General features: G+C 64.8%; 53 protein-coding genes (2 of these 53 cut by a window edge). 16 read left to right on the top strand and 37 right to left on the bottom strand.

Going from position 1 to position 57,351, the window contains the following annotated elements; all coding sequences use genetic code 11:
* Both mdcA and CVM73_RS05430 read right to left on the bottom strand, forming a co-directional pair.
* Positions 1-1,005 carry the 5' portion of a malonate decarboxylase subunit alpha gene (gene mdcA / locus CVM73_RS05435; RefSeq protein WP_100231133.1) on the bottom strand. The gene continues 642 nt to the left of window position 1, outside the view, so only the first 1,005 of its 1,647 coding nucleotides appear in the window; it begins with the start codon at positions 1,003-1,005; its stop codon lies beyond the left edge, outside the window.
* Positions 1,006-1,178: 173 nt separating this feature from the next.
* Complete coding sequence (locus tag CVM73_RS05430; RefSeq protein WP_100230974.1) at positions 1,179-1,964, bottom strand: alpha/beta hydrolase; 786 nt, start codon at positions 1,962-1,964, stop codon at positions 1,179-1,181.
* Positions 1,965-2,217: 253 nt separating this feature from the next.
* Between CVM73_RS05430 and CVM73_RS05425 the strand changes: the two genes are divergently transcribed.
* The 5 genes from CVM73_RS05425 to CVM73_RS05405 all read left to right on the top strand — a co-directional run bounded on the left by CVM73_RS05425 (position 2,218) and on the right by CVM73_RS05405 (position 9,128).
* Positions 2,218-2,577: a hypothetical protein gene (locus CVM73_RS05425; RefSeq protein WP_100230973.1), complete on the top strand. Its 360-nt coding sequence runs from the start codon at positions 2,218-2,220 to the stop codon at positions 2,575-2,577.
* Between the two features lie 118 nt (positions 2,578-2,695).
* Entirely contained in the window at positions 2,696-3,223 is a 528-nt protein-coding gene (locus CVM73_RS39650; protein WP_158237541.1) for a hypothetical protein, read from the top strand.
* Between the two features lie 20 nt (positions 3,224-3,243).
* A complete protein-coding gene (locus tag CVM73_RS05415) occupies positions 3,244-4,416 on the top strand; it encodes an efflux RND transporter periplasmic adaptor subunit (protein ID WP_100230972.1) in 1,173 nt (390 codons plus the stop codon).
* Positions 4,413-7,556 (top strand): efflux RND transporter permease subunit, encoded by a 3,144-nt coding sequence (locus tag CVM73_RS05410; protein ID WP_100230971.1) that lies wholly within the window; start codon positions 4,413-4,415, stop codon positions 7,554-7,556. Before CVM73_RS05415 ends, CVM73_RS05410 begins: the two co-directional genes overlap by 4 nt.
* Positions 7,557-7,706: 150 nt before the next feature.
* Complete coding sequence (locus CVM73_RS05405) at positions 7,707-9,128, top strand: sensor histidine kinase (protein ID WP_245452218.1); 1,422 nt, start codon at positions 7,707-7,709, stop codon at positions 9,126-9,128.
* A 24-nt stretch (positions 9,129-9,152) separates the two neighbouring features.
* Here CVM73_RS05405 and CVM73_RS05400 read toward each other — a convergent pair whose 3' ends face one another.
* Positions 9,153-11,444: an FdhF/YdeP family oxidoreductase gene (locus CVM73_RS05400; RefSeq protein ID WP_100230969.1), complete on the bottom strand. Its 2,292-nt coding sequence runs from the start codon at positions 11,442-11,444 to the stop codon at positions 9,153-9,155.
* Positions 11,445-11,692: 248 nt separating this feature from the next.
* On the opposite strand from CVM73_RS05400, the gene CVM73_RS05395 reads away from it, so the two are divergent.
* On the top strand, positions 11,693-12,940 hold the full coding sequence (locus CVM73_RS05395; protein WP_100230968.1) for an oxalate decarboxylase family bicupin: 1,248 nt from the start codon (positions 11,693-11,695) through the stop codon (positions 12,938-12,940).
* Positions 12,941-13,022: 82 nt separating this feature from the next.
* Here CVM73_RS05395 and cydB read toward each other — a convergent pair whose 3' ends face one another.
* The 10 genes from cydB to CVM73_RS05345 all read right to left on the bottom strand — a co-directional run bounded on the left by cydB (position 13,023) and on the right by CVM73_RS05345 (position 22,813).
* A complete protein-coding gene (gene cydB / locus CVM73_RS05390; RefSeq protein WP_100230967.1) occupies positions 13,023-14,009 on the bottom strand; it encodes a cytochrome d ubiquinol oxidase subunit II in 987 nt (328 codons plus the stop codon).
* A gap of 2 nt (positions 14,010-14,011) precedes the next feature.
* Positions 14,012-15,421: a cytochrome ubiquinol oxidase subunit I gene (locus CVM73_RS05385; RefSeq protein ID WP_100230966.1), complete on the bottom strand. Its 1,410-nt coding sequence runs from the start codon at positions 15,419-15,421 to the stop codon at positions 14,012-14,014.
* Between the two features lie 18 nt (positions 15,422-15,439).
* On the bottom strand, positions 15,440-17,017 hold the full coding sequence (mqo, locus tag CVM73_RS05380) for a malate dehydrogenase (quinone) (RefSeq protein WP_283809890.1): 1,578 nt from the start codon (positions 17,015-17,017) through the stop codon (positions 15,440-15,442).
* A gap of 8 nt (positions 17,018-17,025) precedes the next feature.
* Complete coding sequence (locus CVM73_RS05375) at positions 17,026-17,430, bottom strand: cupin domain-containing protein (RefSeq protein ID WP_100230964.1); 405 nt, start codon at positions 17,428-17,430, stop codon at positions 17,026-17,028.
* Between the two features lie 26 nt (positions 17,431-17,456).
* The gene (gene fumC, locus CVM73_RS05370) at positions 17,457-18,893 is read right to left on the bottom strand and encodes a class II fumarate hydratase (RefSeq protein WP_100230963.1); all 1,437 of its coding nucleotides are present in this window, start codon (positions 18,891-18,893) and stop codon (positions 17,457-17,459) included.
* 144 nt (positions 18,894-19,037) lie between these two features.
* Entirely contained in the window at positions 19,038-19,718 is a 681-nt protein-coding gene (locus CVM73_RS05365; RefSeq protein WP_100230962.1) for a YoaK family protein, read from the bottom strand.
* Positions 19,719-19,734: 16 nt separating this feature from the next.
* On the bottom strand, positions 19,735-20,571 hold the full coding sequence (gene fdhD / locus CVM73_RS05360) for a formate dehydrogenase accessory sulfurtransferase FdhD (protein ID WP_100231132.1): 837 nt from the start codon (positions 20,569-20,571) through the stop codon (positions 19,735-19,737).
* 20 nt (positions 20,572-20,591) lie between these two features.
* Positions 20,592-21,092: a Dps family protein gene (locus tag CVM73_RS05355; RefSeq protein ID WP_167406663.1), complete on the bottom strand. Its 501-nt coding sequence runs from the start codon at positions 21,090-21,092 to the stop codon at positions 20,592-20,594.
* Positions 21,093-21,200: 108 nt separating this feature from the next.
* The gene (locus CVM73_RS05350) at positions 21,201-21,764 is read right to left on the bottom strand and encodes a cytochrome b (protein WP_100230960.1); all 564 of its coding nucleotides are present in this window, start codon (positions 21,762-21,764) and stop codon (positions 21,201-21,203) included.
* Positions 21,761-22,813, bottom strand: coding sequence for a catalase family peroxidase (locus CVM73_RS05345; RefSeq protein WP_100230959.1), 1,053 nt, complete (start codon positions 22,811-22,813; stop codon positions 21,761-21,763). The genes CVM73_RS05350 and CVM73_RS05345 overlap by 4 nt, the downstream gene beginning before the upstream one ends.
* A 384-nt stretch (positions 22,814-23,197) precedes the next feature.
* Between CVM73_RS05345 and CVM73_RS05340 the strand changes: the two genes are divergently transcribed.
* Positions 23,198-24,058, top strand: coding sequence for an alpha/beta hydrolase (locus CVM73_RS05340; protein ID WP_100231131.1), 861 nt, complete (start codon positions 23,198-23,200; stop codon positions 24,056-24,058).
* A 119-nt stretch (positions 24,059-24,177) separates the two neighbouring features.
* Here the strand turns inward: CVM73_RS05340 and CVM73_RS05335 are convergent, their stop codons facing one another.
* The 10 genes from CVM73_RS05335 to CVM73_RS05290 all read right to left on the bottom strand — a co-directional run bounded on the left by CVM73_RS05335 (position 24,178) and on the right by CVM73_RS05290 (position 35,112).
* Positions 24,178-24,510 carry a Rieske (2Fe-2S) protein gene (locus CVM73_RS05335; protein ID WP_430641286.1) on the bottom strand — a complete coding sequence of 111 codons (333 nt, stop codon included), beginning with the start codon at positions 24,508-24,510 and terminating at the stop codon, positions 24,178-24,180.
* Positions 24,503-25,207: an ABC transporter ATP-binding protein gene (locus CVM73_RS05330; protein ID WP_167406645.1), complete on the bottom strand. Its 705-nt coding sequence runs from the start codon at positions 25,205-25,207 to the stop codon at positions 24,503-24,505. Before CVM73_RS05330 ends, CVM73_RS05335 begins: the two co-directional genes overlap by 8 nt.
* Entirely contained in the window at positions 25,200-25,982 is a 783-nt protein-coding gene (locus CVM73_RS05325; RefSeq protein WP_167406644.1) for an ABC transporter ATP-binding protein, read from the bottom strand. Before CVM73_RS05325 ends, CVM73_RS05330 begins: the two co-directional genes overlap by 8 nt.
* Complete coding sequence (locus CVM73_RS05320) at positions 25,982-27,028, bottom strand: branched-chain amino acid ABC transporter permease (RefSeq protein WP_100230955.1); 1,047 nt, start codon at positions 27,026-27,028, stop codon at positions 25,982-25,984. The genes CVM73_RS05325 and CVM73_RS05320 overlap by 1 nt, the downstream gene beginning before the upstream one ends.
* Entirely contained in the window at positions 27,025-27,897 is an 873-nt protein-coding gene (locus tag CVM73_RS05315; RefSeq protein WP_167406643.1) for a branched-chain amino acid ABC transporter permease, read from the bottom strand. Before CVM73_RS05315 ends, CVM73_RS05320 begins: the two co-directional genes overlap by 4 nt.
* Positions 27,898-28,183: 286 nt before the next feature.
* Positions 28,184-29,338, bottom strand: a complete 1,155-nt coding sequence (locus CVM73_RS05310) for an ABC transporter substrate-binding protein (RefSeq protein WP_208639168.1) — start codon at positions 29,336-29,338, stop codon at positions 28,184-28,186.
* A gap of 76 nt (positions 29,339-29,414) precedes the next feature.
* A complete protein-coding gene (locus tag CVM73_RS05305; protein WP_100230954.1) occupies positions 29,415-30,602 on the bottom strand; it encodes a xanthine dehydrogenase family Fe-S subunit in 1,188 nt (395 codons plus the stop codon).
* The gene (locus tag CVM73_RS05300) at positions 30,599-31,435 is read right to left on the bottom strand and encodes an FAD binding domain-containing protein (RefSeq protein ID WP_100230953.1); all 837 of its coding nucleotides are present in this window, start codon (positions 31,433-31,435) and stop codon (positions 30,599-30,601) included. The genes CVM73_RS05305 and CVM73_RS05300 overlap by 4 nt, the downstream gene beginning before the upstream one ends.
* Entirely contained in the window at positions 31,432-33,825 is a 2,394-nt protein-coding gene (locus CVM73_RS05295; protein WP_100230952.1) for a xanthine dehydrogenase family protein molybdopterin-binding subunit, read from the bottom strand. The genes CVM73_RS05300 and CVM73_RS05295 overlap by 4 nt, the downstream gene beginning before the upstream one ends.
* A 9-nt stretch (positions 33,826-33,834) precedes the next feature.
* Positions 33,835-35,112 carry an amidohydrolase/deacetylase family metallohydrolase gene (locus CVM73_RS05290; RefSeq protein WP_100230951.1) on the bottom strand — a complete coding sequence of 426 codons (1,278 nt, stop codon included), beginning with the start codon at positions 35,110-35,112 and terminating at the stop codon, positions 33,835-33,837.
* Between the two features lie 236 nt (positions 35,113-35,348).
* Here CVM73_RS05290 and CVM73_RS05285 point away from each other — a divergent pair, with 236 nt between their 5' ends.
* The 4 genes from CVM73_RS05285 (at position 35,349) to CVM73_RS05270 (ending at position 38,995) form a co-directional block, all read left to right on the top strand.
* Complete coding sequence (locus tag CVM73_RS05285) at positions 35,349-35,792, top strand: MarR family winged helix-turn-helix transcriptional regulator (RefSeq protein WP_167406642.1); 444 nt, start codon at positions 35,349-35,351, stop codon at positions 35,790-35,792.
* Positions 35,793-36,057: 265 nt separating this feature from the next.
* Complete coding sequence (locus tag CVM73_RS05280; protein ID WP_167406641.1) at positions 36,058-37,476, top strand: cytosine permease; 1,419 nt, start codon at positions 36,058-36,060, stop codon at positions 37,474-37,476.
* Between the two features lie 234 nt (positions 37,477-37,710).
* On the top strand, positions 37,711-37,947 hold the full coding sequence (locus tag CVM73_RS05275; RefSeq protein WP_100230949.1) for a DUF3551 domain-containing protein: 237 nt from the start codon (positions 37,711-37,713) through the stop codon (positions 37,945-37,947).
* A 37-nt stretch (positions 37,948-37,984) separates the two neighbouring features.
* Positions 37,985-38,995 (top strand): patatin-like phospholipase family protein, encoded by a 1,011-nt coding sequence (locus tag CVM73_RS05270; protein WP_245452217.1) that lies wholly within the window; start codon positions 37,985-37,987, stop codon positions 38,993-38,995.
* 446 nt (positions 38,996-39,441) lie between these two features.
* Here the strand turns inward: CVM73_RS05270 and CVM73_RS05265 are convergent, their stop codons facing one another.
* Positions 39,442-41,751 (bottom strand): TonB-dependent receptor, encoded by a 2,310-nt coding sequence (locus CVM73_RS05265; RefSeq protein ID WP_100230947.1) that lies wholly within the window; start codon positions 41,749-41,751, stop codon positions 39,442-39,444.
* Positions 41,752-41,928: 177 nt separating this feature from the next.
* Here CVM73_RS05265 and CVM73_RS39645 point away from each other — a divergent pair, with 177 nt between their 5' ends.
* Positions 41,929-42,075, top strand: coding sequence for a hypothetical protein (locus CVM73_RS39645; protein WP_158237540.1), 147 nt, complete (start codon positions 41,929-41,931; stop codon positions 42,073-42,075).
* A 150-nt stretch (positions 42,076-42,225) separates the two neighbouring features.
* Positions 42,226-42,429, top strand: a complete 204-nt coding sequence (locus tag CVM73_RS05260; protein ID WP_245452216.1) for a hypothetical protein — start codon at positions 42,226-42,228, stop codon at positions 42,427-42,429.
* Between the two features lie 28 nt (positions 42,430-42,457).
* Here CVM73_RS05260 and CVM73_RS05255 read toward each other — a convergent pair whose 3' ends face one another.
* The 10 genes from CVM73_RS05255 to CVM73_RS05205 form a co-directional block, all read right to left on the bottom strand.
* A complete protein-coding gene (locus CVM73_RS05255) occupies positions 42,458-43,459 on the bottom strand; it encodes a formate dehydrogenase subunit gamma (RefSeq protein ID WP_100231127.1) in 1,002 nt (333 codons plus the stop codon).
* 40 nt (positions 43,460-43,499) lie between these two features.
* On the bottom strand, positions 43,500-44,096 hold the full coding sequence (gene fdh3B, locus CVM73_RS05250; RefSeq protein ID WP_100230945.1) for a formate dehydrogenase FDH3 subunit beta: 597 nt from the start codon (positions 44,094-44,096) through the stop codon (positions 43,500-43,502).
* Between the two features lie 11 nt (positions 44,097-44,107).
* Positions 44,108-47,050 carry a formate dehydrogenase subunit alpha gene (locus CVM73_RS39640; RefSeq protein ID WP_158237539.1) on the bottom strand — a complete coding sequence of 981 codons (2,943 nt, stop codon included), beginning with the start codon at positions 47,048-47,050 and terminating at the stop codon, positions 44,108-44,110.
* A gap of 2 nt (positions 47,051-47,052) precedes the next feature.
* Positions 47,053-47,271: a twin-arginine translocation signal domain-containing protein gene (locus CVM73_RS05235; RefSeq protein WP_027571964.1), complete on the bottom strand. Its 219-nt coding sequence runs from the start codon at positions 47,269-47,271 to the stop codon at positions 47,053-47,055.
* 29 nt (positions 47,272-47,300) lie between these two features.
* Positions 47,301-48,080 (bottom strand): molecular chaperone TorD family protein, encoded by a 780-nt coding sequence (locus tag CVM73_RS05230; RefSeq protein WP_100230943.1) that lies wholly within the window; start codon positions 48,078-48,080, stop codon positions 47,301-47,303.
* 131 nt (positions 48,081-48,211) lie between these two features.
* Positions 48,212-48,835 carry a DUF3306 domain-containing protein gene (locus tag CVM73_RS05225; protein ID WP_100230942.1) on the bottom strand — a complete coding sequence of 208 codons (624 nt, stop codon included), beginning with the start codon at positions 48,833-48,835 and terminating at the stop codon, positions 48,212-48,214.
* The gene (locus CVM73_RS05220; protein ID WP_100230941.1) at positions 48,832-49,347 is read right to left on the bottom strand and encodes a DUF3305 domain-containing protein; all 516 of its coding nucleotides are present in this window, start codon (positions 49,345-49,347) and stop codon (positions 48,832-48,834) included. The genes CVM73_RS05225 and CVM73_RS05220 overlap by 4 nt, the downstream gene beginning before the upstream one ends.
* Positions 49,344-50,351, bottom strand: coding sequence for a DUF6352 family protein (locus CVM73_RS05215; RefSeq protein ID WP_100230940.1), 1,008 nt, complete (start codon positions 50,349-50,351; stop codon positions 49,344-49,346). Before CVM73_RS05215 ends, CVM73_RS05220 begins: the two co-directional genes overlap by 4 nt.
* Positions 50,348-50,887: a DUF6505 family protein gene (locus CVM73_RS05210; protein ID WP_100230939.1), complete on the bottom strand. Its 540-nt coding sequence runs from the start codon at positions 50,885-50,887 to the stop codon at positions 50,348-50,350. The genes CVM73_RS05215 and CVM73_RS05210 overlap by 4 nt, the downstream gene beginning before the upstream one ends.
* Complete coding sequence (locus CVM73_RS05205) at positions 50,884-51,651, bottom strand: biotin/lipoate--protein ligase family protein (protein ID WP_100230938.1); 768 nt, start codon at positions 51,649-51,651, stop codon at positions 50,884-50,886. The genes CVM73_RS05210 and CVM73_RS05205 overlap by 4 nt, the downstream gene beginning before the upstream one ends.
* A gap of 137 nt (positions 51,652-51,788) precedes the next feature.
* Here CVM73_RS05205 and CVM73_RS05200 point away from each other — a divergent pair, with 137 nt between their 5' ends.
* Positions 51,789-53,759 carry a 4Fe-4S binding protein gene (locus CVM73_RS05200; protein ID WP_100230937.1) on the top strand — a complete coding sequence of 657 codons (1,971 nt, stop codon included), beginning with the start codon at positions 51,789-51,791 and terminating at the stop codon, positions 53,757-53,759.
* A 36-nt stretch (positions 53,760-53,795) separates the two neighbouring features.
* Here CVM73_RS05200 and CVM73_RS05195 read toward each other — a convergent pair whose 3' ends face one another.
* Positions 53,796-55,085 carry a c-type cytochrome gene (locus CVM73_RS05195; RefSeq protein WP_167406640.1) on the bottom strand — a complete coding sequence of 430 codons (1,290 nt, stop codon included), beginning with the start codon at positions 55,083-55,085 and terminating at the stop codon, positions 53,796-53,798.
* A gap of 288 nt (positions 55,086-55,373) precedes the next feature.
* On the opposite strand from CVM73_RS05195, the gene CVM73_RS05190 reads away from it, so the two are divergent.
* Positions 55,374-55,610: a hypothetical protein gene (locus tag CVM73_RS05190; protein WP_245452215.1), complete on the top strand. Its 237-nt coding sequence runs from the start codon at positions 55,374-55,376 to the stop codon at positions 55,608-55,610.
* Positions 55,611-55,701: 91 nt separating this feature from the next.
* Positions 55,702-55,824 (top strand): hypothetical protein, encoded by a 123-nt coding sequence (locus CVM73_RS41460; protein ID WP_283809889.1) that lies wholly within the window; start codon positions 55,702-55,704, stop codon positions 55,822-55,824.
* Positions 55,825-55,831: 7 nt separating this feature from the next.
* Here CVM73_RS41460 and CVM73_RS05185 read toward each other — a convergent pair whose 3' ends face one another.
* Together CVM73_RS05185 and CVM73_RS05180 are read right to left on the bottom strand one after the other, a co-directional pair.
* Positions 55,832-56,824, bottom strand: a complete 993-nt coding sequence (locus CVM73_RS05185; protein ID WP_100230936.1) for a Bug family tripartite tricarboxylate transporter substrate binding protein — start codon at positions 56,822-56,824, stop codon at positions 55,832-55,834.
* Positions 56,825-56,997: 173 nt separating this feature from the next.
* Positions 56,998-57,351, bottom strand: partial view of an SDR family NAD(P)-dependent oxidoreductase gene (locus CVM73_RS05180; protein ID WP_100230935.1) — the 3' portion only. Its footprint extends 408 nt past the window's final position; the window shows 354 of its 762 coding nt (coding positions 409-762); its start codon lies beyond the right edge, outside the window; the stop codon is at positions 56,998-57,000.

Here is a 57,351-nt window from a genome sequence, read left to right as displayed (position 1 = left end):
CTGGCAGAAGGCGCGATTGGAGCGCAGCGAGCCATCGGGGCCGGTGAAGTAGACGTCGGATCTGGCTCGGATGTAGTCATCCATGCCGACCTCCGACCCGAACGAGTGGATCTGCCGCACCCAGCCGGTTTCGATCGCGGGAATCAGCGCGGGATGCGGATTCAGGGCGAAATGGGTTGCGATCCTGCCTTTCAGCCCCAGCCTTTCGCCGAAGGTCGGCAGCAGGAGCTCGATGGCGGCCGTGCTGAAGCCGATGCCGTGATTGAGCCGCTGCACGCCATAGGGCGCATAGATGCCCTTGATCGCGAGCATTGCGGTCAGGATCTGTCCCTCGGTGATCGCGGCCGGATCGCGCGTAAACAGCGGCTCGACGAAGAACGGCTTGCCGGACTTGACGATGAAGTGGACTCGGTCCGCCGGTATGTCGACACGCGGTACCGTCTCAACGATGTCGTTGACCTGGGCGATCACGATGCCGTCCTTGAAGGCGGTCGCCTCCACCACGGTCGGCGTGTCCTCGGTGTTGGGGCCGGTGTAGAGATTGCCGTCGCGGTCGGCGCTGACGGCGGCAATCAACGCGACCTGCGGAGTCAGATCGATGAAATAGCGGGCGAACAATTCGAGATAGGTGTGGACCGCGCCCAGCTCGATCTTGCCGCCGAACAGCATGCGGGCGATGCGCGCCGATTGCGGCCCGGAATAGGCATAGTCGAGGCGCTTGGCAACGCCGCGGTCGAACAGGTCCAGATGCTCGGGCAGAACGACGCCCGACTGCACCATATGCAGATCGTTGATCCTGGAGAGATCGGCGGCCAGCAGGGCGCGGCTGAGCAGATCCGCCTGCTTCTGGTTATCGCCCTCCAGGCAGACCCGATCGCCGGGCCTTATCACGGCCTCCAGCAAACGCGTAGCGTCTCGGGCTTCCACGATCTTGCCGCGGGCAAGCACGGCGCCTGCGGAGATACGGCCATCACGCGTCGCGCGGTTGGTCTGCCAGCTCGTCATGGCCTTTGCTCCTCGGCGCGCCTCACCGCCACAGTCCAGTCCGGGACTGGCGCCGGTCGTCTCGATCACGGTCATGGAATTCTCCGGGGTTGGCGGTCAGGCCGGCGGGAGTGCTGCCGCTCCCGCCGTCCTTCCTTCCGCCGGCCGTGCGTCAGGACCGGCAAAACACGTCGTCAGCGGGTAGCCGGTTGATCGGTGCTGCGTGCGGCGCGAGTGATGACGGCCGCCACTTCCTTCGGATGCGACTCGTAGACAGAGTGGCTGGCGCCCGGGATCACGGTGGTGTGGCTCTTGGCACGCTCGTAGTACCAGCGCTCCAGATCGGGATTGATGATCTGGTCGCCGCCGGCGACGATGCCCCAGCTCGGCTTGGTCTTCCATGCAGCCGCCGTCAGCGGCGTGCTGAACACCTGCGCCGCGGCCGGGACCTGGGAGCGCGCCACGAACTCGGCGCGCTCGCGCGGCAGATCGGGTGCAAACAGCTTCGGGAATTGCACGGGATCGAGATAGGTGAACTTGTCGGGCGTGACCTTGATGACGCCTTCGGTCTTGCCGAGCACGCTCGGCGTCTTCTTGCCGAGCGCCGATTCGTCCTCGCCGACGTCAGGGGCGTGTGCGGCGACGTAGACGAGGCCGACGACGTTGGGATGGACGCCGGCCTCGGTGATGATCGAGCCGCCATAGCTATGGCCGACGAGAAGTGTCGGACCATTCTGGAGATCGAGAATCCGCTTTGCTGCGGTGACATCGTCGGCGAACGACGTTTCGGGCTCCTGGACCATGGTGACATGGAAACCTTCCTTGGTCAGGATCTCGTAGACCGGCTTCCAGCCGGACGCGTCCACCCAGGCGCCGTGGACCAGGACGATGTTCTTCAAGGGTTCTGCACGCGCCGGGGCGACGCTCGCGAACACGGAAAGGGCGGCAGCAAAGGCGAGACCTGCATTGAGGTGTTTCATGTCGGGATCACTCCGGGTTGGAATGATGCGACACTAGGTTGGCCGCTCGCTCACGTATTTCGGCAAACAACGGCCCTTGCCACTTCGCACGCCCGGGCAGTGTCCGCCGCAGTTCTGATCCAGCCCTCGTCCGATTTCTCTGATGGCACGACCTCGTGCGCATGCGAAACGGCCAGCGTTCGCAAGCGAAAGACGGCGCGTATCGGTTGTGTCATTCGAGACAAACGTTCATTACCGCCACGAAGGATCGAGAATGACATCGAATTCACTCATCCAGATTGCGGCTGTCACTATAATCCTCCTGGAGGCGGCATCCCCGGCTCGTGCTGCGTCTTGCGAGAGGTCGATCGGGCATGTTCAGGCACAGCTGGACGCAGCCATTGAGAAGATTGCCGGCGTACATGGCTGGGGCCCGGAGAGCCTCGATGCACTGCGCGGTCATCAGCCCACGCCGCGGTCGCTGGCGCAGGCGGAAGGTCAAAGCGGAGTGCACCTACAGCTCGCGCTCGATGCACTCGACCGCGCGCGCGCCGCCGACCGTTCCCACGACATCGCCACATGCCGCCGGGAGCTGTCCGAGGCAACGCTGCTGCTTCAGAAGCGGCCCCATTGATCCTGGAGGGACCGCCCTTTCGATCGTGCAGCCAGACAGCGGGACGTGCGTTCAGGGAATACCGGCACGCCGGCCGCTCCCTATCGTCCCGCGCAAATGAAAGGATCCGGAGCAGCCCATGCGAGAACAGCTCTCATCGAATAGGTTCGGATGCCGCCGATTTGCATCGATGCATCTGGGCGTGGCGCTCGCAACTGGCCTGATCTGGCTGATCCCGGTCGCAGCAAATGCGCAAATGACGCTTCCGATGACGCAGCCCTCCGTCGGCATGTCCGCAACCTCGCCGCTCAACCTGGGCTCGACGCGGCCTGCAGGCATTCCGCTGGGCGCGACCGAAATCGCAACGCCCGGAATATCGCCAATCAATCCTTCGCAAGGGATGACGAACTGCGCCGTATCCGACAATGCCGGATCGTCTGGAGCCCTGTTCGACGGCGGCGGGCTTTCCGGAAGCTCGTCACTCGGCTGCCCCAGCGGCACGACGACTCAGTCGCCGTTGCCTCCTTCGACATCGACGGTCGGACGCGTCGGGATTCCGCTCGGATCTACCGAGCTCGGCGGCGGCGGAATCAGCCCCTCCGTACCGGTGCCCGGCCCTACGTCCATGGGCAGCACGAGCTCAATCAGCGGTTCCGGCAATCCCTGAGATCAGGAAGGACCATTACCGTGAAACGGAACCTCACCATTGCACTGGTTGCGCTCGCCGCGATCCTGATCGGCGCAGCTCTCTGGTTCTTCGGCACCGACCGCAGGCCGGCCGTGGCCGCCGCGCCGGTGCCGGTCGTCGTGCCGATCGTCGCTGCCACCGTCACCGGCAAGGACGTTCCGATCTACCTGCGCGGCATCGGCACCGTGATCGCCTACAACACCGACGTCGTGCGTAGCCAGATTCAGGGGCAGATCGTCAAGATCGCCTTCACCGAGGGACAGACCGTCAAGGCCGGCGACCTGCTCGCCCAGATCGACCCGCGCCCTTACCAGGCACAGATCGAGCAGCTGACGGCCAACCGCGACAGGGACCAGGCGCAGCTTGCGAATGCCGAGGCCAATCTCTCACGCTACAATCAGCTCGGCGACAAGGGCTATGCGACCCCGCAACTGATCGAAACGCAGACGGCGCAGGTGGCGCAGCTCAAGGCTGCCGTGACGGCCGACCAGGCGCAGATCGATCAGGCCAACGTCCAGCTGAGCTACACGCGCCTGACGTCGGCCATCCCCGGCATCACCGGCGTGCGCCAGATCGACATCGGCAACGTGATCCATCCGACCGATCCCAACGGTCTGGTCGTCGTCACGCAGATCGAGCCTATCTCGCTGCTGTTCACCCTGCCGCAGACCGACCTGCCGGTGATCCAGGAGCACGCCGCAAAGGGATCACTGAAGGTCATCGCCTACAGCCAGGACAACAAGATGAAGCTCGACGAAGGCACGCTGCTGCTGGTCAACAATGAGATCGCGGGGACGACCGGCACCGTCCAGCTCAAGGCGGTGTTTCCGAATCGTGAGCACCGGCTGTGGCCGGGCCAGCTGGTGAACGCGCGCCTGCTGCTCGAGATTCAGAAGGACGCGCTCACTGTCGCGGGCTCGGCCGTGCAGCAGGGACCGAACGGCAGCTATGTCTACGTCGTGTCCGCAGATCAGACGGCCGCCTTGCGCCCCGTTCACGTCGCACAGATCAGCGATGGCCAGGCACTGATCGACCAGGGGCTGAAGTCAGGTGACGTCGTCGTGGTCGACGGTCAGTACCGGTTGACGGAAGGCAGCCGCGTCCGCCAGCTGCATGGCAAGGCCGCGCAGGAAGCCGACCTGCAGAGCGCCGTGCAAGACGCGATCCCATGAACCTCTCCGCGCCCTTCATCCTGCGGCCGATTGCAACCGCGCTGCTGATGGCCGGCCTGCTGCTGTGCGGCCTTGCGGCCTATCCACTGTTGCCGGTCGGTGCGCTGCCGAACGTCAATTACCCGACGATCCAGATCTCGGCGCAGCTGCCCGGCGCCGATCCAGGCACCATCGCCTCGTCCCTCGCCACACCGCTCGAGCAGCAGCTCAGCCAGATTCCCGGCGTGACGCAGCTCACCTCGTCCAGTGCGCTCGGCGTCGCCCAGCTCACGGTGCAGTTCGAGCTGTCGCGGACGGTGGACAGCGCGGCGGTGGACGTGCTTGCCGCGATCAATGCCGCGAGCCCCTTCCTGCCGCCGAACATCCCCTACCCGCCGACGATCCGGAAGGTGAATCCCGCGGAGACGCCGATCATGCTGATCGCGCTGACGTCGGACTCGCTGCCGCTGACGACGGTGGACGCCTATGCCGAAAACATCCTGCTGCCGAAGATTTCGCAAGTGCCTGGTGTCGGCCTCGTCGGCATCGGCGGCCAGCAGAAACCCGCGATCCGTGTTCGCGTCAATCCGCAGGCACTCGCCGCCCGCGGCATCGGCCTCGAGGACGTCCGCAACGTCATCGCCGGCGCCAATGTCGATCTGCCGAAGGGCACGCTCAACAGCCCGCGCGTCACCTACACGCTGAACACCAACGACCAGCTGCTGAAGCCTTCCGCCTACGAAGACCTCATCATCGCCTATCGCAACGGCTCGCCGGTGCGGATCCGCGACGTCGGCACCGCGATCGAGGCGCCCGAAAACGATCTCCTGGCGGGCTGGTACGGCAAGGATCGCGCCATCATTCTGGCCGTCCAGCGCGTCCCCGGCGCCAACGTCATCGAGACGGTCGACCGCATCAAGAAGCTGCTGCCGCAACTGCAAGCCTCCGTTCCGCCCGCGATCAAGGTGACCATCGCAGCCGATCGCACCGCCACCATCCGCGCTGCCGTTTCCGACGTGCAATTCACGCTGCTCTTGACGGTCGCCTTGGTGGTGATGGTCATATTTCTTTTCTTGCGGAATTTCTGGGCCACAATCATCCCGGCGATCACGGTTCCCCTGGCGCTGATCGGAACGTTCGCGGTCCTCTACGTGCTCGGCTACAGCCTCGACAACCTCTCGCTGATGGCCTTGTCGATCGCGGTCGGCTTCGTAGTGGACGATGCCGTCGTCGTCATCGAGAACATCGTGCGCCATCTCGAGCAGGGCATGACGCCGATGGAGGCGGCGCTCAAAGGCTCCGCCGAGATCGGCTTCACGATCGTCTCCATCACCCTGTCGCTGATCGCGGTGTTCATCCCGCTGTTCCTGATGGGCGGTTACGTCGGCAAGCTGTTCCAGGAATTCGCCGTAACCATCACCGCCTCACTGCTGCTGTCGCTGGTCATCTCGCTCACCCTGACGCCGATGATGTGTGCCCGCCTGCTGAAGGACGATTCGCGGAAGAAGCACGGCCGGCTCTATCTCTTGTTCGAGCGCGGCTTCGATGCCCTGCTTTCGCTCTATGCGCGGGGCTTGCGCGTCGTGCTGCGCCATCGCTTCGTGACGCTGCTCGTGATGCTCTCGACCGTCGCGTTGACCGGATATCTCTATGTGATCATTCCCAAGGGATTTTTCCCGCAGCAGGACACCGGGCAGATCGTCGGCATCACCGAGGCCGCCCAGGACATCTCCTTCCCCGCCATGTCCGAACGCCAGCAGGCTATCGTCGACATCCTGTCGAAGGATCCGGCGATCCAGTCGGTGGCGAGCTATATCGGTCCGGGTGGCCCGACCGCGACGCTCAACCAGGGGCGCATCTTCATCGTCCTGAAGCCGAAGCCGGAGCGCAAGGCGAGCGCCGACCAAATCATCGATCGGCTGCGCCCGCGGCTCGCCCATATCCAGGGCATCACGCTCTACATGCAGGCGGCGCAGGACATCACCATCGGGGCGCGCCTGTCGAAGACGCAATATCAGTACACACTGACGGATGCGGATTCCAACGAGCTCACCCACTGGTCGGCGATCTTCCTGGAGAAGCTGCGCGCGCTCGACCTCATCACCGACGTCGCCAGCGACCAGGCCAATTCCGGTCCGAGGCTGGAGGTCACCGTCAATCGCGAGGTCGCCTCCAGCTTCGGCATCCTGCCCACGACGATCGACAATGCGCTCGACGACGCCTTCGGCCAGCGCATCGTCTCCACCATGTTCACCTCGCTGAACCAGTACCATGTCGTGATGGAGGTCGATCCGCGCTTCCAGTACGGCCCTGAAGCGCTCAAGGACATCTACCTGAACTCGGCCACCGGCCAGCAGGTCCCGCTCAGCACGCTGGTTCACGCCGTCATCAAGCCCGCGCCGATCCTGATCAATCACCAGAGCCTGTTTCCGTCGGTGACGATCTCGTTCAACCTGCGGCCAGGCGTCGCGCTGGGCGATGCGGTGACGGCAATCCAGAAGATCGAGAAGGACACCGGCAAGCCCGCCTCGCTGTCGACCTCGTTCCAGGGCAATGCCCAGGCCTTCCAGTCCTCGCTATCGGGCACGCCGCTGTTGATCGAGGCGGCGCTGATCGTGATCTACATCATTCTCGGCGTCCTCTATGAGAGCCTGATCCATCCGATCACGATCCTGTCGACCCTGCCTTCGGCCGGCATTGGCGCGCTATTGCTACTGCTAGCCGTCCACATGGATCTCAGCGTCATCGCCATCATCGGCATCATCCTCTTGATCGGCATCGTCAAGAAGAACGGCATCATGCTGGTCGATTTCGCGCTCGAGGTGGAGCGCCAGCATGGGCTCAGCCCAGAAGAAGCGATCTACCAGGCCTGCACGCTGCGCTTCCGCCCGATCCTGATGACGACGATGGCGGCGCTGCTCGGCGGCGTGCCGCTGATGATCGGCTCCGGTACCGGTGCGGAGCTGCGCCAGCCGCTCGGCTACACGATCGTCGGAGGCCTGATGCTGTCGCAGATCCTGACGCTCTACACCACGCCCGTCGTCTATCTCTATCTCGATCGGCTCGGCAACTGGCTGACCGGACGCAAGCCGCACGCGGCCGAGACATCCACACCATCCACGACCGAGGCAGAGACGGGATTGAGCCACGAATCCGTTTGAGAAGCTCCCACACCAGCAGCGTCGTGCGTTTTGACAATGTCTGTGAAAACGCAAAAGACGCGCCGTTCCGCACCGCGGTAAATCTCCGGGATGACGTCTGAGCGCCTGGATGGCTCTAACCCCGTACAGCCCCAGCGATGGTGGCGCCGCGTGCTGCCGATCCAGACAATACAGGATCGCATTCTCCTGTGGGCCTGGGGCAGCCTTGTTTTGACCCTGCTGTCCTTCGCCTGCTCACTGCTCGGAGACAATTTCACGGCGATCGCTTTCGCCGCTTTTCTGGCCGCTTCGCTAACGCTCGTCGGCGCGATCATGGATATCACGGCCCTGAAGAAGGCCCATGTCGAGCTGGAGCGCAGCGAGCAGCGTTACCGCCATTTGTTCACCCGCATGCCGATCGCGCTCCGGCAGCTCGACGCCAGCGGGCTGGTCGTGCTTTTTCGGAAATTGCGCGCCGAGGGCGTCAAGGATCTCGGCGCCTATTTCGACAGCCATCCCGAATTCCTCCGCACCTGCATGGATGCGCTCTCGTTTCAGGAGGCCAACGAACGAGCCATCCAGATGTTCGGGGGAGGCGTCGAAGACTTTGTCGGGCGTTCCATGGCCGACACCTGGAAGGAACGGCCCGATACGTTCCGACGGGCGATGGAGTCCCGCTATCGCGGCGAGACGAACTTCGAGGAAGAGACCAGGATGGTCACGTGGGACGGTCGCATCGTCGACGTTCTCTTCACGACCGCGCGCGTCGGCCCTATCAATGATCTCGACATAAGCCTGGTCGGCACGATCGACATCTCACAGCGTGTTCGCGCCCAGCAGAAGCTGCAGCAGGTGCAGGCCGAGTTCGCGCATACCGCGCGGGTCTCGATGCTCGGCGAGCTCACCGCGTCGATCGCCCATGAAGTCAATCAGCCCCTCGCGGCTATCGCGACCAATGGGGCCGCCGGACTCCGTTGGCTGAATAGGCCATCTCCCGATATCGTCGAGGTCCGCAAGACCATCGAAAACATCGTCGTGGATGCGCAGCGGGCGGCAAACATCGTGGCACGTGTTCGCGGAATGGCTTCCAGAAGGGCCGCCGAGCAGACGTTCCTGTCATTTGACGAAATCATCCGCGAAGCGCTTCTCTTTCTCCGACATGAGCTCGAATCCCACGCGGTGACGATCGTGCACCGGCCCGACCCGAGCGCGCCGCAGGTGCTCGGTGACCGCACCCAGCTCCAGCAAGTGATCGTCAATCTGGCCATCAACGCGGTGCAGGCGATGATGCAGGCTGGATACGACGATCGTCGAATCGTCATCAGTACGGTCATGCCGGACGCGTCGACATTGTGCTGCTCCGTCGAGGACAACGGTCCCGGCATCGTCGCCGAAGATGTCGATCGGCTGTTCGACAGCTTCTTCACGACCAAGGAGAGCGGGATGGGCATGGGACTGTCCATCTGCCGGTCGATCGTCGAAGCGCATGGAGGACGGATCGGCTCGGAAGGCAGCGGCGCGCAGGGCGGAGCCCGCTTCTGGTTCACGCTGCCGGTCTCCATTCCAGTGGATTCGCCGCGCTGCGATACGTAACCGCAACGTCTCCGGCGCTTGGCTCTATTCCCCGGTCGCAGCCGAGCGCACCAGGCGGATCGGAACGCCCTTATATGACGGCGTGAAGCTGAGAGGATCGCGGGCATAGAGCGGGACCAGCGGATTGGTCTCCGGATAGTACGCCGCACAGCAGCCGGTCGGGAACGCATAGGCCACGACGCGGAAGTTGCGCACGATCCGCTCGGCGCCATCGGTCGATGCGGTGATCAGGTCGACGCGATCGCCGTCGGCTAGTCCCCGCTTCTTCAGCTCATACTCGCTAAGGAAGACCACGTCCCGCTGGCCGAACACACCGCGGTAGCGGTCGGACATCGAGTAGAGCGTGGTGTTGTACTGGTCGTGGCTGCGGATGGTGGTGAGCCAGAGGAAATCGGGATCACTCTGCGGCGGATCTTCGCCGCAGCCCGGGAAGACCAGGAAATTCGCCTTGCCCGACGGCGTCGCCCAGATCCGCTCGCGCGCCGTCGAGGTGAGGTGAAAGCCGCCAGGGACACGAATACGGGCATTGTAGCCCTGGAAGATCGGGAACACCGCCTCGATCGCATCGCGGATCCGGTCGTAGTCGGCAACGAAGCCGTCCCAGTCGACCACCGTGCGTTCGCCCAGCGTCGCCTTGGCGACGCCGGCAATGATCGCGACCTCGCTGCGGAGATGCTCCGACGCAGGCTTGTTGCGGCCGCCGGACGCATGCACCATCGACATCGAGTCCTCCACCGTGATCGACTGCGGTCCTGTTTCCTGAATGTCGACCTCGGTGCGTCCGAGGCATGGCAGGATCAGCGCGGCGCGGCCGTGGATCAGGTGGCTGCGGTTGAGCTTGGTCGAGACATGGACGGTCAGATCGAGCTTGCCAAGGGCCGCCTGCGTCGCCTGCCAGTCCGGAATGGCTGCGGCGAAATTGCCGCCCATCGCGAAGAAGGCCTTCACCTCGCCGCGGATCATGGCCTCCAGCGCGGTGACGACGTTGTGTCCCGGCGCGGACGGCGGCTTGAAGCCGAAGCGTTGCTCCAGGCGCTCGAGGAAGTCCGCCGTGGGAACCTCGGTGATCCCCACGGTGCGATCGCCCTGCACGTTGGAATGACCGCGAACCGGGCAGACGCCGGCGCCTTCGCGCCCGACATTGCCGCGCAGCAGCGCGAGATTGGCGATCTGCTGCACGTTGTGCGCGCCGCGCCAGTGCTGGGTGATGCCCATGCCGTAGACGATGATGGCACGCTCTGCCTTCACATAGGCGCCGGCCGCATACTCCATGTCCTCGCGCGTCAGGCCGGACTGACGTTCGATGTCGGGCCATTGCGTGCGCTTGAGGTCGTCGATCAGCGCTTCAACGCCGACGGTGTGACCACGAATGAAGTCCCAGTCCAGGATCTCCGGCTGCTCGGCGGCACGGACGGCCTCGTCCGCTTCGACCAGGATCTTCATGATCCCCTTGAGGACGGCGACATCGCCGCCGACCCGCACCTGGAACAGCTTTGAGCTGATCGCCGTCGACGACAGCGTGATCATCTCGACCGGGCTCTGCGGCGCCTGGAATCGCTCCAGCGCACGCTCGCGAAACGGGTTGAACGAGATGATCGATGCGCCGCGGCGCGCCGCATTGCGCAGGCTGGTCATCATCCGCGGGCTGTTGGTGCCCGGATTCTGGCCGAAGATGAAGATGCAATCGGCCTTGTCGAAATCCTCCAACAGCACGGTGCCCTTGCCGACCCCGAGCGAGTGCGGCAGGCCGACGCTGGTCGCCTCATGGCACATGTTCGAGCAGTCGGGGAAATTGTTGGTGCCGTATTCGCGCACGAACAGCTGATAGAGGAAGGCTGCCTCGTTCGAGGTCCGCCCGGATGTATAGAACTCCGCCATGTTCGGGTCCGGCAACGCCCTGAGCTCCCGTCCGATCATGTCGAACGCATCGCTCCATTCCACCGGAAGATAGCGGTCGGATGCGGCATCATAGGCCATCGGATGCGTGAGCCGCCCGACCATTTCGAGATCATAGTCGCTCCAGCTCGCGAGCTCGGTGACGGTATGCTCGGCGAAGAATTCAGGAGTGCAGCGCTTTGAGGTTGCCTCCCAGGCGATCGCCTTGCCACCGTTCTCGCAGAATTCGAATGACGAGGTGTGCTTCGGATCGGGCCATGCGCAGCCGGGGCAATCAAAGCCTTCCGGCTGGTTCATCCTGCTCAGCGTCGCCGCGCCCTTCAGCGGCACGCGTTGGACCAGAAGCGCCTCGCTGAGGGCCTTGAGCGCGCCCCAGCCGCCGGCTGGTTCACGGTAGGGACGAACCGATTTCGTGGTCATCTCGACATCTCTCGATCTTGCGCTTCTTTCAGGCCAGTTAAGGATCGCGCGGGCAGCGCCGTCTTTTCAAAACGAAGCCGGATTTCTCAATTGCACACGCTCGAACCCGGACGGCTGGCCGCAGCAGCCAGTGCATTCCGGCAAAAAGAGCGCCGTTCCCGGAAGCTGAAACGACAAGCGGAAACTAGGGTCGGCGGTTGGAGCCCCGTCGCGAGAGGGCTTTCGACAATTTTCAGGAGCGACCCAACATGTTTTCACGACGTGACGTGCTGGCCATGTCCGCGGCAGGTGCCGCCATGGTCGGCTCCAGTGCGCAAGCCGCAAGCTTCGGCAATCCGGACGAGCCGCCGCAGGGCGCCGTAAACGCCAGGAGTCCGGGAAGCCTTAGCGATCCCGGTCCGCAGAATCCGGCCCTCGCCAAGCAATTCCCCTCCATGCAAACCCCGCCGGCGACCGACGTCGGCGGGCTGCCGATGGATTGGGCTTCATTCAACAATGCACCGAAGCGCATCCAGAATGGCGGCTGGGCCCGTCAGGTCACCGTCGAGGACTTCGCCATCTCCAAGGAGATCTCCGGCGTCAACATGCGGCTGTCTGCCGGCGGCATCCGCGAGCTGCACTGGCATCAGGCCGCTGAATGGGCGATCATGACCTATGGCACCTGCCGCATCACGGTGCTCGACACCCAGGGACGCCCCTATGTCGCCGACCTCAAAGCCGGCGACCTCTGGTATTTTCCGCCGGGCGCGCCGCATTCGCTGCAGGGACTGGGCCCCGACGGCTGCGAATTCGTGATCTGCTTCGATGACGGCCACGCCAATGAGTTCAACACGCTGCTGGTGACGGATTGGCTGGCCCATACCCCGCCCGAGGTCCTGGCGAAGAATTTCGGCGTCCCGGCCGAGGCCTTCGCGAAGATCCCGCTGCACAATCTCTGGATCTTCCAGGGAACGGTGCCCGGCGATCTCGCCGCAGATCGCGCCGCAGTCGCAAGGCACGCCGAAGCGCCGCCCTACCCGTTCGTCCACTCACTCGGCAGCTCGACCCCGGTCAAGGAGAGCTCCGCCGGAAGCATCCGCGTTGCCGACAGCAGCAACTTCAAGGTGGCCACCACCGTCGCCGCGGCCCTGGTGACGATGCCGCCGGGAGCGGTCCGCGAAATGCACTGGCATCCGAACGCCGACGAGTGGCAGTACTACATCAAGGGCAAGGCGCGGATGACGGTGTTCGACACCGGTCCGAACGCGCTGACGACGGATTTCTCGGCCGGCGACATCGGCTATGTCCGGCGCAATCTCGGCCACTATGTGGAGAATGTCGGCGACACCGAGCTACAGCTCGTCAGCGTCTTCCGTGCGCCGCGCTACGAGGAGGTCTCGCTCTCCAACTGGCTGACGCACACGCCGCCCAAGCTGGTGGCCCAGCATTTCAACATCGACGAGAAGCTGATCGCCCAATGGCCAGACAACAGTCCTGGCGTCATGCCAAAGTCCTGAATGAAGCCCAACGAGAGGCCTCAACGAGAAAGGCGCCGGAAACGGCGCCTTTCGTTTCATTCGAGGTTCGAGCGTGTAGCCGTCAGTAGTGATCCGCCGCCGCAGCCGTCTTGCCGCGGAAGACGCGATAACCCACCGCGACATAGAGCAGCATCAACGGGAACACGAACAGGCCCGCCCCCCAGAACATGAAGGCGAGACTCGCATGAGGCGCGGCCGCCTCCTCGATCGTGACGACGAACGGGATCATGTAGGGCCAGAACGACAAGGCAAGCGTGCCGAAGGCCGACGCAAAGATCAGTGCGACCATGTGGAACGGCCAGTAATCGTCGTGGCGCAGGATACTCGTAGCGAGCATTGCGGCGGCACCGGCGCCGATGAGGGGAAACACGAACAGATAGGGCCGCTCGATCCAGCGGCGCAGGATTGGCAATTGCTCGACAAGCGCATGCGTGAAGACGACCACTAGGAAGGCCAACACTGCGACTGCGAGCAATGGGATCTGCCGCCGCGTGGCGTCGCGGATCGGGCCCTCGCACTTCCTCACCAGCCAGCAGGCTCCGAGCAGCGCGTAGCCGAAGCACAGGCCGATCCCGCACAAGACCGAAAAGCCGGTCAGCCAGCCGAAGGTCCCGCCGACATATTCGCCGTTCGAAAATTGCAGCCCCTCGACCAGCGCCCCGACCATGACGCCCTGCATGAAGCTTGCGGCAAACGATCCCACCGTGAAGCTGACATCCCAGATCCGGCGCGAGCGCGAGGCCTTGCCGCGAAATTCGAACGCGACACCGCGCAGGATCAATCCCAGCAGCATGACCACGACCGGGATGTAGAAGGCGGGCATCAGCATGGCATAGACCACGGGGAACGCACCCCACATGATCACGCCGGCGACGACAAGCCAGGTCTCGTTGCCATCCCAGACCGGCGCGATCGTGCGCAGCATCTCCTCGCGCCTCGCCTCGCCATCGGCGAGGCCGAACAGCATGCCGACGCCGAGGTCGAACCCGTCCAGCAGAAGATAGATCAGAATGCTGATGGCCAGCAGCGCAACCCAGAACATCACCATGTCTATTCTCCCGCTTCGAGATAGCTGTGCGAGGCCGGCACCTGGTCGGCGAGCGACATCGGCCGATTGGGAACGGGAACGTGCAAGGGCTTGCCACCGAGCCCCGCCGGGCCGGCGCGCAGCAGCCGGTAGATGTAGTAAGTCCCGAACGAGAAGATGAAGGCATAGACCGCAACGAACAGGATCAGTGAAGCCGTCGCGGCGGCCGCGGTCAGAGACGGCGTCACGGCATCGGCGGTCCGCAATACGCCGTAGACCGTCCACGGCTGGCGGCCGACCTCCGCGGTGTACCAGCCCGTGAGGATGGCGATCCAGGGCAACGGAAAGCTGAGGAAGATGCCCCACAGCAGCAGTCGGCTGCGCTCGAGCCGATGCTTGAGCCCGAGCCAGGTCCCGAGCCAGGCCAGCCCCAGCATCACGAAGCCGCAGCCGACCATGATGCGGAAGGCGAAGAACGGGATCGCCACCGGCGGCCGGTCCTGCGGCGCGAAGCTGGTCAGGCCGACCTCCTTCGAGGTCAGGCTCATGCTGCCGATGATGCTCCCGAGCACCGGAATCGATAGCGCGTATCTGTTCGATTCGGTGGTCGAATCCGGGATCGCGATCAGCACCTCGGAGGCCGGCTGCTCGTCGTGCCAGCGCGCCTCGATCGCGGCGAACTTGGCCGGCTGATAGTCGTGGACGTAGTCGCCGACGAGATGTCCGATGAAGAGCTGCACCGGAAGCAGCACCGCCGCGAGCGCAAGGCCCATGCGCAGCATCACATGCGCCTCGGCCCGATAGGTCCGCCGCAGCAGATACCACGCGCCGGTCGCCGCCACGCAGAAGGCGCCGGTGAGATAGGACGCGAGCAGCATGTGCGGAAAGCGAACCCAGACCACCCGGTTGAAGATGATCTGCGCCCAATCGTCAGGCACGAACTGGCCGTTTTGCAGGACATAGCCGGTCGGCACCTGCATCCAGCTGTTGTTGACCATGATCCAGAACGCCGACAGCGTGGTTCCGAGCGCGACCATCGCGGTCGAGAACAGGTAGAACCAGGCCGGTACCCGGGGCCGTCCGAAGATGAGGATACCGAAGAAACCCGCCTCCAGCATGAAGGCGGTGAACGTCTCGTAGGACAGCAGCGGCCCCTGGATCGGCCCGGACATCTTCGAGAGCACGCTCCAGTTCGTTCCGAACTGGAACGCCATCACCACGCCCGATACAACGCCCATGCCGAAGGCGACGCCGAAGATCTTGAGCCAGAACTCGAACAGGGTCCGGTAGACGGGCCTGCCACTGTACTGGTGCATCGCTTCGAGCACGGTGAGCCAGGCGGCAAGCCCGATCGTGAACGCCGGGAAAATGATATGGAACGAGATGGTGAAGGCGAACTGCAGCCGCGAGAGGAGAAGCGCCGTCGGATCCATGGCAAGTCCTTTCTCCCTTCATGCCCGAATCGCGGCCGCCGGCGCACGTGCGGCCGGCTGCGGGATGTTGTCGACCTTGAGCACCTCCGCCGTCGCAGCGCGGATCTGGCGGCAGAAATCGGCGTCCTTGATCAGCGACACGCCATAGGACGGGATGATCTGCTTCAGCTTCGGCAGCCAGGAGCTTGCCGTGAGCTCACTGGCGAAGCACTTCTCCAGCACGCTGATGGCGATGAACGCCGCAGTCGAAGCTCCCGGCGAAGCGCCGAGAAGGGCGACCAGCGAATGATCGTCGGCGCCGACGAGCTCGGTGCCGAACTCGAGCAATCCGCCGCGCTTGACGTCGGGCTTGATGATCTGGACGCGCTGGCCCGCCACCTGCAATCTCCAATCCTTCGGATCGGCTTTCGGGAAATATTCGTCGAGTGCCGCCAGACGATGGCTCTCGGACTGCAACACCTGCCCGACCAGATACTCGGTGAGATCGAAATTATCGCGCGCCACCGAAAGCAGCGGCTTGACGTTCGCGGGACGGATCGACTCGAACAGGTCGAGCAGCGAGCCGTGCTTGAGGAACTTGCTCGAGAAGCCGGCATAGGGTCCGAACAGCAGCGAGCGTTCGCCGCCGATCACGCGGGTGTCGAGATGCGGCACCGACATCGGCGGCGAGCCGACCGCGGCCTTGCCGTAGACCTTGGCATGGTGACGCCGGTTGATCTCCGGATCGTCGCAGCGCAGCCAGATTCCGCTGACCGGAAAGCCGCCATAGCCGCGCCCTTCCGGAATCCCGGACTTCTCCAGCAACGGCAGCGCACCGCCGCCGGCACCGATGAAGACGAACTTGGCGCGGACGGACCTCGTCTCGCCGCTGTCGGTGTCGCGCACCTGGACGCGCCAGCGGCCGTCCGGCTCGCGAACGAGATCGGTGGCGCAGCTCTTGTAGTGCGCGGCGCAGCCCGGCTGGTCGACGAGATGATGGACCAGAAGATGGGTCAGTGAACCGTAATCGACATCGGTCCCCGTGATGATGCGCGTCGCCGCCACGGGATCGCCACTGGGCCGGCCCTCCATCACCAGCGGCGCCCATTCGGCGATCTTCGAGGGATCCTCGCTGTATTCCATGCCCTCATAACAATGATGGGCCGCCATCGCCTTGAACCGCTTCCTGAGGAAGGCGACGTTGTCGACACCGTGCACGAAGCTCATGTGCGGCACGGGATGAATGAAGGATCTGGGATCGGCGATCGCGCCGCGCGCGACGAGGTAGGACCAGAACTGCCGCGACAGGTCGAACTCGACATTGACCTCGAGCGCCTTCGAGATATCGACGCTGCCGTCGGGCCGCTGCGGCGTGTAGTTCATCTCGCAATTGGCCGCGTGGCCGGTGCCCGCATTGTTCCAGGCATCCGAGCTTTCGAGCGCGCAATCCTCGAGGGCCTCGAGCATCTGGATCGAGAGGGAGGGCTCCAGCTCCTTGAGAAGAACACCAAGGGTGGCGCTCATGATGCCTGCGCCAATGAGGACGACGTCGGATTCGGAAGTTCCTTGCATGGCAGTTCTCTGCGTTTGGTTGGTGGGCGATGGTTTGCTCTCAATGGGCTCGGTCAGGCCCGCGCCGGCTGCCGCGCCTTGGCGCGGAACGGCACGTCGGCCCCCGGCCGCAACACCACGTAGGCGCGGCACCACGACGAATCGTCCGTCAATTTCCAGCTGTGACCCGAACCTGCGGTATCTTCCGCCAGCAGGACATTGCCGGGGTGAATGAGGAAGTGGTGGCCGTCACGCGTCTGGAAATCGAGCGTGCCGCTGAGCGTGATCACGAGCTGGCGCACCGGCGCGGTGTGCCAGGAGAAGGCGCCGCCCGACTCGGTCTCCTGGAAGGAGACGCTGACGGCATCGATCTTTCCGGTGAGAACGTCGCCGCGCTGGCCGGCCTCCAGCTCTATGCCCCCTTCCTCGAAATACGAGTTGTTGTCCTGTCCGGTCCATAGACGTACGCAACGGATCATCGTTCTCTCCTTTCAGCCGGGCTGTTTCAGACGGCCTTGGCGCCGATTGCGAGTGGCACCTTGATCTCGGCGACATAGGGTCTGACCATCTTGGCGGGATCGACGATCCGGTCGAACTCCGGCTCGGTCACGAAGCCGAGCTTCAACGCCGCAGATCTCAGCGTGAGATCGTTATCCATCGCGTAATGCGCGATCCGCGATGCCTTGTCGTAGCCGATCACCGGCGCCAGCGCAGTCACCAGCATCAGCGACCTCTCCACATATTCCTGGATCTTCTTGTGGTTCGGCTCGGTGCCTTCGATCAGGAAGGTACGGAAGTTCGTGCAACCATCCGCGAGGATCGTGATGGACTGTGCGATGTTGTGAATGATCAGCGGCTTGTAGACGTTCATCTCGAGATAGCCGCCGGCGCCGCCGAAGCCGACGGCGACGTCGTTCGCCATCACCTGCACGGCGATCATCGCCAGCGCCTCCGCCTGCGTCGGGTTGACCTTGCCCGGCATGATCGACGAGCCCGGCTCGTTCTCGGGGATCAGCAATTCGGCAAAGCCCGCGCGCGGGCCGCAAGACATCAGGCGGATGTCGTTAGCGATCTTGTAGAGCGAGCCGGCAAGCGTGCGAAGCGTGCCGGACAGCTGCACCAGCGCATCGTGCGCGCCCTGCACGGCGAACTTGTTGGGGGCACTGACGAACGGCAGGCCGGTCAACCGCGCGATCTCGGCCGCGACGGCCGCCGCGAAGCCCGGCGCCGCATTGATCCCGGTGCCGACGGCCGTGCCGCCGAGCGCGAGCCGAAAGACGCCCTTGAGCGCATCGTCGATGCGCGTCAGATCGTCGGCGAGCATGCCGGCGTAACCCGACCACTCCTGCCCGAGCGTCAGCGGAGTGGCATCCTGCATGTGGGTGCGGCCGATCTTGACGATACCATCCCACTGGCTCGATTTTGCCGCGATCGCGTCATGCAGGGCCTCGACAGCGGGAACGAGGCGCTCCGTCACGTTCAGCGCGGCCGCGATGTACATGGCCGAGGGGAAGCTGTCGTTCGACGATTGCGACATGTTGACGTGATCGTTCGGATGAACCGGCAGCTTGCTGCCGAGCGCGGTGCCTGCAAGCTCGCAGCACCGGTTCGAGATCACCTCGTTCACGTTCATGTTGAACTGCGTTCCGCTACCGGTCATCCAGACGTGAAGCGGGAACATGTCGTGATGCTGGCCCGCGAGAATCTCGTCGCAGACGTGAATGATCAGCTTGTGGATCTTGCCGTCGAGACGACCGCCCGCGTAATTGGCGTTCGCGGCTGCCTTTTTCAGGATCGCATAGGACTGGATCATCTCGCGCGGCATGAGGTCCTTGCCGATGCTGAAATGTTCGAGCGAACGTTGCGTCTGCGCGCCCCAGAGCTTGTCCGCGGGAACGGATACCTCACCCAGGCTGTCTGTCTCTTTGCGAAGGTCGTTCATCCTTGCCTCTTGTGGCGTTGAAGTCGGAAAGCCATGCCGGTACTTGCTGGAGATGATACGTCGCGCACGGCGCGCCCACTTCCACGAACGAACGTCCCTTTGCCGAATGGCATGGTGCGACGGTGCACGGCGTGGGAGAATCACTCAGCGCGACTCTCGGCCGATCCGGTTCCGCCAGCACACCAGGAGCGCCCACGCCGACAAGGCGATCGGCACGGCAAGACTGCCCGCGCCCAGCCGCGTCGTCGCATAGCCGCCGACCGCCGCGCCGAACAGGAACATCAAGCAGAGCACCAGCATCGCTCCGCCCCCGCGCGAAGCGTCGCGATCGGATGTCGACACGAACTCGTCGATGGCGCGCAGCATGTTGCCGGTCACGGTGACGGAGAGATAGCTCCAGCGCTCGACGCGCCTGAAGCTGGCCGATTGCAGTGCGATACCAAAGGAGATTTCGAAGATGGCGATCGGATCAGGGATCCAATGCAGCAACAACATCGCTGCCGCGAGGCAGGCGATATGCGCAATGAGACAACGCAGCGGCGCCTGGATGCGGATCGCTACCCAGGCTCCGAGCAGAAAGCCTGCGATCGGCAGCAGATGGTGCGCCGCTTGCTGCCATCGCCCGGACAGGGCGTCGATGCCAAGGAAGACGACATTGCCGGTCTGCGAGCTCGCGAACACACCACCGAGCGAGAGCCAGGTGAAGGCATCGAGAAAGCCGCCCGAAGCGGTTAGCTGAGCCGCAACGAGGAGCGATCGTTCCGGACCATAAGCGGCGGCGCGCAGCTCCGCCGCTGGCTCCGGAGATGCGGCCTGCATCGCCATGCTGGCCGGCTCAAGGTCAGCTCCACGCGCGCGACGCAGCCTCGTCAGGCAGCAGAACGCGTCGCGGGTGCGTGAATACGCCGTATCCGTCATCGCGGGCAATCGCCACAAGCGTGATGCCGGCTTCCTTTGCGGTCTGGATGGCGAGCGCGGTCGGAGCGGATACGGCCACGACGACCGGCGCGCCCATCATCGCCGCTTTCTGCACCATCTCGACCGAGACGCGGCTCGTCAGGAGCACGGCGCCTTCGCAGGCCGAACCGCCGTCGCGGAGGATCGCACCCGCAAGCTTGTCGAGAGCATTGTGCCGGCCAACGTCCTCCCTGACCGGACCGATGCCGGTGCGAGGCGTCCAGAACGCCGCCGCATGAACAGATCGCGTGTGTTGATTCAATGTCTGAAGCGGAGACAGCGCCTGCATCGCGTTCAGCAGCTCCCTTGCGTGAAAGACGATGCTGCGGTCTTTCACCTGCGAGGGCGTGCGGCGCGCCTGTTCAAGGCTTTCGATGCCGCACAGCCCACACCCAACCGGACCGCTGATGGCGCGACGGCGGGCGGCCAGGGACGCCGCGCGGTCGCCATCGAGCCACATCCGCACCTCGACGCCGAGCTCGTTCGGGATCAGATCGATGCTCCTGATCTCGCTTCTTCGTCCGACAATGGCTTCGGTGAGGCTGAAGCCAATACCGAAATCCTCGAGATCAGCGGGCGTTCCCATCATTACCGCATGGGTCGAGCCGTTATAGGTGAGCGCGATGGCCGTCTCCTCGGCAATCAGCCGCGAGGTCGACCGCGTCTGACCGCCGCGCCAGGCAATCTCGGTGTGCCGCGTGAAAGTCGAAACCGTCATCATCATGGCTCACAGCCCAGCGCTTACGAATTCGGGCCGCTCCGCCCGGTCTCGTACAGGAACCAGATCCGCCGCTCTGTCTCGTCGATCCAGTTCTCCAGCAGGCTTGCGGTGGCGACATCGCCATATTCGTCGCAGAGCTCGTGGACCCGGCGCATTTCGCGTGTCAGCTGCTGATTGTCGCTGCGCAGCTCGGCCAGCATGTCCTGCGGATCGACATAATCCGCGTCGTTGTCGAGAATGCGCTGCTCGCGGGCGATGTGGCCGATCGAGCGCAGCGTGGTGCCGCCGATCTTGCGCGCGCGCTCGGCGATGTCGTCGGTCATGGCGAAGATCTGTTCGGCCTGCTCGTCGAGCAGGAGATGGTAGTCGCGGAAATGACTGCCCGATACGTGCCAATGGAAGTTCTTCGTCTTCAGGTACAGCGCGAAAACGTCGGCCAGCAATGCTCGGAGCGCGACCGGAACGTCGCGGTTCGCATTGGCTCCCAGATCCGTCGGGCTTTGCAGGTCTGCTTTGGTCATGGTCGGCATCCTTGTTGGAGAGTCGGAAATTTGTAGCCAGACGGCGCGCAACCGGTCTTTCCGTCTCGAAGGATCGTTCCCGGATTGCACGCCGACCGGCGCGTTGGCTCATTCGGTGGGCTTCATCCGCTCCCGTTGCGGCAGGGGCGAGATCGTTGCGAACACGCCATCGCGACGGACCAAGGCGTGGAACAGGGCTGCCGCCAGATGCAGCAGCACAAGGGCAAAGAACGCGAGGCCCAGATAGACATGGGTGTTCCAGAGCAGCGTATGCACGCGGTCGCTCTGCGGCAGCAACGCCGGAATTTCAATCCCGCCATACAAGACAACCGGATAGGCTGCGGCCCAAAGCATGCCGAGACCAAGCAACGGCATGACGATCATGAGGCCATAGAGCAGCAGATGCGATAATCGCGCTCCCAGCTTGATCGCCGGCGGAAGATCGGCCGGCAATGGCGGTGCGCCCAAATGAAGCCGCAGTGCCAGCCTGACCAGGACGAGTACGAGGAGCGCAACGCCGAGCGTCTTGTGGATCAGGATGAGCGGCAGGTATTCCGGCGTCACGGTGGACACCATGCCGACACCGATGAAGAGCATGGTGATGATGCAGAGCGCCATCAGCCAGTGCAGCAGCCGCTGGACCGGGGCGAAGCGATGCGGGACACTGCTCATGGCTTGGCAACCTCGCCTCTCGGATAGTCGCTGGCTTCGGCCGCGCGCAGGTCGTAGGATTTGCGGTAGACCGAGGAGCGCGCCGCTGGGAAGGGATCGTCCGACACCCGGATCCCCTGCGGCAACACGGTCGGATCAAAGTTGATGTCGCGGCAGGGCCCATCCCGCTCAGGTTCGATGCGCTGCACGACCAGCGTTCCGACCTGCACCTTGCGCCGGTTCTCCGGCCAGGCTCTGCTGGGATCAGCGGTCGGGTCGCCTGGATCGGCCAGAGTGGTGATCATGGTCCATCGTTGCGGCGCGGACTGCACCCGAGCCGTGATTTCCCGTTCGAGAAAATCCGGGCCGCGCTTTTCCAGCTCCGCCTGCGCGATGGAAGTTGGCTCCGCGGTGGGCACCAGCGACCACCGCACGGCACGCTCATCGCCCTTCGCGTTCGTGAAGACGAAACTGTTGAGACTGTTATACGGCTCTTCCGCGTAGCTCCCGGTCCAGGGCGCGGCCTTGGACCAGGCTGCGAAAGAGGCGAACTCCGGATTTGCGCGGGTGAACGCCTTCATCGCCTCCGGATCCTTCTTGCCGGCCGCAACCAGCAGGTCGTGAAACGCCTCGGGCGTGGACACCGCAAAGACTGGCGGGTTGATCATCGCCATGCGCCATTCCTCTCCGTCCGCCGCCGATATCTGGAGCCCCATGCCGCGCACGCGCACGGTCGCGTCCACCGCGTTGGGATCGGCCGTGCCGAGATTGAAACGACCCAGGACCGGATAGCGGCCCTGCACGAGCACCTTGGCGCGGGACAGCTCGACACCATTTCCGTTCGCTTCGAACATGCCGGTGAAGCAGATTCCCTTGGCATGATTCCGCCGGTGTCCGAGCGGCGGGCCGCTCGGAGGCGTCAACGCTGCAATCATGCGATCCGGCGTGAGACGCCCCGGCGCGAGCCACCCCGCCGTATATGCGAAGGCGGCAGCGCTGCCGCCAAGGACGGCGGCAATCAAAATGAGCCATCCAAGGCTCGAACGCTCTGGTCTACCCGGCTGATTCATCAAGTCCCCTCGCAGCGCGTCGGCCGCTCGGCGCTCGAACGCGCGCAGCCCTCCGCTCAATGACACCAGGCGAATTTAGCGGACCGCCGCTATGCCGATCTTCCCAAACGCACCGTCAATTTCGCGAAGGCACGGCCGATGCTCCGAAGTGAAAGACGCACACCCGTCGCGTACATCACCGACGTCGGGTCGTCATGGCCGGGATCCCATAGAGGTCTTGACGGGTCGCTCCGACACCTGCAGATGACACCTGTGCGTCATCGCTGGAGGATGCTGGCATGCCGGATGCATCGCGTGAGGCAAGCTTGCATCCGTCCCCACGCGCACGGAATAGCCGGACCAGATTGGACTAGCGTGCTATCCAGGGCCGTAATGGAGAGTTTCATGGTTGAAGACGCTCATTCGACAGTTCGGTCGCTCGATCCCCGCGGCAGGTGGTCCGAGCTGACGCAGGCGGAACGCAGCGCCGCCTATGACAACAACGCGGCCGTCAAGAACAGCCCGGCCCTGATCGCCGAGCGCAACGACGCTTCGGGGCGGATGCGGGGCACGCTGAAGTCCCATCTCGACCTGCCCTATGGCGAGCGGGCCAACAACAAGATCGACCTCTACCCGGCCGCGAATCTTGATGCGCCCTGCCTGGTGTTCCTGCACGGCGGCTATTGGCAGCGCAATTCGCGCGAATTGTTTGCCATGCTGGTCGAAGGCGTCGCCGCGCACGGCTGGTCGGTGGCCATCCCCGGCTATTCGCTGGCGCCCGAGGTGTCGCTGACCGATATCGTCGGCGAAATCCCGCACGCGCTCGACTGGCTCGCCGCGCATGGCGCGTCCTACGGCGTCGCCGGGCCGGTCGTGCTGTCGGGCTGGTCCGCCGGTGCCCACCTCGTCGCGATGGCGCTCGATCATCCGCGCGTCCATGCCGGGCTGGCGATATCAGGCGTCTATGATCTCGCGCCGATCCGCGATACCGGGCTCAACAATGCGCTGAAGCTGACGGATGCGGAAATCGCCGCGCTTTCACCGCTCCGCCTGCCCGTGACGCCAAAGCGCCTCGACATCGCCTATGGCAGCAACGAGCTGCCGGCTCTCGTCTGCGATTCAATCGACTTCCATGACAAGCGCGCGGCGGCAGGAGCGCCGGGCAAGCTCATCCCGGTCGAAGGGGCCGACCATTTCACCATTCTCGAGGCGCTGCGCCGGCCGGACGGCATTCTCGTGGACGCGGTTCGGCGGCTGCTGGACTAAAACTGCAAAAACAACCCCATGCACAGTAGAGATGCCGTTGTTTTCAAAGGCAATTTTTTGAAGACCGACCGACGCCGCCATAGCTTTGACTCGTCGGGCAAAACAGGAGCATAGTGCCATCATCGCACCGGCTGCCGCTCCTGCATCTCAATCCAGATTTGCTCGCCCGTGATCCGCACCGGATAAAGCCGTAGCGGCTGGCTCGGCCATCCTGCGGTGATTGCTCCATCGCGCAAATCGAACGATGCCGCATGGCGCGGGCAATGAAGCCGCCCCGCCGTCACCCGCCCCAAGGCCAGATCCGCCTGTTCGTGCGGGCACGCACGTGCGCACGCAACAACATCGCCCTCGTTCCAGATCACGAGCAGGTCGCGCCCGGCGACGCGAACGATCGTCTCCGCCTTCAGCCGGTCGAGATCGCAGACCGGAATCCACCCGGCCTGATCATCCACCGAGATAGGCCTTGCGCACATGCTCGTTCTCGATCAGCTCGGTGCCGGCGCCCGATAGCACGATACGGCCGTTCTCGAGCAGATAGGCGTGGTCGCACATCTCGAGCGCGGCGAAGGCGTTCTGCTCGACCAGCAGCACCGTGGTGCCGGCATCGCGAATGCCGCGGATGATCGCAAAGGTGCGCTCCACGATGTTGGGCGCAAGCCCGAGCGATGGCTCGTCGAACATGACCAGGCGCGGCCGCGACATCAGCGCGCGCCCAATCGCGAGCATCTGCTGCTCGCCGCCGGACAGCGTGCCCGCCGCCTGCCGGCGCCGCTCGGCGAGCCGCGGAAATTCCGCGTAGATGCGGTCGCGATCGGCCGCGATCTCGCCCGAACCACGACGGAGGTAAGCCCCCATGTCGAGATTTTCCTCGACGCTCATGTGCGGAAACACCCGCCGCCCTTCCGGACAATGCGCGATGCCGCTGGCCAGCACGCGCGGGGGCCGCGCGCCAGTGATGTCGATGCCCTCGAACTTCATCTGCCCGGAACGCGGCGGCACCAGGCCGGAGATCGCGCGCAGCGTCGTGCTTTTGCCGGCGCCGTTGGCGCCGATCAGCGCGACCAGCTGCCCGGCCTTCACGTCGAGCGAGATGCCGCGCAGCGCGGTGACGCCGCCATAGCCGCAGACCATGTCGCGGATCTCAAGCACGTCCCGCTCCATGTCCGAGATAGGCTTCGATCACGGCGGGATCGTTGCGGATGACGTCGGGTGTCCCCTCGGCGATGATACGGCCATAGTTGAGCACCACGATGCGGTCCGAGACCGTCATCACCATCGGCATGTCGTGCTCGACCAGCAGGATCGTGATGCCGCGGTCGCGGATGCTGCGGATCAGTTCGACAAACCGGTGCGTTTCCGAGGCGTTCATGCCGGAGACGGGCTCGTCGAGCAGCAGCATCGACGGCTCCGCCGCCAGCGCCAGCGCGACGCCGACAAGGCGCTGCTCGCCATAGGACAGCGAGCCAGCAGCATCGTGCGCGCGCCGTTCGAGACCGACCCATTCGAGCAGCTCGCTCGCGCGCTGTCGCAGCCCGCGCTCCGAGGCGCGCGCACCCGGAAAGCCGAGGATGGCGTCGATCAGCCGCACCCGGCCCTGACGATGCAGGCCGATCAGGAGGTTGTCGTAGACGGTGTCGTTGGGGAATACGCTGGTGCGCTGGAAAGTGCGGATCAGTCCGAGGTCCGCAATCTCGTGCGGCTTCAACCCGGCGAGCGCAGTGTTGCGATAAGTCACGCGGCCCGCGCTCGGCGTCAGGAAGCCGGTCATGACGTTGAAGGCCGTCGTCTTGCCGGCGCCATTCGGCCCGATCAGGCTGACGATCTCACCCTCGCCGACCGTAAAGCTCATGTCGGAGATCGCGACCAGCCCGCCAAAGCGGACCGCGACCTGGTCGATGGTCATGGCGATGCTGCGCGCCGTCATCACGCCGGCTCCTTGGCAGCGGTCTCGGCCAGAGCAACGGGCGCCAGCGCCGTCGCCCCGCTCCGGCGCCGGGTGAACCGCTGCGCCAGCGACGGCACGATGCCACGCGGCAGCACGAACAGGATGGCGATCAGCACGCCGCCGTAGGCGATCCACTGCGCCTCCGGCGCCATCACTGGACGCAACGCCACCGGCAGCAGCCCGAAGATCAGGCCGCCGACGACGGGCCCGGTCAGCGAGCCCTTGCCGCCGCTGATGACCATGATCACCATGGTGACGGTGTTGATGAAGGCGAACACTTCGGGATCGATGATCCGGATGTAGTGCGCATAGAGGCTGCCGGCCGCGCCGGCGATGGCAGCCGAGATCACCGCCGCAATCGTCAGCGTCCTGGTCACGTCGATGCCGACGGAAACGGCGAGCGTCTCATTCTCCATCAACCCGCGCATGGAGCGGCCGAAATGCGAGTGAACCAGGCGCGCGATCAGGAGATAGGCGATGAGCGCGACGACGAGAACGAGGTAGTAGTTCTGCATCTTGGTGCGCAGCGTCAGTTCACCAATACCGGGCAATGGGAGCGCGATGGAGGGAATGTTGGTCAGCGCCAGCGGCCCCTGCGTCAGCTCGACCCAGTTCAGCGCGACCAGCCGGACCACCTCGGCAAAGGAGATCGTCACGATGACGAAATAGGCGCCGCGGACGCGGAACGAGAGAAGGCCGACGAAATAGCCGCACAATCCGGCGATCAGGATCGCGAGCACGAAGCCTGCGATCGGCGGCCAAGGCGCATGGACCAGACGAAAACCTCCGGGCAGGCCGATGTCGAAGCCGAGCGACGTCAGCGCGCTGACATAGGCACCGATGCCGAAGAAGGCGATATGGCCGAGGCTGAGCTGGCCGGTGAAGCCGAGCAGCAGGTTGAGGCTCATGGCACCGATGACGAAGATCCCGGTCGTGATCAGCGCGTTCAGCAGATAGGGATCGCGCAGCCAGAGCGGCACCGAGGCAAGCGCTGCGACAGCGAGGATGGTGATGATCGCCCTCATCCGACGCGCTCCGCGCGTGCGAACAGGCCGGTCGGCCGGAAGATCAGGACCGCGATGATGATGAGGAAGCCCATGGCGTCGCGGTAGCCCGACGAGACGTAGCCGGCGCCGAGCTCCTCGGCCAGCGCCAGGATGAAGCCCCCGATCACCGCGCCGGTGATGTTGCCGAGACCGCCGAGGATGACGATGGCGAAGGCCTTGACGGCGGCCAGATCCCCCATCTGCGGGAAGATCACATAGACCGGCCCGAGCAGCGCGCCGGCGGCGGCGGCCAGGCTGGAGCCGATCGCGAAGGTCGAGGTGTAGATCATGTCGACATTGACGCCCATCAGCGAGGCCGTGTCGTGATCCTGGAACGTCGCCCGCATCGCGCGGCCGAGACTGGTCTTGTTGATCAGCAGATACGTCACCAGGATCAACATTGCGGCCGCCGCGAGCACGAACAGGCGCAACCAGGAGACCGACACCGGCCCGAGCACCAGCGGCGCCTCGGGGAATGGCGTTGCCACCGATTTGGCGACGCCGCCCCAGATCCACAGCGCGCCCGACTGCATCGCGATCCAGGCGCCGATCATGACCAGCATCGTGGTGTCGATGTCGGAGCCGCGCAGCGGCCGCAGCAAGGTCAGCTCGATGGCCGCCCCGAGAAGCCATCCGGCCAGCACGGCCACCGGCAGCGCGAGGAAGAAGTTCAGCCCGAGCTGCTGCACCACGATGAACATGATGTAGGCGCCGAAAGTGTAGAGCACGCCATGCGTGAAGTTCACCACGTTCATGATGCCGAAGATCAAGGTCAGCCCGATGCCCAGCAGCGCATAGGTGCCGCCGAGCACGAGCATGTTGACCAGATGCTGGAGAAATTCGCTCAAGGCTGTTCCCGAATGACTCGTAATAAGTTGCGGCTATCGCATATGACAGTGGAAGACTGCCGGATGAGCTCGGCCTGCATGGTTCGAGACGCCCGCTTTGGCGGGCTCCTCACCATGAGGGTCTAATGTCTCGCCGCAAAACGCGACCTCATCCTGAGGGCCCGCCGCAGGCGGGCGTCTCGAAGGATGCGCCGCAGGCAAGCTGCCGGCCACATTCTTCTTCATATGCGATAGCCCTACATAGTGAGGCGAGGGCCGCGGTGCCCTCGCCTGTGACTGGCCGACACTAGAGCGTCTTCATCCCGACCTTGCCGTCGTTGATCTCGATGAGATAGACGTTCGGCTGGCTCTGCCCGCTCTCCTTGCCCTCGGGGCCGGACTTGCGGAACACGATGTCGCCGTTCAGCCCCTTGATGTTGATGTCCCAGAGCGCCGCCTTGATCGCGGCGGGCTCGGCCTTACCGGCCTTCTCGATCGCGGCCGCCGCGGTGCGGATGCCGTCATAGCCACGAAAACTCTCGGTGCAGCCGGCGAACTCGAAGCCGCGCTTCTTCCATTCCGTGATGAAATAATTGGTCGCTTCCGGGTTCGGCGTCTTGTCCGGGAACCAGGGCAGGAAGGTGGTCAGATGCATAGTGCCGTTGGCGGCGGCGCCCGCCTGGGCGATGATCTGGTCCGGATTCTGCGAGCCGCCGGTGGTGATGATGCGCTTCTTCAGGCCCAGCGCGGCGGCCTGCTTGAAGATCAGGGTGAGCTGATCCACCGCGGTCGTGACGATCACGGTCTCGGAATCCGAGCTCTTGATCTTGGAGAGCTGCGCGCTCATGTCCTGCGCGCCCTGGTCCATGGTCTCGACCAGGCCGATGCTGATGCCCTTGTCCTTCATCATCTTGCTGAAATCCTCGGCGGTGCCGCGGCCCCAGTCGTTGTTGATGACCAGGAAGTCGACCTTCTTCAGCGCGAGCTTGTCGACGATGCCCTTGAACGCCGCAGCCTCGACCGCCGAGGGCGGCGAGATGCGGAAGATGAAGGGATTGCCCGTCGTCGTGATCTTGCCGGAGGACGAGGTCTCCACCACCATCGGCGTCTCATATTCCATCAGCTTCGGCATCACCGCGAGCGTCAGGCTGGAGCCCCAGGCCCCCATCAGCACCGGCACCTTGTCGCTGGTGATGAGCTTTTCGGCGACGGCGGCCGCCTCGGTCGGATTGCTCTTGTTGTCCTCGATCACCAGCTCGATCTTCTTGCCCAGGATGCCGCCCTTGGCATTGATCTCGTCGGCGGCGATCTTGGCGCCGTTGACGACGTAAGTGCCTGACGCCGCGAACGCGCCGGTGAGCGGCTCGTTGACGCCGATCTTGATGGTCTGCGCCCCCGCGGCGCTGCCGAACAAGGCCGTCGCCAGCGCGATTGTCCCAACCAGTCCGAATGCTCGTGTCATGTTGTCTCTCCAAATCCCACGCTGTTGATGTCTAGGCAGTCCAGGCTTCGTCACTTTCCAATGTGCGAGCACACCGTCACCCCGCCCCGCTCCGGCGGCCAAGGATGCGGGCGATCCGTGCGCGCAGGACGTCTGATGCGATCGACCAGAAACTGAGCTCCGCCGGCGTCCCCGGCCCCGGCGGCACTCCGGCCATGTGACGATCGAGATTGGCGGCGAAGTCCGCGACCAGGCGCCGGGCGAGATCGCGCACAAGGCCGGGACGACCGACCTGGGCGAGCATTCCCGTGAGCGTGTAGCCGATCGACAGCTCGACGGCGGTCGCCGCGCCGCCTTCGAGCGGAAGCAGGCGATAACGGATCTCGCCTTGCGTCGCCGAATGGCTGCGCTGGTCGGTGCCGATGCCGACGATGCGCCCCGAGAGCGTCGCAGGATCGCGTTCGACGCGCGCCGCCCCCTCGAACGCCGCGGCGATCGGCCCGAGCCTGACGCGGATCAATCCTTCCACGCGCTCGGGCCTTGGCGGCGCCGTCAGCGAGACACCGGGAAGGCAGGCCGCGATGCCAGCGATATCGCCAAACATCGCGAACACTTTTGCGGGCGGGTGCGGCAGCGTGAAGCGCTGATCGAGCACGGTCGCCGGGGTGAAGTCGGCGATGCTGCCCGGCACGGCACTTTGCGATGCCGGAGCCAACGCCCGCTGCGCAGGCGGCGGCTCGCTGCGGCCGGGTGCAGCGCGACCCGACCCAACCGGGCCGAGGCTGGTCCGGCCGCCACCTGCCTGCGGCGCGACGTTGCGCGCGCGCCTCGCCTCGATCACGGACCGCACCGCGCGCACGATGCCGACATAGCCGGTACAGCGGCAGAGATTGCCGCTGAGGCCAACCCGGATGCGCCGCTCGTCGGCGTCGGGCAGACGCAGCACCAGGTCACGCGCAGAGACCAGCATGCCGGGGGTGCAATAGCCACATTGCAGGGCATGCTCCCGGGTGAAGGCGGCGCGCAGCTCGGTCGTGATCTCGTCCTCGTCGAGTCCCTCGATCGTCGTGACGTCGGCGCCCTCGCAGGCCGCCGCATAGGTGATGCAGGAACGCGCCGGCACGCCGTCGAGCAGCACGGTGCAGGCGCCGCAGACGCCATGCTCGCAGCCGAGATGCGTGCCGGTGAGGTCGAGCTTGTCGCGGACGAAATCGGCAAGGCTGGTGCGCGGCTCGGCCGCCAGCTCCACCGCACGCCGGTTGACGTTGAGGGCGATCGTCGTCATGCGGCGGCCTCCTGCACGGCACGCTTCAACACGCTGACGTGGATATGGCGCTGCGCAGCGTCGTCGATGCCGGCTCTTGCCAGGAGAGCGTCGGCAACGCGGGTATCGAAACGCTGCTTGTAGTCAGCGGCGATGCGCCCGCCGAACAACTCGGCCGCGTTCGTGACGACAATCGGCGCCGTGTCGATCGCACCGATCACGACGCGCGCCGAAGCGGCGGTGGGGTCAATCAGCGCCGCACCGATGGCATGGGCGAACTCGCCGGTCTTGCGGCAGCTCTTGGCGTAGCCCCAATGCGCCGACGCCGCGCGCATCGGCACATGGATCGCTTCGACGATCTCGCCGGCATGCAGCGCGGATTCCAGCGCACCGACGATGAAGGCTTCGATCGCCAGCGTGCGCGCACCGGCAAGGCTGCGCAGCGTCACCCACGCGCCCAGAGCCGCGAGCGCCGAGATCCAGTCCGCCGCGGGATCGGCATGGCTGAGCGAGCCGCCGATCGTGCCGCGGTTGCGCACCGCGCGATAGGCGATATTGGCCGCGACGCCACGCATGGCGCCACGGGTCACGTCAGCCGTGCGACCATCCTCGATATCGGCATGGGTGACCAGGGCGCCGAGCACGAGCTCGCCGCCGGAGACCTCGGCGCGCTTGAGCTCGGCGAGGCCGGCGATATCGACGATCAGTTCCGGCTGCACCAGCCGCAAATTGAGCATCGGCCCGAGCGACTGGCCGCCGGCGATGATCTTTGCCGATCCGCCGCTTGCCGCGAGCATCGACAGTGCTGCGTCGAGATCGCGCGGGCGTTCATATGCGAAGGGCGCCGGTTTCATGCCGCGCTCCTTTGGGCCGCGCGCGCGGCCAGCACGGCTGTGACGATCCGATGCGGCGTGATCGGCGACTGCATCAGCTCGACGCCGAGCGGGCGCAGCGCGTCGTTGACGGCGTTGGCGATTGCGGCCGGGGGCGCGATCGCACCGCCCTCGCCGATGCCCTTCACGCCGAACTGCGTATAGGGCGACGGCGTCTCCATGTGATCGAGACGCGCGGCCGGAACTTCGGTCGGTCCGGGCAGCAGATAGTCGGCGAGCGTCGTCGCCAGCGGCTGGCCGGAGGCGTCGAACGGCATTTCCTCGTAGAGCGCGGTGCCGATGCCCTGCGCGAGGCCGCCATAGATCTGACCGTCGACGACGAGCGGATTGACCAGCACGCCGCCGTCCTCGACGATGACATAGTCGAGGATCTCGACCTCGCCGAGATCAGGATCGACGGCGACCACCGCCGCATGCGCGGCATAGCTGAAGGTTCCGCTGTCGCGCACGGGCTTGTAGCCCTGCGTCACCTCCAGCCCGCCGGGATCGACATCGGCCGGCAGGTCCTGCGGGCGGCGATACCAGGTGTGGGCGATCGCCTTCAGGCTGACGCTGCCGTTGACGCCGCGCACCTCGCCGTTCTGCAACACAACGGAGGCCGGATCATGCTGCAACAGCTTTGCGCCGATGCGCCTTGCGCGCTCACCGAGCTCGCGGCAGGCGGTCGCGACCGCGCCGCCCGCCATCACCATCGAGCGCGAGCCCCAGGTGCCGGTCGAATAGGGCGTCATCGCAGTGTCACCGAGGATGATACGGACCTTGGCAACATCCACGCCGAGGATCTCATGCGCGACCTGGGCGAGCGTCGTCTCCATGCCCTGCCCGTGCGAATGCACGCCGACGCGGAGTTCGAGGCCGCCGTCCGGCGTCAGGCGCGCAGAGGCCTGCTCATGGCCCGGCACCATCGGGATGCCCCAGCCGGAATAGACCGAGGTGCCGTGCGCAGCCTGCTCGCAATAGATGGAGACGCCGACGCCGATGCGGCGGCCATTCGCCTCGCCCTGCTTTTGCCTCGCGCGGATGGCGTCGACGTCGATGGCGGCGAGCGCGCGGCGCATCGCTTCCGGATAATCGCCGCTGTCGAAATGCTTCTTGGTGATATTGTCGAACGGCATCTGGTCGGGGCGCACCAGATTGCGCAGCCGCACCTCGCCGGGCTCGAGCCCGGCCTCGGCCGCCACGAGATCGAGCATCAATTCCAGCGCAAAGCAGACGCCGGTGCGCGCAACGCCGCGATATGGCAAGATCGGGCATTTGTTGGTGGCGACCGAGAAGGTGCGGCAGCGATAGGCCGGCATCTTGTAGGGGCCAGGCAGGATGCTGGCGACCTGCGCGGCCTCTAAGCAGGCCGAGAACGGATAGGACGAATAGGCGCCGGAATCCACCGTCGCTTCGCAGTCGATCCCGCGCAAGCTGCCGTCATGGTCGGCATAGACCGTGATCTTGTAATGGTGCTCGCGACAATTGGAGCTGGCGACGAGATGCTCGCGGCGATCCTCGATCCAGCGCACCGGATGGCCGCAGCGCATGGTCAGCCAGGACAGGCAGACCTCTTCGGGCAGCAGAATGCCCTTGTGGCCAAAACCACCGCCGACATCGGGCGAGATCACGCGGATCTGGCCCTCCTCCATGCCGAGACATTCGGCAAGACCGCTGCGCGTGATGTGCGGCATCTGCGCGGCGGAATGCAGCGTGAGCTGGTCGAGCCTCTTGTCGAAGGTCGCGACCACGCCGCGGCCTTCAAGCGGCGACATGCATTGCCGCGCGGTCGAGATCTCGCGCGTCACCTTGATCGGCGCATCGCGCGCGGTGGAAATGTCGACCTCGTAATTGGTCTCGAGGAAGACGTTGTCGCCCCAATGCTCGTGCACCAGCACTGAACCCGGCTCGCGCGCCTTCAGCATGTCGGTGACCGCGGGCAGCTCCTCCAGATCGAGCGTCACGGACGCCGCGATGTCCTCGGCCTCGGCGCGCGTCGGCGCGAGGCACATCGCGACGAGCTCGCCGACCTGGCGCACCTTGCCGGTCGCCAGCACCGGCTGCTCGGAAATCTTGAAGCCAGGGAGCCCCGAGACCGCGCGGATCGGCTTGATGCCGACGAGATCGGCCGCCGTGAACACACTGCCGCGATAGCGCTCCGGCACGTGGATGCCGCGGATGCGCGCGTGTGCCAGCGGGCTGCGCACGAAGGCAACGTCCTGAAGGCCGGCGAGCCTGACGTCGCCGACATACTGGCCGCGGCCGCGCATCAGCCGGTCGTCCTCCTTCCGCGGCAGCCGCGCGCCCACGCCCTGCCCGCGTCTGCCCGAAGGAAATTCTCGCTCGTTGCGCAACTCCGCGTTCTCCTTCACCGCCCGGCCTTATGCCGCGACGGCTTGCGGCAGGATCGGCGCGACCGCATCGAAGCGCGTGCCGGCGCGCAGGCAGAAGGCCGGCTGCAGCAGGCGCCCGGCGATCACCTCGTTCTTTTCGTTGTCCTTGAGGACGAAGCGGCCGTTCTGCTCCGAGAGCACGGAGACGTCGGCATCCATGCCGACCCTGAGCGCGCCGATCTCGCCGCTGCGGCCGAGCATCTTTGCAGGGTTAGAGGTGACCATCGGCACCACCTGCTCCAGCGACAGCCCGAGCGCCATCATCGAGCTCATCGCCTGCACAAGGCTGAACTTGGCTTGTCCTGCGAACGGATGGTTCTCGTCGTCCTCATGCTGGTCGGGCGTTCCGGCCGGCGCCGGCACATGGGTGTTGTAGCCGTGGATGTCGGCGCCGAGCGTGGTCGGAATGATGCCGGCGGCGATCGCTTTCTTCGCGAGCCGGTAGGAGAAATGGCTGCCGTGACCGACATCGACTTTCAGGCCGCGATCGAGCGCCGCCTGGATCACCGGATGCACCTCGCCCTCGCGATTGACGAAGCCGCCGGGATGGCGCGTGAAGGGATGGGCGAGGATGTCGCCCTCGCGCAGCAGCGGGATCACGCGCGTCAAGATCGTGTCGGCATCTTCGCCGTTGGCGCCGCTCTCGGGCAGGCCCCAGAGCTGGCCGAAATGCACATAGACCGGCAGATCGGCGCGCTTGCCGATCCCCGCCGCCATCTCGATGACGCGAATCCCCCAGCGCGCGAAACCGCCGATCTCGGCATGGGCCTTGATGCCGCGCACGAGATCGAGATTGGCCGTCGCCGCCTTGACGGTCGCATCGATGTCGACGCCATCGGGGCTGTAGAGCTGCGGATAGAAATGTCCCTCGAGCCCGCCGACGAGATAGGCTGATAGGAAGGCATAGACGCGCGAAGCTGAGGCCTCCGCTATGAAATGACGGAAGCCCGGCAGCGTCATGCAGGACGGGCCACCCTGATCGACCAGCGTCGTCACGCCGGACTGCACGCCGACCATGTCGGGGTTCATGCCGAAGCGTCCGGAGACGTATTGATAGACATGCGCGTGGGTGTCGATCAGCCCCGGCAGCACCAGCTTGCCGCTGACGTCGACGACCTCCTTCGCGCTGGTCGGCAGGATGTCCGCTGCGACAGCCGCGATCTTGCCGTTGCGGACAGCGACGTCCTTGAGGCCGTCAACGCCGGAAGCCGGGCAGATCACGCGACCGCCTCGCAGCAGAAGGTCGAAGCTGGCAGTGACGGACATGCGGCTCTCCTCTATTGGGCATGGGCGGTTGCCTCCGCCCTCGAATTACGAAGCATGCTTCGCATTTGGATACGAAGTATGCTTCGTATTTTGACAAAAGCAAGCATCATGCCATGATCTGGACGGTGGCGGGCGCACTCGAATCGAGCTAAGCGCGGCAGGGTTTCGGGTTGGGAGAGCGTGCATTGCGGCAAGCACAGAAGCGACGCGGCGGGGGCAAGCACCGCCCCTGGCCATTGTCGGAACGGCCCGGCTATCTGATCCGCCGGCTACACCAGATTCACGTCGCGCTGTTTCAGGACGCCTGCGGCGCATTCGAGGTCACGCCGCTGCAATACAGCCTGCTCTCGGCGCTGGCGGTGCGCGAAACCGCCGATCAGACCACTTTGGCGGCCGATATCGCGCTGGATCGCACCACGACGACCGGCGCATTGAAGCGGCTCGCCGCACGGAACCTGGTCGAGCGCGCCGTGAACAAGGACGACCGCCGCGCGCGACTGTGCCGCCTGACCCCGGCCGGCGCCGCGCTGCTGGTCAAGATCGAGGGCGCGGCACGGCGGGCGCATCGTGCGACGCTCGGCGATTTGAGCCAGCGGGAACAGGCACTCTTCATCGAGATGATGCAGCGCATCGTGGCCGGCAACCCCAGTCGCGACAGTTCCGCTGCCCTGTTCGACTAGACGCGCCTGCTGCGCTTTTGAGTTGGGCTGCTCAATTTATCATCGTACCGCTGCCCGCGCGTGCAACGTCCACCGCCTCTCGCCGGCACGTCGGACGTGCTGCGGCGAGCCGGGGCGTGAGATCGGTCAGCGCTTGAAAACGCAGTCGCAATCCGGCGCGACGCGCGCGACCGCCGGCTTTGGCCCGCCTGCTCGATTGCTCCGCAATTCAATGGCACGATTTATGCTGCGACGATGCGCAGCGTGCTTCGTATTGGGGGATGTCATGACGGATTCCGAACTTCGCGCTGATATTCACAGCATCGAGCCAATTCCCGACGCTGACCGGGACTCGACCGGGCCGCAGCAGATGTGGATCTGGGCCGGCGCCAACATCGCGCCGGTCAACTGGGCGCTCGGCGCCCTCGGCATCATCCTCAAGCTCGGCCTGATGGAGACGATCGCGGTCATCGTGCTTGGCAACATCGTGGGCTGCGCGATCTTCGCGACCTTCACGGTGATGGGACACAAGACCGGCGTCAACCAGATGGTGCTGAGCCGGTCCGCCTTCGGCGTCCGCGGCGCCTATCTGCCCAGCATCCTGATGTTCCTGATGACGCTGGGCTGGATCGGCGTCAACACCTATTTCCCGGTGAAGGTCTCGATGGGCATCCTCGGCCAGTTCGGCGTGCCCGACACCTGGCTGATCGAGCTCGTCGTCATCACGCTGGTGATGGCAGTGCAAGTGCTGATCGGGATCTACGGCTTCTACGCGATCCGCACCTTCGAGAAATACACGGTGCCGCCGACCATCGCCATCATGGTGCTGATGAGCGTGCTGGCCTGGACGCGCCCCGGCGTCGTTAACTGGAGCCTCACGACCTCGCTGCCATCAGGCGCGCATCTTGCGATGCTAACCTTGCTGATGACCGCGATCGGCGTCGGCTGGGGCATCTCCTGGGTCACCTGGGCCTCCGACTATTCGCGCTTCGTGCCGAAAAGCACGCCGTCGAAATCCGTGTTCTGGTACAGCTATGTCGGCATGTTCGTGCCGACGGTGTGGCTCGGCATCTTAGGTGCGACCATCGCCTCGACGACGCTGGACACCGATCCTGCCAAGATGGTGAGCGCGGTGTTCGGCGGGCCGGTCAGCATCCTCGTGCTGTTGATGGTGCTGCACGGCCCGATCGCCACCAACATCCTCAACGTCTATTCGGCGACGCTGGCGGCGCTGAGCGCGGGGCTGAAGTTCTCGCGCTTCTGGCTCACCGTCATCGTCGGCGTCGCCGGCTATCTGGTCACCCTCTACTTCATCTTCGCGCCGTCCTTTGCCAAGGCGTTCGACAACTGGATGATCAGCCTCCTGCTGTGGATGAGCCCGTGGGCCGGCGTGGTGCTCGCCGACTTCTTCATCAAGCGCAAGGGCAGGATCGACGTCGCCGAGCTCTACCGCTCGCCTGAGACCAGCGCCTATGGCGACATCAACTGGGCCGGCATGATCGCGTTCTTCACGGGCCTTGTCGCCGGTTGGCTGGTCGAGGACGGCCTGGTCGGCGCGCTGCAGGGACCGATCTCGATCAACCTGCTGGGCGGCGCCGATCTGAGCTGGCTGTTCGGGATCGGCGTTTCGGGCCTCGTCTACCTTGGGCTCGGCAAGTTCGCGACCTCCCCCTCACAGGTGGTCGCGAGCAGTGCCGGCAGGTAGCGGCAGGGCGCAGACCTCGTCCCGCGATCAGTCCTTCCACCCTCTCCCCGACCCTCTCCCGCAAGCGGGAGAGGGAGCGCGCCTCCGTTGTTGCAGCAATCAAGCCTCATTTCATCCCGCTTTAGATCATCCGCTGCCCGCTCGCGATTAGCGCTCGCCTCGGCTGGCGGGGCACGCGCGCGTTTGGAACACCGCGTCACGAGCCGCGTTCAATGTCGAGATCGGAGATTTGAGATGAAGTATCGATTGCTCACTGCTACCGCCGCTCTCGCGATCATGGCCGGCTTCGCCTCCTCGAGCGCCGCGGCCGCGCAGGATCGCTATTGCCTGCAGGGCCGGATCTGGGGCTATCCGGGCAACTGCCAGTTCGCCAGCTACGGTCAGTGCATGGCGAGCGCATCGGGAACGAACGCCTATTGCGGTATCAATCCCCGCCATGCCTATGCACGCCGTTACAGGGGATACCGGTGATCAGCCCCGGCCTCCACGCTGGCAAATGGCGTCCGTCTTGACTGACCGTGCAGCCGAGCCGGGCGGCGCGACGGCAGCAGAGCGCCCCCTCACCGCCATCGCGTTCTCCGGTGGTCTCGGCCTCGGCGCGTATCATGGCGGTGTGTTTGAAGCACTCACCTCTCTTTTGTTGCCGGTCGACTGGGTGACAGGTTCATCGGCAGGGGCCATCACCGCCGCACTGATCGCGGGGAGCCCGAGCGCCGATCGGCTGCGCAATTTGCGCAACTACTGGCATGCGCCAAGCAGTCCAGCCGGAGTGCCGAACGCGGGCCGCCATACGTTCGCCTGGCTGAGCTCGATCAACACGCGCGTGCTGGGTCATCAGGGCTTCTTCCATCCCCGCCTCCCGATTCCGGCATCTCACTTCGGCGGCCTTTACGATCTCGGCCCGACCCGCGAACGCCTTCAGCACTTGATCGATTTCGGACGTCTGAACGGCGGCGATCCACGCATCACGATCTGCGCCACGGACGTCGAAAGCGGCGATGCCGTGCTGTTCGACTCCTCGTCAGAGCGGATAGAAATGGACCACATCCTGGCCAGCTGCGGCTTCCTCCCTGAATTCGCTCCGGTGCAGATCGCCGGGCGCTGGCTCGGCGATGGCGGGTTCTCGCTGAACGCGCCATTCGACCCGATCCTCGAAACTGCGGGCCCGCTCCGCCTCTATGTCATCGATCTCTTTCCGCGCGACGGCAAGGTCCCTAACGGGCTCGAGGCCGCGGCCGAGCGCAGGAGCGACCTGACCTTCGGCAACCAGACCTTCCAGCGCCTTGGCTACGCCCTGGAAGCCCGTCAGCTCCGCGCCGAGCTTCAGGACCTCGATTACGACGACGAGGTCTATTTGCTGAGCTACCGCCCGGGCCGCGAGGAAGCAGGCCCCGAAAAATCCTTCGATCTGTCGGACGAGGCGATGGCGCAGCGCTGGCGCGCCGGCTTTCTGGACATGCAATATGCCGCAAGCCTGACCCCGGTCCCGAACGAGATCTGCAGCGTGCGACGGCCTTAGCGATGTCTCTCAGCCTCCTGCAGGACCTCAGGGCTATCGCATATGACTCGTGGCGGCAGCCTGCGCGCACGCCTCGTCCTTCGAGACGGCGCTGACGCGCCTCCTCACGATGAGGCTGATCGGCGTCAGTGCCCGTTGAAACTATTGCCGCGCACTCCGCCCTCATCCTGAGGCGCCCGCCTCAAGCGGGCGTCTCGAAGGATGGCTGCAGAGAGCAGCGGCCCGCTTCGATCTTCGATCCAGTTCAAGCGTCGCTTCCCTGCACTGAATCGGCCTCCCCGCTGCGCTTCGAAGTCCTGCCGAAGGACGATCCCAAGCGACGCTCCGCGCAGGTCGCGTCATCCAGCACGCGACCGGCTGACGATGTCCGATCAGCCGTGACGGCCGATCATTCGGTGGGTGCCCAGCAGCAGAGCGCTCGCGCAGGGTACGCGACCTGACCAAACCTAGAACGTCCCGGCCACAGTGACCCGGAACGTCAGCGGCTCCACCGGATGCAACACGTAGTCCATCACGCCGTTCCGACAGACTGCCGCTGGCGCGGCGCCTGATGTGCAGAGATTGTAGAGCGTGTCGGTCCTGAGCAGCGAGCCATAAGCATAGGTGATCTGGTTCGCCTTGGTGTTGAAGAGGTTGAGCACGTCGAGCTGAAGGCGCCAGCCGTTGTCGATGCGATAGCCGAGGCGGCCGTTGAAGATGCTGGTCGCAGAGGAGCGGAACGCATTGTCCTCGGTCAGGGGGCTCGAGGCCAGATAGCGCCAGCGCAAGGTTCCGAACCAGCCGGTCTTCTCGCCCACCGTGACGCCGGCTGATGCTACCATCGCCGGGGCGTTCGGAATGTAGTTGCCGGGCGCATTGCCGATCTGCGCCTCGGGATAGCCGGCGAGCGAGGCATAGACCTCCGCCTGCTCGCTGTCATAGCCGCGAAAGCGCGCATGCGTCATTGCAAGATCCGCGTCGATGTCGAGCCAGGGCGATGGCCGGTAATGATTGGTCCACTCGAAGCCGTAGCGGCGGCTGGCGCGGGTTGCCGAGGTATCGCCGGCATCGCCGGAAAACAGGATCTCGGAATCCTGATCCAGGATGAAGAGGCTGAAAGAGGTGTCGAGGCCGGGAACGACCCTGCTGCGAACACCGACCTCCGCGCCTCTGGTGCGCACCAGGAGCGGCGACGGCGTGAGCCTTGTCGCGGGATCGGCGGGGTCTTCCGTCGTGGTCGCGCCGCGGGCATCGTTTGAGTGCATGCCGTAGCCGGCACCGAGGAAGAATTCGGTCTGGTTGAACGGACCAAGCACCATCCTGAATTTCGGACTGCCGAGCGCGGCTTCGGCGCGGCCGGAATTGGCGGCGTTGAACGGAGAAGTGACGTCAGCGGCGTAATAATCGCCGCGCCAGCCCACCGTCGTCCTGAGCCGGTCGGTCCAGCGCACCGTGTTTTCGGCATAAACCCCGACGCTGCCCTCGCCGACCTTGTCGCTGCGGATATTGGCGCGGAAGCCGCGCTGGAAAGTGTTGGTGAGCGCGAGGTCGATCGCATCGTAACGCGATTGCAGACCGAAGGTGATCTGCATCGGAAGGCCGGCAAACGAGCCGCTCAGCGTGCGCGAGACGTTGGCGCCCGCCATCAGGCGGTCGTCGTGCTGGTGGAACTGGTCGCCCAGCACGGGATCGTCGAGAAAGTAGGTGAAGTTGTTGAAGAGGTCGAGCTGGCTCTTCACCACATAGGCGTTGGCTTTCCACACCCCCACATCGTCGGTCTGCGCGATGCGGCCGGAGAGCGCGAAACGGTTGGCGTTGCCACCGTCGCTCGGGTCTTCCGAACCGTACCGGTCGAGCAGGCCGCTGGTGATGGCGCGCTGCGGCACCTGGTCGGTCGAACTCCATGTGTTGACGTAGGCCATGCCGGTGACGGATGCGCCGTCGGTCGCGGTGCCCTGGCTGTAGCGCACGAGGCCGTTGAGCTTTCGCACATCGTCCGGATTGTCCCACGGGCCATTGTAGGTACCAACTTCGCCGGCCACCAGCAGCGAACCGCCACCGAGCTTCGCCGAATCCATGCCGAGCAGGCGGCGGTAACCAAAGCTGCCGGCGCTGACCTGCGCTAGTCTCCTGGTGCGGTCGATCAGGCCGATATGAACGCTTCCGACCGAGGCGAAATCGCCTTCGTCGGCGAAGTAAGGTCCCTTGCGCACGTCCATTGCGGCGACGGTTTCCGGGATCAGCCAGTTGAGATCAGCATAGCCCTGGCCATGCGCGTGGGTGCGCATGTTGACGGGGACGCCGTCGACCATGATCGCAAGATCCGTGCCGTGGTCGAGATTATAGCCGCGCAAGAAATACTGGTTGGCTTTGCCCTCGCCGGAATGCTGCGTCACGATCAGACCCGGCACGGCTTCGAGCACCTCACCCGGCCGCGAGATCGGGCGCGCGTTGATCTCGTCGCGGAAGACGGTGATCTCGCTGGCCATGCTTGCCTCGCCCTTTGCACCCGAGCCGGCACTGCGTGCATCCGGAGCCTGCGTCATTGCTGGATACACGAAGATGCGGCGACCGGCCGGGGGTCTGCCGGTGCCTCGCGATGCGACCGGCGTTTTACGCCCTGGCGCCTCGCCACCACTGACCTGGACCGGCGGCAGTTCGCGTGAGGCGCTAGTGCTCTGCGCGACGGCGCGGCCGTCATCTGCGAGCAGCACCAAGGCCGAGAGTGCCGTCAGCGCGCCGCCACGACGGCCGGGCTCAGGCCGCCTCGGTCGCATCGGCGCATTCCAGCATCACCATCGTTGCGGGCTCGACCGCCCGCAAACTCCGCCTCGCAACTCGCTCCATCCGCCCGCCCCTCAGTATGAGGTTTATCAATATTTCTCATACTGACAAGAGCAAGAGCTGGACCACTTCGGCATGACGGCTGAAAAGCCGTCATGAGCGGAAGCCAAATGGCTGCTCTCATGGAAGAATTCCAGCCCAGCCCATCACGACGCTGGAGCGGGATGCGGCGCTCATATTGGCAAGCAGATATTCACCGCGGCAACGAAGTTGACGGCCGGCAGGAAATCGCGGACATGCGCGGCGCCATCGGATGAATCGCCTGTTGATGCCGCAAGTGCCGGCTGCTCCAAGAACAGGCTCCGTCTCAACGGCCGTGGAACCTGTCGCTGTGAAGTGGCTCACATCCGACAAGACATTTCGGATGTATTCGTCATGCCGGGTGGAGATGGCAGACGGAGATGCGCATGAAACGCCTCATGCTCTCGCTCATTGCAGCCATGCTTCTCGCCGGTGCGGCCAGCAACGTGTTCAGGTCGCATGCAGTGCTCCATTCCGGTCAGCACGGCATGGCATCCATTCAAGACATGCAGACAGGCCAGGCGAACAAGCTTCCCGAGCAGGAGCTGCAGGACCGCTCCGTCCTGTTTGCGAAAGAGCCGGCTCGGTAGGTCGGAGCCTCCGCGTAGGTGCTCCGCCTTATTCGGCCGCCGCGGTTGCGGGTTGCGGCTGTCCGTCGTTCGGTCCCGTTCGCGCCTTCTGCTGATCGAGCCAGAGGCTGTGGTGCTCGCGGGCCCAGTTGACGTCGACTTCGCCCGTGCCCATGGCCTCGAACGCGCCTTCCATGCCGATGGTGCCGATATAGATGTGCGCGATCATCGCCGCGACGAACAGGACCGCCACGATCGAGTGGACGATCTGGGCCATTTGCATGCCCTCGATTCCCGTGCCGTAGAACGGGAACATGAGCGCATAGCCGGACGCTGCGACCAGTCCGCCGCCGATCACGACGATCCAGTAGATCATCTTCTGGCCGGCATTGAAGCGGTAGGCCGGCGGATGATCATGTCCGATCAGGCCGCCGCCACGCTTCGCCCATTCGATATCCACCTTGCTCGGGATATTGCCGGCGATCCACATCAGGAAGATCAGGAGGACGCCGATGGTGAACGGGAAGCTCAGATAGTTGTGGGCGTACTTTCCCCATTGCGACCATTCCGAGAAAGCCTCGAAGCCGATCAGCGGCAGCAGCAACGGCCGGCCGAACGTGATGTTCAGCCCGGATATGGCAAGGACGATGAAGCAGGTTGCCGTCAGCCAATGCACGAACCGCTCGAACCCGTTGAAGCGCACGATGGTGCGGCCCGACCGTCCGGCTTCGAGACGCACCATCCCGACGGTAAGATAGAAGATCACGATGGCCGCGATCATGCCGAGGATGGCAATGCCGCCGATCCAACGCAGCGTCACATTGCGGAATTCCCGCCACTCCCGCCCCTGCGGCTGCTCGAGCACGCCGGAGCGCTGATCGGGAATGCTGACGCGGCCCTGGATCCGGTTGAGCTCCTGCAGAAGCTGCTGCTCCTTGACCGAGCTTGCGGTCGGATTGACCTGTTGAGCACTCGCGGGCACCGCCGTCACCAAAAGAAGCAGCGCCCAGGCGCCCAGCGCCAGACGAATGAACCTTCCAAACGACGCCATCACGTCCTCCCCGGTCTTGCGCGCCCTACGGCTGCCCATGTCAGGACTCGATTATCTCGCGATATGCGGTCTTCCAGCCCCATGCACCCGAGCCATAGCCGCGCTTCATGACGCGCTCCTTGTAGATCTGCGCAATGATCTCGCCGTCGCCCGCAAGCAGGGACTTGGTCGAGCACATTTCGGCACACAGCGGCAGCTTGCCTTCGGCCAGCCGGTTCGCGCCGTATTTCTCGTATTCCTCCTTGCTGCCGTCGGCTTCCGGGCCGCCGGCGCAATAGGTGCATTTGTCCATCTTGCCGCGCGAGCCGAAGTTCCCGACCTTCGGATATTGCGGCGCGCCGAACGGACAGGCGTAGAAGCAATAGCCGCAGCCGATGCAGAGGTCCTTGGAGTGCAGCACCACGGCATCGGCCGTGGTGTAGAAGCAGTTCACCGGACACACGGCCGCGCAGGGCGCGTCCGTGCAGTGCATGCAGGCCATCGAGATCGAGCGCTCGCCAGGCTTGCCGTCATTGATGGTGACGACCCGGCGCCGGTTGATGCCCCAGGGCACCTCGTGCTCGTTCTTGCAGGCGGTGACGCAGGCGTTGCACTCGATGCAACGGTCGGCGTCGCAGAGAAACTTCATACGTGCCATCGTCGTTGCTCCTATGCCGCCGCGATTTGGCAGAGAGTGACCTTGGGCTCCTGCATGCCCGTCGCGGGGTCGTATCCGTAGGTGGTGATCGTGTTGGCACTTTCGCCGAGCACGATCGGGTCGGTGCCCTTGGGGTAATTGCCGCGAAGGTCCTTGCCCGCGAACCAGCCGCCGAAGTGAAATGGCATCCAGGCAACGCCCTTGCCCACGCGCTCGGTGACGAGCGCTTTCATCCTCGCCTTGGAATTGTTCTCGGCACCGGTGACCCAAACCCAGCCACCGTCCTTGACACCGCGCTCGGCGGCATCGGCAGGATTGATCTCGATGAACATGTCCTGCTGCAATTCGGCGAGCCACGGGTTGGTTCGGGTCTCCTCGCCGCCGCCCTCATATTCGACCAGACGGCCGGACGACAGGATGAGCGGGAACTGTTTTGCAATACCCTTCTCCACCGCCGCCTTCTGCACGGAAAACCCGATATTCGGCATCCGGAACTGCTTGGCGTCGGGCAGCGTCGGATACTTGGCGACGAGGTCGACGCGCGGCGTGTAGATCGGCTCGCGGTGAACAGGAATCGGGTCGGGCAAGCCGAAGGCATTCATGCGCGCCTTGCCGTTGCCGTAGGGAACGCAGCCATGCGCCAGCGCCACGCGATGGATGCCTCCCGACAGGTCGAGCGCCCACGACACCGCATCCGGATTGGCGGGATTGATCTTGTTGATCACGGCCATTTCCGCTTCGGTGAGCTCGGTGTCCCAGCCGAGCTTCTTCAGGCTCGCCAGCGTGAACTCCGGGTAGCCGTCCTGAATTCCCGACCCCAACGAGTACGAGCCGTCCGCAAGCAGGCTCACCTTCCGGGTCGTGCCGTCCGGCAGCTTCTCCTCGCGCTCGATGCCGAACCGCGGCCGGAACGTGCCGCCGCCGTCCATCACGTGCAGATTGGTGTTGTAGAGCAGCGGCGTGCCGGGATGCTTGACCTCCGGTGACCCCCAGCACGGCCAGGGCAGACCGTAATAGTCGCCTCCGACCTCGGGATCGTTCTTCGGCGCCCGCATCGTCAGCATATCGAACTTGGCCTGGTTCTTCATGTGCGCCTTGAGGCGCTCGGGTGATTGCCCGCAATAGCCGGTCGACCAGCTGCCGCGGTTCATCTCGCGCAGCACATCCTCCGCTTCAGGAAGATTGTTCTCGACCTTGATTCTCTTGAACATCTGGTCGGCGAAACCGAGCTTCTTCGCCATCAGGTAGATGACCTCGAGATCATCCTTCGACTCGAAGATCGGCTTCACGATCTGCTCGCCCCATTGCAGCGAGCGGTTGGAGGCGACGCGCGACCCCTTGCATTCGAATTGCGTGGCGACCGGCAGAATGTAGACGCCATCCTTGCGGCCCGCCTCGACGGCGAGCGAGGCCCAGGTCGTCGGATGCGGGTCGGCAATGACGAGCAGCTCGAGCCCCTTCAGACCATTGAGGGACTCAGGAATGCGGGTGATGCTGTTGGAGGCGTGTCCCTGCACGAACACCGCCTTCACATTGTCTCTCTGCGCGACCTGATCCTTGGGCAGCGTCACCGCCTCGAACCAGCGGGTCAGCGGAATGCCCGGGGTTTCCATGATCTGCTTGGAGTCGAAGCGGGACTTCAGGAAGTCATAGTCGACCTCCCAGACCCGCGACCAATGCTTCCAGGCGCCTTCGGCGAGGCCGTAGTAGAACGGCAGCGTGACGATATCGAGCCCGACATCGGTCGCACCCTGCACGTTGTCATGGCCGCGGAAGATGTTGGCTCCCATGCCCGCTCCACCGACATTGCCGGTCATCAGCAGCAGGATGCAGCTGGCGCGGACGTTGGCGGTGCCGACGGTCTTCTGAGTCTGCCCCATGGCCCAGATCAGCGTCGCCGGCTTTTCGGTGGCGAATGTCTTGGCGACGCGCTTGAGCTGCTCGCCGGGAATGCCGGTGACGCGCTCGACTTCTTCCGGAGGCCACTTCTCAACCTCTTTCTTGATGTCGTCGAAACCGTAGACGCGCTGCCGGATGAACTCCTTGTCCTCCCAGCCGTTCTGGAGGATGTGCCACATCATGCCGTAGAGTATGGGGATGTCGGTGCCCGGCCGCATCCGCACATATTCGGTCGCGTGCGCGGCGGTGCGCGTCAGGCGTGGATCGATCACGATGAAGTTGGCCTTTTGCAGTTCCTTGCCCTCGAGCAGGTGCTGCAGCGAGACCGGATGCGCCTCGGCCGGATTGCCGCCCAGGATCATCTGCGTCTTCGCGTTGCGGATATCGTTGTAGCTGTTGGTCATCGCGCCGTAGCCCCAGGTATTGGCGACGCCGGTGACGGTAGTCGAATGGCAGATGCGAGCCTGGTGATCGGTGTTGTTGGTCCCCCAGAACGCACCGAGCTTGCGGAACAGGTAGGCGCCTTCGTTGGTCATCTTGGCCGAACCGAGCCAATAGACGGAATCGGGGCCCGACTTCTCGCGTACGGCTTGAAGCTTGTCTCCGATCTCGCTGATCGCGGTGTCCCAGGACACGCGTGTCCACTGCCCGCCCACGAGCTTCATCGGATAGCGCAGCCGCCGCTCGCTGTGCACGAGCTCGCGTACCGAAGCGCCCTTGGCGCAATGCGAGCCTCGATTGATCGGCGAATCCCAACTGGGCTCCTGGCCGATCCATACGCCGTTCAAGACCTCGGCCGTCACCGTGCAGCCAACCGAGCAATGCGTGCAGATGCTCTTGCGGACGGTCGCGCCTTCGGTGAGCGGACCGGCCTTGGCTGCTTCCGCCTTACGCACGCTGCCGAGCGGCATGGTGCCAAGCGCAGCAAGCGCGCCACCGACAACACCGGATTTGCGCAGGAAGCTGCGGCGATCGAGACCGCCGGCCTGTCCCGCAAGGGACTCGACAACGGAGCCCTGGCGCGGGGAACGCTGGTATGTTCGCTTGATCAGCACGGTCAGCCTCCCTTAGCCGGATAACGATTGACGCGGTAAAAAGCCTTCACGTGATCGGATTCCTTGTAGCGCGCCTTGCGCTTCTCATCGTTGTTTTCGCTGTCCGCCTGCGCGGACCCGACCAACGGCGTCGCAAGCGTCGCGCCGACACCGGCCGTGCCCAAGCCGACCTTGCGAAGGAAATCGCGGCGTCCGACCTTTGCTTTCGTCTCGTCACTCATCGCATCTCTCCCGGACCGAGGCGCCTCGGTCAGCTGGCGAATGTGAATGCTTCCGTCTCGATTTCGATGAAGGTGCGGCCGAGCGCGCCGACCACTCGATAGAAGCCGGCATCCCCGGCGCTCTCGATGTCTGCGAACAACCGCCCCATCCAGGGCGACACATGCTTTTCGAAGAAGGCGCGCTGCACCTCGGGCGAAGCATCGAAGCGGCCGGCGACAAGGCCCGACATGATCTCGCACAGGATGGCGGCGTGATCCTCGGGTTCGGAATTGTTGGCAACCGGCTCGATGCCGAGCGTCGTCAGGTCGCCGCGCAGGCGCGACAAGGGCCGTTCGTTGAGAAAGCCCGTGAGATAATAGGAGGCATAGGGCAGCAATTCGCCGCGGCCGAGCCCGACGAACAGGTCGAAATACTCCCGTTCGACTTTCGCTGCGACGGCACTTGCAGCGGCGTCGGCCAGCGCCGCATGCGCGCGCCCGAGGGGCGTCGCGTCACCGCTCAACGCAGCGAGCTGATCGAGCAGGCGTTTCGATGGAGGCGCAGACAGCAGCACCGCCAGCAGCGCGTATTCGCGCGCGCGTGCCGCATCGATGGGGTCGACGAGTTCGGCAGAGCCGGCCTGTTCGCCGTAAAGATCGGGCCGCAGATCGTTTCGGGAAACGCCGGTGGCGGTTTCGACTGCAACCACCCGTTGTGCTGGCACGCGGGTCCAATTCGACACGGAGGGCTGGCTGATGCCTATTTTGCGCGCAAGCTGAGCGATGCCGCCCGCAGCATCGATCGCGCGATCAAGCCCGTCATCACGCACGTGGACCTCCCATCCAAGTCCCGTCTGCTTGATTATCGCTTTTGTTACAAAGCAGTAGGCAGCGTAATCCCGGTTCCACGGACCGTCAATCGCCTGCCATAGCCTCGGCCTATAGCCTTTGGTCGTGCTGCTCAATGCGGCAGTGCACCACCGTGCGTACGGGGCTTGATGGGCTCGGCAGATTCCGCAGATCTGTCAGCCGCTGTTGGTTGCACTGCAGCAGGGATTGCCAGGTGCTCCGTCTCATCCGGCGGCTCAGCGATATTGGAAACCACTGTCGCATCGGGTTGATGCAAATCTGCCGAAGAATCCGCTGTTTCGATCGACGCCTCGGGGAGAGACTGGGCCACCTCGCGCACGCCGACGACAATGCGATCGACCAGTGCGGCGAGCTCTTCCGACGAGCAATCCAGTGGTCCAAAACCCGGCATCGCAGTCGGGTCGTTGAAGTCCCATGCATTCTCCGCAAGCCCCACGAAGTCGCGAATGGCGGGATCGGTCGCCCAGGCGCGGCGAAGAGCCGCACGGCTCAACTCCCGAGGAATACCCTTGCTGAGGAAGGCGGTGATGTCGGTCGCAGCATTGATTTCGTCGATCGACGGCAGACTCGAGAGATCGAACTCGCTCTCGTCGTCCTTCTCGTCGTCCTTGGCCTCGGACGGCGGCGTCGGCTGCGCCGCGGCAGGCTTCGCCGGCTCCGCCCGCGATTCGCGCTTGCGGCGGGACCAACGTGCAAGGAATTCCTCCTCACTCATTCCTGTCCGCCTTCATGGTCGCGCCGCGCCAGCGCCTCCGGGTCGGCGCGGCGCTGCTTGCGCTTGACGAATTCCCGCTCGACATGGTGCTCGGCCACGAAGCTTTCAATCACCTCGCGCAGCACCTCCGGCATCGGCACGGCCTCGACGAGATTGTCGGCGGCTTCGGTAAAGCCTTCGCCCTCAGCAGGGTCGGCGGTCACCGCGGCGACGGTATAGGGAAAGTCGCCTTCCGAGGGCGACAGCACGGTCCAGACGCTCGGACTGCCGGAGGCGAGATTGTCGCGATAGCGCGCCGTCTCCGACGGATAGAGATCGACGGTCGCGCTTCCGGCATAGAACAGGGTCGTATCGTCCTGCTCGCGGAGCACGGTCCAGGGTTGGGTCACCGGCTCGTCCGGCAGGACGGCAATTCCGCGCCAGATGAAATCGACCCAGGGCGAAGCGGCCTTGCGCCGCTCGACCACGACGCCGACAGCAATCGAGAGGGTCGGCAACGTCGCAGGGCTCATGTCACCATCTCCAGGCCTTTCACCGGCAGCCCCGTCAGCAGATTCTGCGGCTTCATCCGGAGCTTCTGATCCGCCGTCATCGACAGGATCAGGTAGACCGGTTCCCCCCCGACGCCGCCAAGGGCACGGCTTGAATCCGCGAACGACAGCCGGAACAGCGCGAGCACACGATCGGCGTCGCGCTCGCCGAGGTCTTCGCCGTGCCACAGGCGGTCGCCGAGCCTCGTCGCATCGGCATCGAGCCCGACATACCAGGTGAGCTTTGCCTCGTGCAGCGCGCGTAGCGGCTCGATCACGACGTCGATGCCGAGCAGATGGGAGACCCAGCGCGTCATCGCCTGCGCCAGCGCAGCCGGTCCGCGGCCGCCGGCCGTGAGGTCGAGGGCCATGTCGAACTGGTCGCTGCGCTGCCAATAGGCCCCGGCATTCTCCTCGCTCAACACCTCGACCACCGCATCGGTGGTGGCGCCCAGCATCGACATCAGAGAGAGCACCGGGGTCGGGCTCCGGCCGCCGACGATCTCCTCGTCGCCGAGCAACAGGGCCTGCTCATGCGGCAGGATGCGCTGGGTCCGGAAGAACAATTCGGCCGCGCGCAGCACGAACGGGTCGTCGCAGCCATCGAGCGCGTTCCGCAGGATGACGTGCACGAGCTGGTTGACGAACAACGGCGGCAGATCGTTCGTGCCTGATCGCACCGATGCAAGATAGGCGGCTTCGAGCGTCGGATGCCGCAACAGAAGATCGCGAAACGCCAGCACGAGCTGCCAATTCTCCCGGGCATCGGCGTCGACTATCCCGGCGATTTCGCCGGCGCTGACCGCCTGGCGCGGGTCGGCGAGCAATTCACGGTGCAGCCGGCGCTCGACCGGACAGGCGTCGTCGGGCGGCATCAGCTCGGGACGGGCAAAATAGGCCTTGAGAAACTCGTCCGTGACACGGAGCCCACCGCCCTCGTCGCGATCGAGCAGATGATGGCCACAGGCGATCCAGAAATCGTTCATCTGATGGTCGGCTCCCGGCCCAGATCCGCAAGCCTGAGGTCGCCGTCAGGCTGGACGTCATCCTCAATTTCCATGAACGAGAACGCCTTGCTGTGTCCCTGCCCTTCCCGGAGTTGCAGCCGGCGGAAGGACTCGCGGACCTCGCCGTCGCTCGAGGTGCGGTGCACTGCAATAAGCGAGCTGATCGGATGGCTGCAGAGCGACTGCGCGAACGCCACCTCCTCTTCCGCGGCCGCCTTCGCTGCCGCCATGTCCGGCGCGCCGAAACGATCGACGAGTTGCCTGGCCAGCAGATCGACCAGGCTGCGGTAATCCTCTTCGGTCGCCGGAACGATCTGCGCCAGCGTCGACCAGCCCCAGGATTGCACCCCGAGGAAACCACCGCGAAACGCCGCCCGCGCTTTGCCCTCGAGCGTCGCAACGTCGTGCTCCCAGAAGCGGAAAGCGCCGGAGACGGCCCATTCGCCAGGCTCCGCCGCCACGTCGAACACGAAGGTGTCGGAGGGATCGAGAGCGATGGTCCGCAGGAGCTTCACAGGCGCGGTCCTCCGAGGGCCGGATCAAGCCAGGACGGCGTCGCGAGCGCCTGGAGGAGGTCGCTTCGCTCGACCGTATCCGTCCCGATGCGGCGCGTCAGGACATCGCCGCAATCATCGATGCGCTGAATTGCCTGCCTTTCACGCGGCATCCGGGTGAGATAGTCGCGCGCGACGCTGTCAAAGCCGTCGACCCGCCATCCGTCCAGCGCCAGCATCAGGTGCCGGGCGAAGCTCTCCGTGATCTGCGCCGCGCCTGCCTCGCCAAAGCCTTCCTGATCCAGCGCCGAGGCCAGCGGGTGAACGCCTGGATCGTCATCGTTGATGGCAACCGTCCGGATCATGGCCCCGAAGACCAGCCAGGGCGGCGGCGCATCCTCGTCAGCGGCGGAAGACCAGCCCATCCGTCCGCCGCCGACCAGCCCCCCGTCGATCCTGACCGCATCCGGCCAGCCGATCGTGATGGGCTTGCTCGGCGGCGCATAGGCGCGGAGCGCATCCGTGAGCGCGACCATGCCCGCGTAGAACGCGCGCCGCGCGCTGCGTAGCGGCTCGGCCGGCTCAAGCACCACGGCGAACTCTGCGAGGTCGAAGCGGCCGACATAGACGAGCGTTCCGGCACCGCTCTCCGGTGCAATGCGGCATGCATGGGCAAAAGCGTCGCCACTCTCGCGCAACCGCACCAACGTGAACGGCGGCGGCAGGTGGATCGGTTCCGCCAGGGAAACATGGCTCACTGGGGTTGACGGCAGGCCGTCCTCCACTTTCCTTTTCTTCCCGATGGATAATGTCTATACGAGGCGAAGGGCCGGCGCGAGTCCGTCGTCGGCGCCCGAATGGTGGAGAGGTTAACCTGGAGCAGCCAGCGAAGACCGTCCTGATCTGCTCGTGCGAAGACACGATGCGTCTCGACGTGGCTGCGATCCGGCGCGGATGCCCGAACTGCGAGGTCAAGAGCTTCCGCCATCTCTGCGGTGCGGAGCTCGACCATTTCCGCAACATCGCGGCGGCGGAAGGCGTGTTGACCGTCGCCTGCACGCAGCAGGCGGCGCAGTTTTCGGACGAAGCCGGCGAACGGCCTGATGCGATCAACTTCGTCAATATCCGCGAAACGGCCGGCTGGTCCCGCGACGGCGCGCGCGCCGGCGCAAAAATGGCCGCCCTGCTCGCATCCGCCTCCGTCCCGGCCCCGGACTATCCGCTCGTCTCCTTGTCGAGTGAGGGCGTGATCCTGATCTACGGCCGCGATGAGGCCGCGATCGAGGCCGGCCGCCTGCTTGCCGATCACCTCGACGTCACGGTGATGCTGAAGCAACTCGATGACACGGTGCCGCCAGCTGCAACGGCCTTCCCGATCGTGCAGGGCACGATCCGCTCCGCGAAGGGACATTTCGGCGCGTTCGAGCTTGCAATCGACGACTATGCGCGTCCGCGCCCCTCCTCGCGCGATCGCTTCGTGCTGGGCCCGCCGCGCAGCGGCGTCACGTCGCGCTGCGATATCGTGCTCGATCTCTCCGGCGACTTGCCGCTGTTTCCCGCCCACGACCTGCGCGACGGCTATCTTCGCGCCGACGCGAAAGATCCCGCTGCGGTGCTGCGCGCCGTGCTGACCGCGCGCGATCTCGTCGGCAGCTTCGACAAGCCGAAATATATCGACGTTGCGCCCGCTCTTTGCGCCCATTCGCGCTCGAAGCGCACGGGCTGCCACCGCTGCCTCGATCTCTGCCCGACCGGGGCGATCACGCCTGACGGCGATCATGTCGCCATCGATCCGAACATCTGCGCGGGCTGCGGCCAATGCGCGGCTGCCTGCCCGACCGGCGCGGTCTCCTACGCGCTGCCGCCCGCCGATACGCAGCTCCAGAGACTTCGCGCCATGCTGCTCGCCTACCGCGAGGCCGGTGGCGCGAATGCGGTGCTGCTCTTTCATGACAGCCCGCACGGCACACCCCTGATCGAGGCTCTCGCGCGGCATGGCGACGGCCTGCCGGCGAACGTGCTTCCCTTTGCCGTCAACGAGCTCACGCAGGTGGGCCTGGAAGCGATCGTCGGCGCCTTCGCCTATGGCGTATCCGCCGTGCGCTTCCTGCTCCGTGCCAAGCCGCGCCACGATCTGACCGGATTGTCGCAGACGATCGCGATGGCCGAAGCGATCCTCGGCGGTCTTGGATTTGCGGGCCGTCGCCTCGCCACCATCGAAACGGACGATCCCGATGCGCTCGGCGAGCATTTGACTGACATCGGCACGCTCGCCGCGGTCGCGACGCCCGCGACCTTCAAGACCGTCGGCAAGCGGCGCGACCTCTTGCGGTTCGCCCTGAGCGAGTTGCATCGACTGGCGCCGCAGCCGGTCGACGTGATCGCGCTGCCACAAGGTGCGCCGGTGGGCGCAATCACCGTCGATACCGATGGCTGCACGCTGTGCCTCTCCTGCGTCTCGGCCTGCCCGACCGGTGCGCTGCGCGACGATCCCGAGCGGCCCGTGCTGAAATTCATCGAGGATGCCTGCGTGCAATGCGGCCTGTGCCAGAGCACCTGTCCGGAAAAGGTCATCAGCCTCAAGCCGCAGATCGATTTCCGCGCCGCGCGCGCTCCCGCCGCGATTATCAAGGAAGAGGAGCCTGCACTCTGCGTCCGCTGCGGCACGCCATTCGGCGTGAAGAGCACGATCGACCGCATCGCCGCCAAGCTCGAAGGCCGGCACTGGATGTATCCGGCCGGCGACAAGCGGATCGAGGCACTCAGGATGTGCGCAGACTGCCGCGTCATCGTCATGAGCGAACAGCAATTCGATCCGTTCAAGGGCGTTCCGGAACGAACCCCGCCACGGACGACGGATGACTATCTACGCCAGCGCAACGGCGAGGATTAGACGAAGCGGACGTCTTCGCAAGGCCGGAAGGGGCAATCATCGCGACGTCGCGCGGCCCAGAAACTCGGTGAGTGCGCGCCGGTCCTCGGCCGAGCCGATGCGCTGCTCCGGCATCTTGGTGCCGGGGGTGTAGGTATTCGGCCCAATTTCGAACAGTCTTGCGACCGTTTCCGGCGTCCAGACGATGTCCATCGTCTTCAGCGCATCGGAGAAGCGATATCCCGGGAGCGAAGCGATCTTGCGGCCGTATAGTCCCGCAAGTGTCGGGCCCGCACGCTGCACCTCCTTGTCCGAGAGCGTGTGACAGGCAACGCACGCCCGAAACACATCGGCGCCATGATCGCCGGCATAGGCGGCGAGCGGATCGGCCGGTGTGCCGCTCAGACCCGAGCCGATGGGATCGCCGGTGCGCGCATTCCAGCGCCTGATCCTGCCGTCCGCACCACCCGTCATGAGTGTCTCGCGATCTGGAAGGAAGGCAACCGACCACACCGGCAGCCCGGGCCCAGCCAGCGTGCGCAGCAGGTTGCGCGACTTGCGATCGATGATCGCCACTGTGCCGCCGATGCCGGCCGCAGCGATCAGTGTGCCGTCCGCCGACATTGCCAAAGCCACCACCGACGTCGGACTGGCCGCGACCTCGCCGCTGACCTTGCCGTCCGTGGTCAGCATGCGCAGCCTGCCGTCGACCGCGCCTGTGACGATTTCACCATCCGGCGCCACGGCCACCGCGTTCAGCGGCGCCGGCAACGTCACGATTTCAGGCTGGCCATCCGGCAAACGCCAGATGCGCAGCGCGAGATCGTAACCGACGCTGACAAGTCTGCCGTCCGGCAGGAAAGCGACGCCGTTGACGTTCTGCGTATGCCCTTCGAGCACGCGGGACGTGCCGTCCGATAGCGACCAGAGCCGCACCGTCCGGTCCCATGACGCCGATGCGAGAAGCGACCCATCGGGCGACACAGCCAGCGCCACGATCGGAGCGGCATGTCCCTCCAGCACCCGGTCCGGCTCCGGCCGGCCCTCCGTCCACACTGCAATGCGTGCATCGGCGCCGGCCGTGATCATGCGGCCGTCTTTCAAGAAGACGACGGCATTGACACCATCAGCATGATACCGCAGCACTTGCTCTGCGGTATCCGCCTTGAGCGACCAGCGGATGACCCTCGTGTCGAAGCTGCCGGAGAGAAGGCTGTCCCCATCGGGCGAGACGGCAAGAGCCCGTATCGGGCCACCGTGTCCGACCATGTCGGCGTGCACGGACGATGCGGCAAGGATGACCCACAGCGCTGCGGCCACCTTCGCATATAAAGGTGATCTGTTCATTCCTGGCCGCCCTGCTGACATTCACGCTCTCAAGATTGCCAGAACAGGCAACGGAAATGAATATCTTGGACCGGGCTACTCTCAACAGCGCAAAGTGCTGCGAAGCACAAAATCGTTCTCGGGAGTTTCACGCAAGGTCTCCGATGCGCTCACTAAGCTTGCAAGAAACTTGCAATGGCTCCTTCCGTTCCGGACCGTGCAGCGCAACAGCCCACCTCGCGGCATCCTCGGCTTGAATGCCGATGGCCCAGACATTAGATTCTGGATGCTCACGCCAAGGAAGACGGCATGCAGGGGCGAACGGGGCCAATTCTGCGGATGATTGCGCGGCTGCGCTTACTTCGCGCCATTGATGGCCTGCAAGATCCCGCCGCGCGAGAAGCCTCGCCTTTCCTCCTCCTCGTTGCCGTCGTGCTCGCGCTGCTGCTCGCAATCTTGGAAGTCGATTTGAATAGCGCCGAGCTTCAGTCCCTTGGTTTGATGGGCAATGCGTTTTCCGCCGATCCCGTGTTCAAGAGCCCATAGGACCGCGGATACCTTGGAGCGATCAACGAGCTTGCCGGCGACAAGCCGTGTCGTATAGATGGCTTGCTGGTCCAATCGAGGGAGGCTGAGGATGAAGGCTTTTTTGCTTGGCTGCGTCGCGGCCCTGGTGATCGCAGTTGCGGGGATGGAGATCTTGAATCGCGTTCAGGAGCCCGTCGCCCAAGCGTTTGCCACGACCGGGGTGCGTCTCTGAGAAGCGCTCAGTCGCGCTTGAGCCCGATCGACCTGACGACGGGCGCCAGGCGGGCGAGCTCGTCCTCGACGAGGCGTTGAAATTTATCGGGGCCTGAATCGATGTCCGGCTCCAGACCTTGCGCACGATAGCTTTCCTGCAACTGAGGATCAGCCATCGCCGTGCGGGTGGCCACAGCGATCCGCTGCACGATCGCATCCGGGGTTGCTCTTGGGGCGAACAAGCCAAACCAGCCGGCGTATCTGAGGCCGGGCATGCCGGATTCGATGACCGTCGGAATTTCCGGCGCACCACTCAGCCGCCGGTCGCTGGTCACGGCGATCAGCCGCAGCTTGCCTGCGAAGTGCAATTGCAGGAGCTGGCTCGAGACCACCGCAATGACCGAGTTGATCTGGCCACTAACGAGGTCGTTGGTCGCGGGCCCCATGCCCCGGTAAGGGACGTGAACCAAGTCCGCTGCAAGACCCGATTGCTGCCTGAACATTTCTCCGACGAGATGATTGCCGGTGCCGACCCCCGGAGTGCCATAGGAAAGCCCGCCGGGATTGGCCTTCGCAAAGGCCGCCAGCTCCCGCAGATCCTTCACCGGCAAGGACGGATGAACTGCGAATGCAAGCGTGCTTGTTATCAGCCGATAGATGGCGCGGAAATCGCGAACCGTGTCGTAGGCAGGCTGCGCCGTTGACAGCGGAATCGTCACTTGGGTGCTGCCATTGCCGAGCAGAAGCGAGTAACCGTCCGGTGCGCTCTGCGCCACCGCGGCGGAGCCGATCGCACCGCCTGCGCCGCCGATATTCTCGACATGGACCGGGCCCAGCAGGGACGCGACCTTGTCGGCCCAGGGACGGCCGATCTGATCACCCGCGGCGCCAGCCGAATAGGGAATGACCAGCTTGATGGAGCGGGTCGGGTAATCGTCGGCGGTTGCACCACCGGGCCAGGCAGCCAGCGCCGTGAGGCGCGCCGCCGTATCGAGCAGTTCTCGCCGCGAGAGGGACATCTTCTACGTATTCGGGACCTGGTTGATTATCTTGCACGAACGAGGGGTCCTGAAAATCCACACGGGGAGATCGCTGCCCTGCACTCTGCGGGCAGCAGAGGCCGCGCTGATCCTGCGCGATCACACGGTCAATTCTGACATGGATGACAGATTCGCGCTTCAGCGTTCATGCCTCAGAATTGCACACCGCGCGTCAAGGCACCGTCGACGACGAGGTTCGTTCCTGTGATGAAACTGGCGGCGCCACTTGCGAGAAATACGACTGCGTTCGCCATCTCCTGCGGCGTGCCCATCCGGCCGGTGGGATTGAGCGCAAGCGCCGTCTTGTACAGTTCGGGATTGTTGTCCTTGATGGTGTTCCAGACACCGCCTTCGAAATAGGTGTTGCCGGGCGAGACCGTGTTGGCGCGGATGCCCTTGTGCGCGAGTTGATTGGCGAGACCTTGCGTGTAGTGGATGATGGCGGCTTTGAAGGTGCCGTAGGGGCCGGCCGCGAAATCGACCTCGCGCCCAGAGACGCTGGAGAT

The organism is Bradyrhizobium forestalis, assembly GCF_002795245.1.
Lineage (GTDB): Bacteria > Pseudomonadota > Alphaproteobacteria > Rhizobiales > Xanthobacteraceae > Bradyrhizobium > Bradyrhizobium forestalis.
Note: the sequence above shows the minus strand (reverse complement) of the source record. Positions and strands in the feature narration are given on the sequence as shown.

What these genes read in the sequence shown, in the direction of transcription:
- CVM73_RS05425 (WP_100230973.1), top strand. Translation starts at nt 2,218, where the DNA reads ATGACATCGAATTCACTCATCCAGATTGCGGCTGTCACTATAATCCTC.
- CVM73_RS05395 (WP_100230968.1), top strand. Translation starts at nt 11,693, where the DNA reads ATGTTTTCACGACGTGACGTGCTGGCCATGTCCGCGGCAGGTGCCGCC.
- CVM73_RS05280 (WP_167406641.1), top strand. Translation starts at nt 36,058, where the DNA reads ATGACGGATTCCGAACTTCGCGCTGATATTCACAGCATCGAGCCAATT.
- CVM73_RS05375 (WP_100230964.1), bottom strand. Translation starts at nt 17,430, where the DNA reads ATGATCCGTTGCGTACGTCTATGGACCGGACAGGACAACAACTCGTAT.
- CVM73_RS05190 (WP_245452215.1), top strand. Translation starts at nt 55,374, where the DNA reads ATGCAGGGGCGAACGGGGCCAATTCTGCGGATGATTGCGCGGCTGCGC.
- CVM73_RS05235 (WP_027571964.1), bottom strand. Translation starts at nt 47,271, where the DNA reads ATGAGTGACGAGACGAAAGCAAAGGTCGGACGCCGCGATTTCCTTCGC.
- CVM73_RS05410 (WP_100230971.1), top strand. Translation starts at nt 4,413, where the DNA reads ATGAACCTCTCCGCGCCCTTCATCCTGCGGCCGATTGCAACCGCGCTG.
- CVM73_RS05355 (WP_167406663.1), bottom strand. Translation starts at nt 21,092, where the DNA reads ATGACCAAAGCAGACCTGCAAAGCCCGACGGATCTGGGAGCCAATGCG.
- CVM73_RS05305 (WP_100230954.1), bottom strand. Translation starts at nt 30,602, where the DNA reads ATGACGACGATCGCCCTCAACGTCAACCGGCGTGCGGTGGAGCTGGCG.
- CVM73_RS05430 (WP_100230974.1), bottom strand. Translation starts at nt 1,964, where the DNA reads ATGAAACACCTCAATGCAGGTCTCGCCTTTGCTGCCGCCCTTTCCGTG.
- CVM73_RS05255 (WP_100231127.1), bottom strand. Translation starts at nt 43,459, where the DNA reads ATGGCGTCGTTTGGAAGGTTCATTCGTCTGGCGCTGGGCGCCTGGGCG.
- CVM73_RS05300 (WP_100230953.1), bottom strand. Translation starts at nt 31,435, where the DNA reads ATGAAACCGGCGCCCTTCGCATATGAACGCCCGCGCGATCTCGACGCA.
- CVM73_RS39650 (WP_158237541.1), top strand. Translation starts at nt 2,696, where the DNA reads ATGCGAGAACAGCTCTCATCGAATAGGTTCGGATGCCGCCGATTTGCA.
- CVM73_RS39645 (WP_158237540.1), top strand. Translation starts at nt 41,929, where the DNA reads ATGGCTGCTCTCATGGAAGAATTCCAGCCCAGCCCATCACGACGCTGG.
- fdhD (WP_100231132.1), bottom strand. Translation starts at nt 20,571, where the DNA reads ATGATGACGGTTTCGACTTTCACGCGGCACACCGAGATTGCCTGGCGC.
- CVM73_RS05385 (WP_100230966.1), bottom strand. Translation starts at nt 15,421, where the DNA reads ATGGATCCGACGGCGCTTCTCCTCTCGCGGCTGCAGTTCGCCTTCACC.
- CVM73_RS05275 (WP_100230949.1), top strand. Translation starts at nt 37,711, where the DNA reads ATGAAGTATCGATTGCTCACTGCTACCGCCGCTCTCGCGATCATGGCC.
- CVM73_RS05260 (WP_245452216.1), top strand. Translation starts at nt 42,226, where the DNA reads ATGAAACGCCTCATGCTCTCGCTCATTGCAGCCATGCTTCTCGCCGGT.
- CVM73_RS05220 (WP_100230941.1), bottom strand. Translation starts at nt 49,347, where the DNA reads ATGAGCCCTGCGACGTTGCCGACCCTCTCGATTGCTGTCGGCGTCGTG.
- CVM73_RS05290 (WP_100230951.1), bottom strand. Translation starts at nt 35,112, where the DNA reads ATGTCCGTCACTGCCAGCTTCGACCTTCTGCTGCGAGGCGGTCGCGTG.
- CVM73_RS05225 (WP_100230942.1), bottom strand. Translation starts at nt 48,835, where the DNA reads ATGAGTGAGGAGGAATTCCTTGCACGTTGGTCCCGCCGCAAGCGCGAA.
- CVM73_RS05185 (WP_100230936.1), bottom strand. Translation starts at nt 56,824, where the DNA reads ATGTCCCTCTCGCGGCGAGAACTGCTCGATACGGCGGCGCGCCTCACG.
- CVM73_RS05350 (WP_100230960.1), bottom strand. Translation starts at nt 21,764, where the DNA reads ATGAGCAGTGTCCCGCATCGCTTCGCCCCGGTCCAGCGGCTGCTGCAC.
- CVM73_RS05320 (WP_100230955.1), bottom strand. Translation starts at nt 27,028, where the DNA reads ATGAGGGCGATCATCACCATCCTCGCTGTCGCAGCGCTTGCCTCGGTG.
- CVM73_RS05400 (WP_100230969.1), bottom strand. Translation starts at nt 11,444, where the DNA reads ATGACCACGAAATCGGTTCGTCCCTACCGTGAACCAGCCGGCGGCTGG.
- CVM73_RS05195 (WP_167406640.1), bottom strand. Translation starts at nt 55,085, where the DNA reads ATGAACAGATCACCTTTATATGCGAAGGTGGCCGCAGCGCTGTGGGTC.
- CVM73_RS05340 (WP_100231131.1), top strand. Translation starts at nt 23,198, where the DNA reads ATGGTTGAAGACGCTCATTCGACAGTTCGGTCGCTCGATCCCCGCGGC.
- CVM73_RS05310 (WP_208639168.1), bottom strand. Translation starts at nt 29,338, where the DNA reads ATGACACGAGCATTCGGACTGGTTGGGACAATCGCGCTGGCGACGGCC.
- CVM73_RS05325 (WP_167406644.1), bottom strand. Translation starts at nt 25,982, where the DNA reads ATGACGGCGCGCAGCATCGCCATGACCATCGACCAGGTCGCGGTCCGC.
- CVM73_RS05200 (WP_100230937.1), top strand. Translation starts at nt 51,789, where the DNA reads ATGCGTCTCGACGTGGCTGCGATCCGGCGCGGATGCCCGAACTGCGAG.
- CVM73_RS05345 (WP_100230959.1), bottom strand. Translation starts at nt 22,813, where the DNA reads ATGAATCAGCCGGGTAGACCAGAGCGTTCGAGCCTTGGATGGCTCATT.
- cydB (WP_100230967.1), bottom strand. Translation starts at nt 14,009, where the DNA reads ATGGTGATGTTCTGGGTTGCGCTGCTGGCCATCAGCATTCTGATCTAT.
- fdh3B (WP_100230945.1), bottom strand. Translation starts at nt 44,096, where the DNA reads ATGGCACGTATGAAGTTTCTCTGCGACGCCGACCGTTGCATCGAGTGC.
- fumC (WP_100230963.1), bottom strand. Translation starts at nt 18,893, where the DNA reads ATGAACGACCTTCGCAAAGAGACAGACAGCCTGGGTGAGGTATCCGTT.
- CVM73_RS05215 (WP_100230940.1), bottom strand. Translation starts at nt 50,351, where the DNA reads ATGAACGATTTCTGGATCGCCTGTGGCCATCATCTGCTCGATCGCGAC.
- CVM73_RS05365 (WP_100230962.1), bottom strand. Translation starts at nt 19,718, where the DNA reads ATGGCGATGCAGGCCGCATCTCCGGAGCCAGCGGCGGAGCTGCGCGCC.
- CVM73_RS05265 (WP_100230947.1), bottom strand. Translation starts at nt 41,751, where the DNA reads ATGCGACCGAGGCGGCCTGAGCCCGGCCGTCGTGGCGGCGCGCTGACG.
- CVM73_RS41460 (WP_283809889.1), top strand. Translation starts at nt 55,702, where the DNA reads ATGAAGGCTTTTTTGCTTGGCTGCGTCGCGGCCCTGGTGATCGCAGTT.